This is a genomic window from Pseudomonas sp. A-RE-22 (genome assembly GCF_019956035.1).
Classification (GTDB): Bacteria; Pseudomonadota; Gammaproteobacteria; order Pseudomonadales; family Pseudomonadaceae; genus Aquipseudomonas; species Aquipseudomonas brassicacearum.
On sequence record NZ_JAHBCZ010000008.1, the window covers coordinates 1 to 56,701 of the forward strand.

Here is a 56,701-nt window from a genome sequence, read left to right on the forward strand (position 1 = left end):
TGCGCTTCCGATCTCTCGTTAGCGGGAGGCGAATTCTACAGCGTTACTCGCTGCTGTCAACACCTCTTTTTCACCGCTTTCGACCGAGAAGATCGAACCGCTGATAGAGCCAAACAACACCGCTCTATCTGCTCCTTCCGGGCTTCGATGAACTGAAGCCCAACACCTTCGAAACCTACTTAACTCATTGAATCTCAAGGAGTTTTCCGTTTCGACTGCGCCGGAAGTGGGGCGAATTATAGACTTCCAGAATCTGCCGTCAACACCTATTTTCATAATTCTGTCACATCAGTCAAAAAGCCCCGTAAACACAGAGGCCGGCGCCCAAGGGCGCCGGCCTCTGTGTTTACCGGTTACAAGCTGGGGAAAGCGAACTGCGAAGCCTCATGGCTGGCACGCTGCGGCCAGCGCTGGGTAATGGCCTTGCGACGGGTATAGAAACGCACGCCGTCCGGGCCGTAGGCGTGCAGGTCACCGAACAGCGAGCGCTTCCAACCACCAAAGCTGTGATAGGCAACCGGCACCGGCAATGGAACGTTGACGCCCACCATGCCGACTTCGATCTCATCGCAGAACAACCGCGCCGCCTCGCCATCACGAGTGAAGATGCAGGTGCCGTTGCCATACTCGTGATCGTTGATCAACTGCATCGCCTCTTCCAGGCTATTGACCCGGACGATGCACAGCACCGGCCCGAAGATCTCTTCCTTATAGATGCGCATCTCAGGTGTCACGCGATCAAACAGGCAGCCACCCAGGAAGAAACCTTCCTCATGCCCGGTCACACTCAAGCCACGGCCATCGACCACCAGCGAAGCACCCGCCGCCACACCGTCTTCTATATAGCCGCTGACCTTGTCGCGATGCTGCCCCGTCACCAACGGCCCCATGTCCAGCCCACAGGACGTACCTGCGCCAATCTTCAGCGCCTTGATCTGCGGCACCAGCTTGGCCACCAGCGCATCCGCCACCTGGTCGCCGACACACACCGCTACCGAAATCGCCATGCAGCGTTCACCGCACGAACCGTACGCCGCACCCATCAGTGCGCTGACGGCATTGTCCAGGTCCGCGTCCGGCATCAGCACCGCATGGTTCTTCGCCCCACCCAGTGCCTGGACGCGTTTGCCACGCCGAGTGCCCTCGGCATAGATGTATTCGGCAATCGGCGTCGAACCGACAAAACTCAGCGCCTTCACTTCCGGCGCCTCGATCAGCGCGTCCACCGCAGCCTTGTCGCCGTGCACCACGCTCAATACGCCCTTGGGCAAACCGGCTTCCAACAACAGCTGTGCGATCAGCAGCGTCGAACTCGGGTCACGCTCGGACGGCTTGAGGATGAAGCAGTTACCGCAGACGATCGCCAACGGATACATCCACAACGGCACCATCGCCGGAAAGTTGAACGGTGTGATACCGGCCACCACACCCAGAGGCTGGAAGTCTGACCATGCGTCGATGTTCGGTCCTACGTTACGGCTGTATTCGCCTTTCAGAATTTCTGGTGCCGCGCAGGCAAACTCGACGTTTTCGATGCCGCGCTTGAGCTCACCGGCCGCGTCTTCCAACGTCTTGCCGTGTTCTTCACTGATCAACTGCGCGATGCGCGATTCGTTCTGCTCCAGCAATTGCTTGAAACGAAACATCACCTGCGCGCGCTTGGCCGCCGGTGTATTACGCCAGGCCGGGAAAGCCGCCTTCGCGGCGTCGATGGCCTGCTGGATGGTTGCGCGATCAGCCAACGGCACTTTATGGATGGCCTGGCCAGTAGATGGGTTGAACACATCGGCGGTGCGAGCGCTGTCGCTCAGCAGTTCGCCATTGATCAAATGCGGGATTAGGCTCATGGGGACTCCAGAATTTATCCACAGGCGCCCGTGACCGGACGCCCGTTATCGAAAGCTATATAGAAGGACGTATCAGTCGAGCTTGTTCAGCACTTCACCGACCGCATCGAACAGGCGATCCAGATCCTGCGGCTTGCTGTTGAACGTTGGACCGAACTGCAGGGTGTCGCCGCCAAACCGCACATAGAACCCGGCTTTCCACAACGCCATGCCGGCCTCGAACGGACGCACGATTGCGTCGCCGTCGCGCCCGGCGATCTGGATCGCGCCGGCCAGGCCATAGTTGCGAATGTCGATGACGTTTTTCGCGCCCTTCAAGCCGTGCAGTGCATTCTCGAAATGCGGGGCGATCTCGGCCACGCTCTGTACCAGGTTTTCCTTCTGCAGCAGGTCCAGCGCAGCCAGGCCAGCCGCGCAGGCTACCGGGTGCGCCGAGTAGGTGTAGCCGTGGGGAAACTCCACCGCGTACTCGGGCGTCGGCTGGTTCATGAACGTCTGGTAGATCTCGGAGCTGGCAATCACCGCACCCATGGGGATCGCGCCATTGGTGACTTGTTTGGCGATGCACATCAGGTCCGGCGTCACGCCAAAGCTGTCGGCACCGAACATCGAACCGGTGCGGCCGAAACCGGTGATCACTTCGTCGAACACCAGGAGAATGCTGTGCTGGTCGCAGATTTCCCGCAGGCGCTTGAGGTAACCCTCTGGCGGCACCAGCACGCCAGCCGACCCCGCCATCGGTTCGACGAATACCGCAGCGATGTTGGAAGCATCGTGCAGCTCGATCAACTTCAGCAGCTCATCGGCCAAGGCGATGCCACCCTCTTTCGGCATGCCACGGGAATAGGCATTGCTGGCCAGCAAGGTGTGAGGCAAGTGGTCGACGTCCATCATGGCTTGGCCGAACAGCTTGCGGTTGCCGTTGACACCGCCGAGGCTGGTGCCGGCGATGTTCACGCCGTGATAGCCACGGGCACGACCAATCATCTTGGTCTTGGTCGCCTGGCCCTTGAGACGCCAGTAGGCGCGGACCATCTTCACCGCGGTATCGGCGCACTCGGAGCCGGAGTCGGTAAAGAACACATGATTGAGATTGCCCGGGGTCAGACTGGTGATTTTTTCCGCCAGTTGGAACGACAGCGGATGGCCGTACTGGAACCCCGGTGAGTAATCGAGGGTGCCCAGTTGCTTGGCGACCGCTTCCTGGATTTCCTTGCGGGTGTGCCCGGCGCCACATGTCCACAGGCCCGACAGCGAGTCGTACACCTTGCGCCCCTTGTCATCCACCAGCCAACTGCCTTCGGCAGCGACGATCAGGCGCGGATCGCGCTGGAAATTGCGGTTGGCGGTGTAAGGCATCCAGTGGGCATCCAGCTTGAGCTGGCTGGCCAGGGAACCGGCAGCGTGTTCGGGCATGTTCATCGACAAAACCTCGCAGGTCATAAGCGACAGGGAATCGAAAGCGTTCTTGCAGCTAAGTTGCCACGGCGATAAAGTCGGTGAAATCCAACTTTTGTAACCTTCAGTCTGTGGATCACTAAACTATGAGCGCTCGTCGTCCCGATCCACTGGCCCAGGTCAGCGACTTTGATATTCGCCTGCTGCGCATTTTCCGCAGCGTAGTGGAATGTGGTGGATTTTCCGCCGCTGAAACCGTGCTTGGCATCGGCCGCTCGGCCATCAGCCAGCAGATGAGCGATCTAGAGCAACGCCTCGGCCTGCGCCTGTGCCAGCGTGGGCGCGCGGGCTTTTCCCTGACCGAGGAAGGTCGCGAGGTGTATCAATCGGCGTTGCAGCTATTGAGCGCACTGGAAAGCTTTCGCACCGAGGTCAACGGCCTGCACCAGCATTTGCGCGGTGAATTGACCATCGGCCTGACCGACAACCTGGTCACCCTGCCCCACATGCGCATCACCCACGCCTTGGCGCAATTGAAAGAACGCGGGCCCGACGTGCAGATCCAGATCCGCATGATCGCCCCCAACGAAGTCGAGCAAGGCGTGCTCGACGGGCGCCTGCACGTCGGCGTAGTTCCCCAGGCCAGTGCCCTGTCCGGGCTGGAATATCAACCGCTGTACAGTGAACGATCACTGCTGTACTGCGCGGTCGGGCATCCACTGTTTTATGTCGATGACCAGCAACTTGAGGACGCTCGCCTCAACAGCCAGGACGCCATCGCGCCAACCTTCCGCCTGCCTGCCGAAATACAGGCCCATTACCAGGCGCTCAATTGCACCGCGAGCGCATCGGACCGCGAAGGCATGGCGTTCCTGATCCTCACCGGACGCTACATCGGTTACCTGCCCGATCACTACGCCAGCCTCTGGGTCCAGCAAGGTCGGCTGCGGGCCCTGAAGCCCTCCGCACGTTTCTATGACCTGAGCCTGGCGTCGGTCACGCGCAAGGGGCGTCGGCCTCACCTGGTGCTGGAGAGTTTTCTCGAAAGCCTGGCGGCCACCCGTTAACCCTTTTGCTCGCGATAGCGGATATTCAGTCAATAAAGATGTGACGGTTCCACTGCTATCGCGAGCAAGCTCGCTCCCACAGGTGTTTAGTCAGGCTTTTAGTGTGATGGCACTTGTCGGATCGATGCCGGTGCGCTATCAACGCACTTGCTTGCCCACAGACCCAGCCCGGAAACGCCCATGACCTTTGAAGTCCCTGCCCACGGTGGCAAGCCCACCAGTCGCATTCGTCAAAAGAACGAAGAGACGATTCTCAAGGCTGCCGAAGATGAATTCGCCCGTCACGGGTTCAAAGGCACCAGCATGAATGCCATCGCCCTGAAGGCCGGGCTGCCCAAGGCAAATCTGCATTATTACTTCACCAATAAACTCGGCTTGTACGTGGCGGTGCTGAGCAACATCATCGAATTGTGGGACAGCACCTTCAATACCCTCACAGCCGAGGATGATCCGGCCGAAGCCCTGACCCGCTATATCCGCGCCAAGATGGAGTTCTCTCGTCGCCAACCCCAGGCATCGCGATTGTTTGCCATGGAAGTGATCAGCGGTGGCGAATGCCTGAGCGAGTATTTCAACCAGGATTATCGCGCCTGGTTCAATGGTCGGGCGGCCGTATTCCAGGCCTGGATCGATGCCGGCAAGATGGACCCGATCGACCCGGTTCACCTCATTTTCCTGTTATGGGGCAGCACCCAGCATTACGCCGACTTCGCCACCCAGATCTGTCGCGTGACCGGGCGCAGCAAGTTGACCAAGCAGGACATGGTCGAGGCTGGCGACAACCTGATCCGCATCATTCTCAAAGGCTGCGGCCTGACACCTGCCCTCTAAGATCGCCATGCCCTTTACCCTTGCCGGCTTTTGCGAACACCGCGAAGAAATTCGCAAAAGCCGCTTCATCACGTTCGCCGCGCCCATCACCAGCCCCGCCGACGCCCAGGCCTTTATCGACCAGCACAGCGACCTGAATGCCTCGCACAATTGCTGGGCCTGGAAACTCGGCGACCAATACCGCAGCAACGACGATGGCGAACCGGGAGGCACCGCCGGGCGGCCAATCCTGGCCGCGATCGAAGCACAAGCCTGCGATCAGGTCGCGGTGCTGGTGATTCGCTGGTACGGCGGGATTCAACTGGGCACGGGCGGGCTGGCCCGGGCTTATGGCGGCGGCGCGAACAAATGCCTGCAAAACGCCGAGAAAATCGAATTGATCAGTCGCGTGGCGCTGCGCTGTTCCTGCGGGTTCGCCGAACTGGCCCTGGTGAAACTGCGCGTCGCCGAATGCGCCGGGTTGGTCAATGAAGAGCGCTTTACGGCCAATGGCGTCGATCTTCAACTGGCCGTGGGCGAAGCGCAGATCGAAACCTTGCAAACGCACCTGGCGGACCTGAGCCGTGGCCGGATTCTGCTGGCACGTTGAGATCAACCTGCGACCTTTCAGGGCGCCTCGCAATCGTTCAACTTGCCCACATCCACTGTGTACCCGACTGTGGATAACCTGAGCACATCCCTCTGTAACCCTTCTGTCATGCGGGTTTCAGAGGGTTGCTCATTTTTCAGCCAAAGTCCCGCCGAACAGACAAATCCATCCACTAAACAAACGCTTGCGGCGGTTTATCACCTTTAGAAGAAAGCCCCGCAGTGCTTATGCCCGAGTTTCCCGCTTGCACACAATAACTGTGGAGCAACCTGTGGATAACCCGTTCATGGCTCCTGCCACCCCAAGAAGGGCATGGCTCGCAGCCGCTTGCTCAATTTTTAACCACCCATTTCAGGGCAAACCGATGCCTGCGCAAAACCTGCGCGCTCCAAGCCGGTGCAGAATTTTCCTGCGGCAGATGCCCAGCCCACGTGCAGAAAGCCTTGGCGACGCGGGTCGAGGCAATTTCCTGACCTGATGGCCAGGAAATTGCTTTATCCACAGGTATTCCTGTCCATCGGCCCGAGCCTGTCATGTCCAACCCCGATTCCATCGCGCGCCTGCAATTGCGCAACATCAGCAAACGCTACCCCGGTTGCCTGGCCAACGACGCCATCGACCTGAGCATCCAACCCGGGGAGATCCACGCCCTGCTCGGGGAAAACGGTGCGGGTAAAAGCACCCTGATGAAGATTATCTACGGCGTCACCCCTGCCGATTCGGGCGAGGTGATCTGGCAAGGCCAGCGCGTCAACCTGCGCAACCCGGCCCAGGCCCGCGGCCTGGGAATCGGCATGGTATTCCAGCATTTCTCGCTGTTCGAAACCCTCACCGTTGCGCAGAACATTGCCCTGGCAATGGGCGCGGCAGCCGGTACGCCGGCGCAGCTGGAACCCCGGATCCGCGAGGTTTCCCGGCGCTACGGCATGGCGCTGGAGCCGCAGCGGCTGGTCCACAGCCTGTCGATTGGCGAGCGGCAACGGGTGGAGATCATTCGCTGCCTGATGCAAGACATTCGCCTGCTGATTCTCGACGAGCCGACCTCGGTGCTCACGCCCGTTGAAGCCGAAGAACTGTTCGTGACCCTGCGCCGCCTGGCGAGCGAGGGTTGCAGCATCCTGTTTATCAGCCACAAGCTCGGGGAAGTGCGAGCGTTGTGCCACAGCGCCACGGTGCTGCGCGGCGGGCGGGTGTCGGGGCATTGCACGCCGGCGCACTGCTCGGACCGGGAGTTGGCGCAACTGATGGTTGGCGAAGCGGCCGGACTGATCACGGACTACCCCAAGGTCAACGCAGACAAAGCCTTCCTGCAAATCAACAAGCTGTCCTGGCACAACCCGGACCCGTTCGGCTGCTCGTTGCGGGAGATTGACCTGGAGGTGCGCAGCGGCGAAATCGTCGGCATCGCCGGGGTGGCGGGCAACGGTCAGGATGAATGGCTGGCGTTGCTCAGCGGAGAAACTCCGCTTGCCCGCCTGCAAGGCGAAACGATCCGATTCGACGGGCAACCCGTGGCTCATCTGCGCCCCGACGCCCGTCGCCGGCTCGGGCTGGCCTTTGTCCCCGCCGAGCGCCTGGGCCACGGCGCCGTGCCGCAATTGAGCCTGGCGGATAACGCCTTGCTCAGTGCGTTCCAACAGGGCCTGGTCAGCCACGGACTGATTCGCCGCAGCAAGGTCGAACACTTGGCCGAAGAGATCATCCGCCGCTTTGGCGTGAAGACACCCGACACCAGAACCCCGGCGCGCAGCCTCTCGGGAGGCAACCTGCAGAAATTCATTCTCGGCCGGGAAATCCTGCAACAGCCGAAGCTGCTGGTGGCCGCTCACCCGACCTGGGGCGTGGACGTCGGCGCGGCCGCGACCATCCATCGCGCCCTGATTACCCTGCGCGATGCAGGCGCGGCGATTCTGGTGATCTCCGAAGACCTCGACGAACTGTTCCAGATCAGCGACCGCCTCGGCGCCTTGTGCGGCGGGCGTCTGTCGGCCTTGAGGCCCACCGTCGAGACCCGGCTCAGTGACGTCGGCGGCTGGATGGCCGGCCAGTTCGACGCCCCTCAATCCCCTGCCCCCGCACCGGTCTAAACGGAGTTCTACATGCTGCTTTCTCTCGAACCTCGCGGCCAGCAATCGCGCCTGATGCTCTGGTGCTCGCCGCTACTGGCCGCCGTGTTGACCCTGGCCTGTGGCTCGCTGCTGTTCATCGCCCTGGGGCACGATCCGCTGCAAACGCTGTACACCCTGTTGATCGCCCCGATCAGCGATCTGTACGGCGTGTCCGAGTGGCTGGTCAAGACCCTGCCGATCCTGCTGTGTGCCCTCGGCCTGGCCGTGGCCTATCAGGCGCGAATCTGGAACATCGGTGCTGAAGGCCAACTGCTGCTCGGCGCCCTGGCCGGCAGCGCCTTGGCGGTGAATATCATCGACATGCAAAGCCGCTGGGCACTGGTGCTGATCCTGCTGACCGGCACCCTGGCCGGTGCCGCCTGGGCCGGGCTCACGGCGTGGCTGCGCACGCGCTTCAATGCCAATGAAATCCTCACCAGCATCATGCTCAATTACATCGCCCTGAACCTGTTGCTGTTTTGCGTTCACGGACCGTTGAAAGACCCGGCGGGTTTCAACTTCCCCGAGTCGGCGATGTTCGGCGAGGCCAGTCGCCTGCCGTTGCTGCTGGAGGACGGCCGGGTCCACGCCGGGCTGTATTTCGCCCTGCTGGCACTGGTGGCGGTGTGGGTTTTGCTGCAGAAAAGCTTCGTTGGCTTTCAGATCAAGGTACTGGGCCTCGATGCCCGCGCCGCCGGTTTCGCCGGTTTTCGCCAGAAACCGTTGGTGTGGCTGGCGTTGTTGATCAGCGGGGCACTGGCCGGGCTGGCCGGCGTCTGCGAAGTGACCGGGCCGATCGGTCAACTGGTGCCGCAGGTGTCGCCGGGCTACGGCTATGCGGCAATTACCGTGGCCTTCCTGGGGCGGCTCAATCCCATTGGCATTCTGTTTGCCAGCCTGTTGATGGCCCTGCTGTACATCGGCGGCGAGAGCGCGCAGATGTCGCTGAACCTTCCCCAGGCAATCACCCAACTGTTCCAGGGAATGATGCTGTTTTTCCTGTTGGCCTGCGACGTGCTGATTCTGTACCGGCCACGCCTCAACCTGCGCTGGGCCCGCCGCACCCGAACCACCGCCGTACAGGCAGGAGCGCTGTGATGGATATCGACCTGTTGAGCAATATTTTCTACGCCATGGTCCGCTGCGGTACGCCGTTGCTGCTGGTGGCCCTGGGTGAATTGGTCTGCGAAAAAAGCGGCGTCCTCAACCTGGGCCAGGAAGGCATGATGCTGTTCGGTGCGGTGATCGGTTTTATCGTCGCATTCAACAGCGGCAACCTGTGGCTCGGCGTGCTGCTGGCGATGGCTGCCGGCATGCTGTTGTCGGCGTTGTTCGCGCTGGTGGCGCTGGTATTCAACGCCAATCAGGTGGCCACCGGGCTGGCGCTGACGATTTTCGGTGTGGGCCTGTCGAGCTTTGTCGGAGCGGCCTGGGTCGGCAAACCGCTGGCGGGATTCGAGCCGCTGGCGATTCCTTACTTGAGTGACATTCCACTGATCGGGCGGATGCTGTTTGCCCAGGATCTGCTGGTTTACCTGTCCTTCGCCCTGTTTACCCTGGTGGCGTGGATGATAGTGAAAAGCCGCGTCGGGTTGATCATCCAGGCCGTCGGGGAAAATCCCGATGCCGCCAGTGCCATGGGCCTGCCGGTGTTGCGGGTGAGGACCCTGGCGGTACTGTTTGGCGGCGCCATGGCCGGGTTGGCCGGCGCCTATCTGTCGCTGGCCTACACGCCGATGTGGGCCGAGAACATGAGCGCCGGACGCGGCTGGATCGCCCTGGCGCTGGTGGTGTTCGCCAGTTGGCGGGTGTGGCGCCTGCTGCTGGGCGCCTACCTGTTCGGCCTCGCCAGCATCCTGCACCTGGTGGCCCAGGGGCTGGGCCTGGCGATTCCATCGAGTCTGCTGGCGATGCTGCCGTATGCCGCGACCATTGTGGTGCTGGTGCTGTTGTCCCGGGACGCCGTGCGCACCCGGCTGTATGCGCCGGTGTCCCTGGGGCAGCCTTGGCAGGCGGGGCACTGAGATAGACCGCGGCGCCTCTATCGCGAGCAAGCTCGCTCCCACACACGGCCGGCAGGCTCGACTCAGGCCCCCTGTGGGAGCGAGCTTGCTCGCGATGAGTCCCGAACAGGCAACACCTGAACCAAGCCCCACACCACCTCGAAAAACAGGAAAACCCACAACACCGCACTGGCCCCATGAAGCAGCGCATACAGCATCCAGGCCGAAAACAGAAACCGCCCCGTCGCGTCATAACGCCCGTACAGCGCCTGCGGATCCCGAATCCGCAGCACCGCCCACACGCAGACAATCGAGCCCATCAAATTCACCATCAACACATGCGCCGGCGCAAATGGCGGCAGGTCCCCAGGCAGGTCAAATAGCTGAGTCATGCTCACCAACACGCCATGCAGTGCCGCAAAGCTCCACGGCGTGACCAGCGCGGCCGACACGATCAGGTCGTACCAGGCGCTGCCAAGCACCACCCGGCGGTATTGCATCGAAGTCCACATACACTTTGCTCCAGATAATTGGGGAGCGAAAAGGCTAAAGCCTGGGGTATGCTCCAAGGTCAAGTCCTCTGGAGTTCCACAATGCGCATCGGTGAATTAGCCCAGGCCTGCGCCGTCAGTCGAGACACACTGCGCTTCTACGAGCAGCGGGGCCTGATCGCGGCGACGCGCAGCGCCAACGGCTATCGCGACTACCCCGCCGACGTGGTCCAACTGGTGCTCTATATCAAGACAGCCCAGCGCCTGGGCTTTACCCTGGGCGAGATCGGCGCCAGCGTCGCCGCCCTGTGGAACGCCCCCGACCCGGACTGCGCCGTGACGCAATTGCTGCAAGACAAACTGAACCTGATCGAAACCCGTATCACCGAACTCGACGCGTTGCGTCACGAGCTGAAACAACGGCTCGGACAACGCTGTCCATTAAATCCATGACCTTTTTCTTTCAAGGATGCCTCTCATGAATTCGGCAAGAAACGCATTGATCATCGGCGCCTCCCGGGGCCTGGGCCTCGGTCTGGTGAAGACGCTGCTCAGCGATGGCTGGAACGTGACCGCCACCGTGCGCAACCCGCAGAACGCAGAGGCTTTGAAGGCGCTGGGCCCGGTGCGGATCGAAAAACTCGACATGGACGACCAGCAAGCGGTCATCGCCCTGAGCCAACAGCTCAAGGGCGAGACCTTCGATCTGTTGTTCGTCAATGCCGGCGTCAAGGGCCCGGACAACCAGAGCCCGGGCGGTGCGACGCTGGCCGAAGTCGGCCAGTTGTTCTTCACCAACGCGGTGGCGCCGATCAACCTGGCCCAACGCTTCGTTGGCCAGATCCGCGACGGCAGCGGCGTGCTCGCCTTCATGAGTTCGGTGCTGGGCAGCGTGACCATGCCCGACGCGCCGGAACTGGCGCTGTACAAGGCCAGCAAGGCGGCGCTCAACTCCATGACCAATAGCTTTGTCAGCCAACTGGGCGAGCAGTCACTGACCGTGCTGTCGCTGCACCCGGGCTGGGTGAAGACCGACATGGGCGGCGAAGGAGCGGACATCGATGTCGAGACCAGCACTCGCGGGCTGATCGACCAGGTCGATGCCTTTTCCGGCAAGGGTGGGCATCATTTCGTCAACTACCGGGGCGAAACAATCCCTTGGTAACTCCGCTAATCCCCTGTGGGAGCGAGCTTGCTCGCGATGGCGGCAGGTCAGTCGACATCGATGTTGGATGTGAGACTGCCATCGCGAGCAAGCTCACTCCCACCAAGCCCTCTCCTAATAGGAACCTGAGTTGGGCACTGGAAATGTGTCCGGCAACCTGAGTAAACTCCGACCCTCGCCCCCCACGGCGACCCTGGATCAGCAGACAGGGCATCACTGAGCTGGCTAACCTGAACCCACTTTCAGAGGAGCCGGCCACCATGCCTGCGACCCGTACCTGGTTAAAAAATCCCTTCGCCATTTTCACGGCCAACGACCTCGATGCCCGTGGCGGCCTCGTCCTGCAGGACGGTGTGATCGTCGAACTGCTAAGCGCCGGCCAGCAACCCGCCCAGCCCTGTGACGACATCTTCGATGCGCGCGAGCATGTGATCCTGCCGGGGTTGATCAATACCCACCATCATTTCTACCAGACCCTGACCCGTGCCTGGGCGCCAGTGGTGAACCAGCCGTTGTTTCCCTGGCTGACGACCCTCTACCCTGTGTGGGCGCGGCTGACCCCGGAAAAACTTGCCCTGGCCAGCAAAGTGGCCTTGGCCGAGTTGCTGCTGTCGGGCTGCACCACCGCGGCCGACCACCATTACCTGTTTCCCGAAGGCCTGGAAAATGCCATCGACGTGCAAGTGCAGAGTGTTCGTGAACTGGGCATGCGCGCGATGCTGACCCGCGGTTCCATGAGCCTGGGCGAGGCCGACGGTGGCTTGCCGCCGCAGCAGACCGTGCAGCAGGGCCAAGTGATTCTCGACGACAGCCAGCGCTTGATCGCCGAGTACCACGAGCGCGGCGACGGCGCGCAGATCCAGATTGCCCTGGCGCCCTGCTCACCGTTTTCGGTCACGCCGCAGATCATGAGCGCCAGCGCCGAGCTGGCGGAAAAACTCGACGTACGCCTGCACACGCACCTGGCCGAAACCCTCGATGAAGAAGCGTTTTGCCTGCAACGCTTCGGCCTGCGCACCGTGGATTACCTGGACAGCGTCGGCTGGCTTGGCCCGCGTACCTGGCTGGCCCACGGCATTCATTTCAACCCGGATGAAATCGCCCGTCTCGGCGCCGCCGGCACCGGTATCTGTCACTGCCCGAGTTCGAACATGCGCCTGGCCTCGGGCATTTGCCCGACCCTGGACCTGACCGCCGCCGGCGCTCCCGTGGGCCTGGGGGTAGACGGTTCGGCATCCAACGATGCCTCGAACATGATCCTCGAAACCCGCCAGGCGCTGTACATCCAGCGCCTGCGCTACGGCGCGCAAGCGATCACGCCGGAGCGCGTGCTGGGCTGGGCGACCCGGGGCTCGGCGCAACTGCTCGGGCGCAGTGATATCGGTGAATTGGCGGTGGGCAAGCAGGCCGACCTGGCGCTATTCAAGCTCGATGAGCTGCGTTTCTCCGGCAGCCACGATCCGATTTCCGCACTGCTGCTGTGCGGCGCGGATCGGGCGGATCGGGTGATGATCGGTGGGCAATGGCGGGTCATCGACGGGCAGGTCGAGGGGTTGGACTTGAAGGGCTTGATTGCTGACCACAGCCAGGCGGCGCGGGAACTGATCGCAGGCACCTGACTCAACCCAAATCCCCTGTGGGAGCGAGCTTGCTCGCGATAGCGGCCTGACATTCAACATCGATGTTGATTGATCTGGTGCTATCGCGAGCAAGCTCGCTCCCACAGGGGGACGGTGTTGAGCTTAGAGGCCCAGCAGGGACAACATGATGAACGTCGCAAACAACACAAAATGGGTCATGCCTTCGATGGCATTGGTTTCGCCGTCGTTGAGGTTGATCGCGCTGACGATCAGGGTGATGAAGATCATCACCGTCTGCACCGGGGTCATTGCCATCTGGAACGGCTGGCCGGTGTAGAGGGCCATGGCCTCCATCACCGGCACGGTCAGGATCACGGTGGACAGCGAAGCGCCCAGCGCGATGTTCACCACCGACTGCATGCGATTGGCGAGGGCCGCGCGCAGGGCGGTGAGGATTTCCGGTGCGGCGGAGATGGCGGCCACCAGGATCGCCGTGACCACCGGCGGCGCACCCGAGCCTTCCAACCCCAGGTCGAGGGCCTTGGACATGACTTCGGCCAGGGCGCCGATCACCACCACGCCAAACACCAACGCGCCGATGGAAAGCGTCAGGCTGATGGGTTCCGGCTCGTTTTCCACCGGCTCTTTCTTGCGGCGTTTTTCTGGATAGCTGTAGCTGAAGAAGTAACTGTGAGGCCCGACCTGCATGCGCAGGAACAAGGTGTACAGCACGATCATCGCGCCGATGGTAAAGGCCGAATACATTTTCCAGCTCTCGCGGGGAATGAACTCCGGCACCACCATCGATACCCCCATGGCGGTGAGAATCATCACGCTGTAAGTGCGCGCCGAATCGTCGTTGTAAGCCTGCTCGCCATGCTTGATCCCGCCCATCAGCGCCGCGAGCCCGAGGATGCCGTTGATGTCGAGCATCACCGCCGAGTAGATCGTGTCCCGCACCAACGTCGACGAAGCCTCGTTGCTCATCATGATCGCCAGGATCACCACCTCCACCAGTACCGCCGACAGCGTCAGAATCATGGTGCCGTAAGGATCACCGACCTTTTCCGCCAGCAGTTCGGCGTGATGGGCCACGCGCATGGACGCCGCGACGATGAAACCGATCAGGACCAGGCCGCCAGCCAACGCCACCACTTGCCCGCTGCCCAGCAGCCAGTGCTCCAGCGGATAGGCGATACACGCGGCGATCAGCGCCAGCAACAGCAGTTTTTCTTGCTTGAGCAAAGTGAGCATCGCGGGCCTGTCACCGTGGGCGGGGTCATGAGTTACTGACTATAGGAGGCGGTGAACGTTTCGTTCGGTGTGATGCACCAGGGGATGGCGTCTGCAGGCAGGGTGCACCTTTATTGTTCTCATGAGCCTCATCGCGGGCAAGCCTTGCTCCCACAGATATTGCGTCGCACTTGTGAAGCGAGCTTGCCCTCCCATGAGGTTGGGCTACCCATCTGCTGGGGCAAGGCCTTATTCCACATTGTTTGGCCTTGCACTTGTGGGAGCAAGGCTTGCCCGCGATGACGGCATCAAGGTGTCGCAGATTTTGTTGTCTTGTTGGTCAGCATTTTGCATTGGTGCTGCACAGCCAACCTCACAACAAAATGGAGTTCGAGTTCATGCACAAACGCCCCTTGAAGAAGTTGCTTTGCGCCGTCGTCGCCGCCGTCGGCCTGGGCGCCGGCCTGAATGCCAGTGCCGCCGACCCGCTGAAGGTCGGCTTCGTCTACATCGGCCCGATCGGCGACCACGGCTGGACCTATCAGCATGAGCAAGGGCGCAAGGAGCTGGCGGCGAAATTCGGTGAGCAGATCACCACCAACTACGTGGAAAACGTGCCGGAGGGTGCCGACGCCGAGCGGGTGATCCGCAACATGGCCAAGGACAAGTACGACCTGATCTTCACCACCTCCTTCGGCTACATGAACCCGACGCTCAAGGTCGCCAAGCAATTTCCCAAGGTGATCTTCGAACACGCCACCGGCTACAAGCAGGACAAGAACCTGGGCACGTACCTGGCTCGCACCTACGAAGGTCGCTACGTCGGTGGTTTCCTCGCGGCCAAGATGACCAAGACCAAGAAGATCGGCTACGTCGCCTCCTTCCCGATCCCGGAAGTCATCCGCGACATCAACGCCATCCAATTGGCCCTGAACAAGTACAACCCCGGCAGCGAGATCAAAGTGGTATGGGTCAACTCTTGGTTCGACCCGGGCAAGGAAGCCGACGCCGCCAACGCGCTGATCGACCAGGGCGTGGACGTGGTGTTCCAGCACACCGACAGCCCGGCGCCGATCCAGGCCGCCGAGCGACGCGGCGTCTATGCGGTGGGCTACGCTTCGGACATGGCCCACTTCGGTCCCAAGGCGGTGCTGACGTCCATAGTCAACGACTGGGGCCCGCATTACATCCAGGCGACCCAAAGCGTGCTCGACCACAGCTGGAAATCCCAGGACTACTGGGGCGGCCTGAAGGAAGGCACGGTGAAACTGCCGATCAGCGACCTGGTGCCGGCAGCGGTCAAGAGCGAAGCCGAGCAGATCATCGCCGACATCGAGAGCGGCGCCTTCCACCCGTTCACCGGCCCGATCAAGGACCAGGCCGGCGTCGAGAAAATCCCGGCGGGCGTGAGCGCCACCAACGCGGAACTGGCGTCGATGAATTATTACGTCGAAGGCATGAAGGCTGAGATTCCCAAATAACCCAAGACCAACCCAAACCCCTGTGGGAGCGAGCTTGCTCGCGATTGCGGACTGACCTTCAATATCTATATTGGCTGACCCACCGCGATCGCGAGCAAGCTCGCTCCCACATGGGGTTCCTATCTCAAGTCAGGAAAGCAGTATGAACAGCCTTCCCATCATCGACATCAGCCCACTCTACGGCGATGACCCCGGCGCCTGGCAAACCGTCGCCAAGCAGATCGACCGCGCCTGCCGTCAATGGGGCTTTTTCTACATCAAGGGTCATCCCATCAGCCCGGCGCGCATCGCCGAGGTGCTGGACAGCGCCCACCGCTTCTTCGCCCTGCCCGTCGAAGAAAAACTCAAGATCGACATCACCCAGACCCGCCATCACCGCGGCTATGGCGCCGTCGCCACCGAACAATTGGACCCGACCAAGCCCAGCGACCTGAAAGAAACCTTCGACATGGGCCTGCACTTGCCGGCCGATCACCCCGACGTGCTGGCGGAAAAACCCCTGCGTGGCCCCAACCGCCACCCGGACCTGATTGGCTGGGAAAGCTTGATGGAGCAGCATTACCGAGACATGCAAGCGCTTGCGCAAACCCTGCTGCGGGCCATGACCCTTGCCCTGGGTATCGAACGGGACTTTTTCGACACGCGCTTCAACGAGCCGGTCAGCGTACTGCGCCTGATCCACTACCCGCCCCGCGACACCGCCAGTAGCGCCGAGCAGCAAGGTGCTGGCGCCCATACCGATTATGGTTGCATCACCCTGCTCTATCAGGACGCCGCCGGCGGCCTGCAAGTGCGCAACGTCGACGGCCAGTGGGTCGACGCGCCGCCCATCGACGGCACCTTCGTGGTCAACCTCGGTGACATGATGGCGCGCTGGAGCAACGACCGTTACCTGTCCACGCCGCATCGGGTGATCAGCCCGCTGGGAGTGGACCGGTACTCGATGCCGTTCTTTGCCGAGCCGCACCCCGACACGCTGATCCAATGCCTGCCCGGTTGCCAGGATGACGCCCACCCGCCAAAGTACCCAACGACTACCTGCGCCGAATTCCTGCTGTCGCGCTTCGCCGACACCTATGCTTACCGGCGTGAGTCGCTCGCCGTGTAGTGGATCAGCCGGTCAGGTTTTACCCGACAAGGCGGCCAGCGCCTGTAGAATGCCCGCCATCGATTCGCTGATGAGAAAAGACCATGTACGACTGGCTGAACGCCCTGCCCAAGGCTGAACTGCACCTGCACCTGGAAGGCTCGCTGGAGCCCGAGCTGCTGTTCGCCCTGGCCGAACGCAACAAAATTGCCCTGCCGTGGAGCGACGTCGAGACCCTGCGCAAGGCCTATGCCTTCAACAACCTGCAGGAATTCCTCGACCTGTATTACCAGGGCGCCGATGTGCTGCGCACCTCCCAGGATTTCTACGACCTGACCTGGGCCTACCTGTTGCGTTGCAAGGCGCAGAACGTGATCCATACCGAACCGTTCTTCGACCCGCAGACCCACACCGACCGTGGCATCCCGTTCGAAGTGGTACTCAACGGCATCGCCGCCGCCCTCAAGGACGGTGAGCAGCAACTGGGCATCACCAGCGGCCTGATCCTGAGTTTCCTGCGCCACCTGAGCGAAGAACAAGCCGAGAAAACCCTCGACCAGGCGCTGCCGTTCCGCGAGGCCTTCGTGGCCGTGGGACTGGACAGTTCGGAAATGGGCCATCCACCGAGCAAGTTCCAGCGCGTATTCGACCGTGCGCGCAACGAAGGCTTCCTGACCGTCGCCCACGCCGGCGAAGAAGGCCCGCCCGAGTACATCTGGGAAGCCCTGGACCTGCTGAAGATCCAGCGCATCGACCATGGTGTGCGAGCCATTGAAGATGAGCGCCTGATGCAGCGGATCATCGACGAGCAGATTCCGTTGACCGTGTGCCCGTTGTCCAACACCAAGCTGTGCGTGTTCGACGACATGTCGCAGCACAACATCCTCGACATGCTCGAGCGCGGCGTGAAAGTGACGGTGAACTCCGATGACCCGGCGTACTTCGGCGGCTACGTCACCGAGAACTTCCACGCGCTGTATACCCATCTGGGCATGACCCAGGACCAGGCCAAGCGCCTGGCCCAGAACAGCCTGGATGCGCGCCTGGTAAAACCTTAAGCCTCACCGAAATCCCTATGGGAGCGAGCTTGCTCGCGAAGGCGGAGTGTCAGTCAACATCGATGTTGAATGTCGGATCGCTATCGCGAGCAAGCTCGCTCCCACAAGGGAGATGGTGTTAATCGGTGACGGTCGCTTCGCTCAACTCCTCCAACGTCTTGCCCCGCGTCTCCATCCCGAACAACCAGACCACCCCTGCCGCCACGGCGAAGCACAGCGCGCCCAGGGCGAACACGCCACCCTGGCCGGTGATGGGGAATATCAGCCCGGTTACCAGCGGGCCGAGCAACGAACCGACGCGTCCCACCGCCGAAGCAAAGCCCGAGCCCGTAGCCCGGGCCGAGGTGGGGTACAGCTCCGGCGTGTAGGTGTAGAGCACCGCCCACATGCCGAACAGGAAAAACTGCATCAGCAACCCGGTGCCTATCAACAGGCCGACGTTGCCGCCAAACACCGCGCTCTGCCCATACAGAAATGCCATCGCCCCGCCACCCAGCAGCGTGATGACGCACACCGGTTTACGCCCCCAGCGCTCCACCAGCCAGGCCGCCATCAAGAAGCCGGGAATCCCGCCCAGGGAAATCAGCACGGTGTAATACACCGACTGGGTCACCGCGAACCCCGACTGCTGCAACAACGCGCTGAGCCAGGAGGTCAGGCCGTAGAAACCGAGCAAGGCAAAGAACCAGACGCTCCAGATCATCATCGTGCGCTGGCGATACAGCGGTGACCAGATCTGCGCCAAGGCGGAAAAGAAACTGCCCGGCGTACTCTCAACCCTTGGCAAACGGATCGGCTCCGGCAGGTTCTGATGCCCCAGCGAGGTCCGGACCTTGTCTTCGATTCGCTTGAGCACCGCGTCCGCTTCGTCACCCCGACCGGCCTGTTCCAGCCAGCGCGGTGACTCGGGAATGAAGAAACGAATCGCCAGGACAAACACTGCCGGCACCGCCAGCACCAAAAAGATGTCGCGCCAGCCGACCACCGGCAGCAGGAAATACGACAGCACCCCCGCCGCCACGAAACCCAGCGGCCAGAAGCCGTCCATCAAGGCGATGTAGCGGCCCCGACGTTTGGCCGGGATCAGTTCCGAAAGCATCGACTGGGCAATCGGAAACTCCATGCCCATGCCGATGCCCAGCAGGATGCGAAACAGCGTCAAGGTCTCGATGTCCTGGGCCGTGGAGCACAAGTAACTGGCGATGCCCCACAACACGATGCTCCACTGGAACACCGGCTTGCGCCCGAAACGATCGGCCAGCATTCCCGACAGCGAAGCCCCCACCACCATGCCGAAGAAACTCGAGCTGGCGAGCAAACCGGCCTGGGCGGTGCTCAGGCCAAACTCGGCTTTGATCGACCCCAACAGGAACGTCATCATCGCCAGGTCCATGGAGTCAAAGAAAAACGCCAGGGCGATGATGATGAAGATGACCCGGTGGTAACCGCTGATGGGTAACCGTTCCAATCGTTCCGCCGCGCTGTAGCCGTGAGTGTCCATGCTGCCTCCCCCAATCCGATAATTCCCCGGACCGAGTGTGCGCGAACCTCGCAGGTGGCTATTGCTGAATACGACCTGCCGACAGCCCAGAGCGACGCGCCAGGAGCGTTTCCTAGATTGCCATCTCCACCGCATCCTGCCGGGCGAACCGGTGGATTTCCTGCTGGCCGAGCATCGTCACCTGCAGGGCTCGCGAATCGTTGGGCAAGCTCAGCCAACCCGACTGCATGAACAGTTGCAGCAGGGCCGCCCCCAGCGCGCCCCCCAGGTGTGGACGACGCTCGCTCCAGTCCGGGCAGGCACAGGCAATGCGGGCGTTGCGATGGGCCAGGGCCTGGATGAACAGGCCACGTTCGGCCAACTGATTGGAGCCTTTGTGGGTGACGATCACCCGCGGCTCGAACTGCTCGATCCACCCGGCGTCCAGCAGGCGCTGATACAGGTCCGCCGCCAGGGTGCCCCCCAGGTGATCGTCGCAAAGCCTGGCCCGCATCAACGACGCGGGAGCCGACGGCGCTTTGGTCGGCATGACTCGGCGCTTGAAGATATCCGGGATCTGCCGCGGCGTACTGACCAGCGTCGCGCTGGCCAGCGCTTCGACGGCAGCGCCGATTTCAGGTGCTGCCAGGCGGAAAAACCGCTTGCGGCCGCGGGCTTCGACTTTCAACAGGCCTCCGGAGGACAGGCGTCCCAGATGCGCGTTGGCCGAGGACGGCGACAACCCGGCGAGCAACGCCAACTCCTCGGCCTGGCGGGCCGTGCCGTCCATCAAGGCCCACATCATTGCGCTGCGCTTGGGGTCAGCCAGCAGCGCGGCGATCTGGCTGATGCAAGGTGCATGTTCCATGTATTCACTCCCTGTTGAATCATTCGTCTACTGCTCTGGCGCAGGCGGCCGCTAGTATAAGCGGGGCGGTCGAGCTTTCCTGTCCTCCGGAAACCTTTGGAGGCGATTGTTCCTGAGGGAAAATTCTCTATTTGCCCGCGACTAATGGCCGGCCCCCGTCGAGAGAGGAAAACGAGCCGTCAACTCACCGCAGCGGACCTGGAGCATGTCCCGCAAAAGGTTGATGGGCTTGCTCAATTGCGCCCGATGGGCACACAGCAGATTGAGGGGCGCGCGTTCGCATCGCAGGTGCGGCAAGAGGATTTTCAAGCGCCCGGCCAGCACGTCGGTGGACACATCCAGCCACGATTTGTAGGCAATCCCGGCACCCGCCACCGCCCAGCGCCGCACCACATCGGCGTCGTCACTGAAGCGGTCGCCACTGACGGTAAGGCTCACTTCCCGTTTACCGTCATGAAAACCCCATCGGTCATGGACCCGACTGCCAAGCATGTACAACAGGCAGTTGTGCTGGGCCAGTTGTTCCAACTGATGGGGTTCACCCTGGCGAGCCAGATAGTCCGGCGATGCGCACAACACCCGGCGGTTATCCGCGGCAATGGGCAGGGCGACCAGGCTCGAATCTTCCGGCTCGCCATAACGCAAGGCGATGTCCACCGGCTGCTTGAACAGATCGGCCATGCGATCGCCCAGCAACAGCCGCACCGTCAGCCCGGGGTGCTCGCGCTGGAACGCGTCCAGCCAGGGCAGCAGCAGGTTGCGTCCCAAGTCCGACGGCGCGGACAACTGCAACACCCCACTGACCTGATCCTGGCCACTGGTCAACAACCGCCGGCCTTCGTCAAGGCTGCTCAATGCGGCACGGGCATATTCGAGAAAGCCCTCGCCTTCGGCCGTCAGGCGCAAGCTACGGGTGGAACGGGCCAACAGCCGCGCGCCGAGGTGCTGCTCGATCCGTTTCAATGCGGCACTGGCCACCGCCGCCGACAGATCCATGCCCCTGGCCGCAGCCGAAAGACTGCCCAGGTCCGCCGCCCGGACAAACAACTGCAAGTCATCGAAGCGAAGCATGACGACTCCATTATCAAAGAATTATTGAAAGAGCCTGTTCTTTTAGCCGGTTTTATCTCGGCGATAAATAGCTAACCATGACCTTCATCGAACTCATCTCACGGAGCTGCTTCATGAAAGCCATCGCCTACTACCACTCGTTGCCCATCACCGACCCGCAATCGCTCCAGGACATCGTGCTACCAGAACCGGTCGCCGGCCCCAGGGACCTGCTGGTGGAGGTCAAGGCCATCTCGGTCAACCCGGTGGACACCAAGGTCCGCCAGAACGTCCAGCCTGAAGACGGCGTAGCCAAGGTGCTGGGCTGGGACGTGGCCGGCGTGGTCAAGGCAGTGGGCAGCGAGGTCACGCTGTTCAAGGCCGGGGACAAGGTGTTTCATGCCGGCTCCATTGCCCGGGCCGGCGGTAATAGCGAGCTGCACGTGGTGGATGAGCGCATCGTCGGTCACATGCCCAAGACCCTCGGTTTCGCCGAAGCGGCGGCGCTGCCGCTGACGGCCATTACCGCCTGGGAATTGTTGTTCGAGCGCCTGCAAATCCAGGAAGGCCAAAGCGACCTGGGCCAGAGCCTGTTGATCGTCGGCGCTGCGGGCGGCGTGGGTTCGATCCTGACGCAACTGGCCAGCCAGCTCACCGGGCTGAAGGTGATTGGCACCGCGTCCCGTGCGCAGACCCAGGACTGGGTGCGCAACCTGGGAGCCGACCTGGTGATCGACCACAGCCAGCCATTGAGCGAAGTGTTGAAAGAAGCAGGCCAGCCCCAAGTGACTCACGTCGCCAGCCTGACCCAGACCGACCAGCATCTGGACCAGTTGGTCGAAGCGCTCGCGCCCCAAGGCAAACTGGCGCTGATCGACGATCCCAAGGCGCTGGACGTGACCAAGCTCAAGCGCAAGAGCCTGTCGTTGCATTGGGAATTCATGTACACCCGCTCGCTGTTCGAGACGGCCGACATGCTTGAACAGCACAAACTGCTCAACCGCGTGGCCGCCCTGATCGACGCCGGCACCCTGAAGACCACGGTTGGCGAGCATTTCGGCACCATCAATGCCGAGAACCTGCGCCGGGCGCATGCCTTGCTGGAAAGCGGCAAGTCCAAGGGCAAGATTGTGCTCGAGGGTTTCTGACAGCACTGGGCAGTCGCCCTGCAAACAATCCTGTGGGAGCGAGCTTGCTCGCGATGGGGCCAGGTCAGGCAACATTGATGTCGGCGGGTCTACCGCTATCGCGAGCAAGCTCGCTCCCACAGGTGTTGCATCAATCTGGAACTGCACCGTCAGTCCGAGAATTGATCCTTGTCACAATTGCGATCGCATTCGGGTCTACACTCGAGGCCTTTGCAACGCAATCTTTTCGTGAGGAGGTCAGCAATGAAGATCCTGATAAAAGAAGTGGCAAAATCCCAATGGCAAGTGCGTCTTGACCAGCACGTCGTCACCTTCCGTACCGAGGCCGAAGCCCAGACCTTCGCCAACACCCTGCAAGCGCGGATCCTCGCGCCCCATCATTTCCCCGAACAACAGCAGCGCGCGGCCGGCTGAGTCAACCCTCGCGACTGGCCTGGGCCAGCGCCCGGGCATTTTGCAGGCGACGGGTCAGCATCGCTGCGCTCACCACCAACAGCCCGCAAAGGCTGATGACCAGCGCCATTGGCACGGCGGTGCCGTCATGCAGCGCCGCCACCAACGAGGCTGCCCCGGCGGCCACGGAAAACTGCAGGCATCCCAGCATCGCCGAAGCACTGCCGGCCCGGGCGCCCTGCCCATTCATGGCGCAAGCCGAGGCGTTGGGAAGGATGCACCCCAGGCTGGCGATGCAGACAAACAGCGGAACCAACAGCGGCCACAACTGCGCAGGTTGCAATGAACTGACGGCCAGCAGGCTCAGCCCAGCGCCCAGGTAGACCCATACCGCGCGGCTCAGCAGGAACGCCGGGCCGCGCTTGGACAGCAGCCGGGCGTTGACCTGGGCAACCAGGATGAAGCCCGCCGCGTTGGTGCCGAACAGCCAACCGAAATGTTCGGCCGGTACCCCGTAGAGCTTGATGAAGACAAAAGGCGAACCGGCGATGTAGGCAAACATCCCAGCGATAGCGATGCCCCCCGTCAGCGCATGGCCGAGGAAGACAGCGTCGGTCAACAACCGGCCATATTGGCGCAACGCCCCCGACAACGGTTGCCGAGGCACATAGTCCGGCAAGCTTTCCGGCAGCCACAAGGCCACAGCCGTTGACGCCAATGCACTGAACACGGTCAGGGCAATGAAGATCGATTGCCAGCCATGCAGGTTCACCAGCAACCCGCCCAGCATCGGCGCGAGAATCGGCGCCAGGCCCATCACCAGCATCAACTGTGAAAACACCTTGGCCGAACCCACCGCGTCGCATTTGTCGCTGACCACCGCCCGCGAGATCACCATCCCGGCGCATCCACCCAGGGCCTGGACGAAGCGGGCGCCGATCAGCCATTCGAGGTTCGGCGCGTAGGCGCAGGCCAGGGACGCCAACGTGAACAAACCGACGCCGGTCAACAATGGAATGCGCCGTCCGAAGCGATCCGCCACCGGCCCATAGGCCAGTTGCCCGATGGACAAGCCGAGGAAATAGGCCGCCAGGGTCAGCTGGATGTGTTTTTCGTCGGTGCCGAAGGCCGTGGCCATCGCCGGAAAGGCAGGCAGGTAGAAGTCGATCGCCAAGGGACCGAAAGCGCTCAAGGCGCCAAGAATCAGAATCGTACGGAGGTTCATCGGGCGTCCAGCTCAGGCGTCGTTCGACAGCCCGACAGTCTAGCCGTGCCGGACGCTCTTGAACATTCCGGTAGGTCGCTAACGATTAAAAAACTTCAAGCAGGGCTGGCCTCATAGCCCTCCTCCTTGATGGCCGCGAGCACAGCATCGGCCGGCAACGAACTCTGGACCTGGACAGTCTTGGCACCCAGGTCGACTTGCACATCGGCCGTCGGGTCCTTGGCCTGGACAGCCTGGGTGATGGCCTTGACGCAGTGACCACAGGACATGCCCTGAACATTGAAAGTTTGCATGAGATGACTCCTTGGAATTGAGGTTGCCAGCAGTCTCAAGCTTGCCATCATGGCAAGGTCAAGTTCTGACGAAAACTGCCGGGCTGGCAATCGGCATCGCGCTCAGCCAAGCTGCACACATCAAGGATTTAACATCGGAGGTTCAGCCATGCGCTGGTCAGCGTTCAGCCTGTTTTGCATGCTCGGTTTTTCAGCGGTGGCGCCCCAGGCACCGGCCGCCAGCGAAGACTATGGCGTGTTGATCATTTCTCGCGAGCGCCTGGAAGTGGCGACCAGTTGCGAAATCGGCATCTACATCCAGGATCAGCTCTCGGCCAGGCTGTTCCAGGAGCAAAGCACCTCGTTCAATCTGCCGCCGGGCCAGTTTTCCTTGCGCCTGAAGTTGCTGCCAGGCCAGGCACCGGGGTGCAACCCGGGCATGCTCGCGCCAGGGTCGCAGAACATCACGCTCAGGGCTGGTGACATTCTGAAGTTCCGCATCGCCATGAATGAACAAGGCATGTACCTCAAGCAGGCCGGGCTCGGTTACTGACACTCCTCTTGCCCCTGTGGGCAAGCTTTGTGGGAGCAAAGCTTGCCCGCGATCCAGGCGCCGCGGTCATTCAGAAAGCTGCGGTGCTTTCATCGCGGGCAAGCCTTGCTCCCACAGAGCCAGATCCCATATTAGGAGTCGACATCGCTTTTTGGATTAGCGCTTGACCTTGCCAACATGGCAAGGTTGATCCTGTAGTCATTCACTACAGGGAGCCTGACCGATGTCTGAATCCACCACGTTCGATCTACCGATTGCCGGCATGACCTGCGCCAGCTGCGCCGGGCGGGTCGAGCGGGCCTTGAGCAAAGTCACCGGCACCCGCGCCGTCAGTGTGAACCTGGCGACTGAACTGGCGCGCGTGCAGGCCCCCGAAGGCAGCCTGCCGGCCTTGATGCAGGCCGTCGAACAGGCCGGCTATAGCGTCCCCGTGCAAACCCTGGAGCTGAACATTGAAGGGATGACCTGCGCCTCCTGTGTCGGCCGGGTCGAACGCGCCCTGGGCAAGGTCGACGGTGTGAACAGCGTCAGCGTCAACCTTGCCAATGAGCGGGCCCACCTCGAACTGCTCGGCCAGGTGGATCCGCAATCCCTGATCGATGCGGTCAAGCGCGCCGGCTACGACGCCACAGTCTGGCAGACCGAACAACCCACTGACACGCAGGCCAACCGTCTGAACCGTGAACGCCTGATATTGGTGCTGGCGATTGCGCTGTCCGTGCCGCTGGTGCTGCCGATGCTGCTGCAGCCGTTCGGCGTGCACTGGATGCTCCCGGCCTGGGTGCAGTTCGCCCTGGCCACGCCGGTGCAATTCATCTTCGGTGCGCGTTTCTACGTCGCCGCCTTCAAGGCCGTGCGTGCCGGTGCCGGGAACATGGACCTGCTGGTGGCCCTGGGCACCAGCGCCGGCTACGGCTTGAGCCTTTATGAATGGGTGATCGCCCGCCCTGGCGGCATGCCGCACCTGTACTTCGAAGCCTCGGCCGTAGTGATTGCCCTGGTACTGCTCGGCAAATACCTGGAAAGCCGCGCCAAGCGACAAACCGCCAGCGCCATCCGCGCCCTCGAAGCCTTGCGCCCGGAACGGGCGATCCAGGTGATCGATGGCCAGGAGCGGGACGTTGCCATCAGCGCCCTGCGCTTGAATGACCTGGTGCTGGTCAAGCCCGGCGAACGCTTCCCGGTGGACGGCGAAGTACTGGAAGGCCAGAGCCATGCCGACGAAGCGCTGATCAGCGGCGAAAGCCTGCCGGTGCCCAAGCAGCCCGGCGACAAAGTCACTGGCGGCGCCATCAACGGCGAAGGCCGGCTGCTGGTACGCACGCTGGCCCTGGGTACCGAAACCGTCCTGGCGCGCATCATCCGCCTGGTAGAAGACGCCCAGGCCGCCAAGGCCCCGATCCAGAAACTGGTGGATAAAGTCAGCCAGGTCTTCGTACCGGTGGTGCTGGTGCTGGCCCTGGCGACGTTGATCGGCTGGTGGTTGTACGGCGCGCCGTTGGAAACCGCGCTGATCAACGCCGTCGCCGTGCTGGTGATTGCCTGTCCCTGCGCCCTGGGCCTGGCGACGCCCACGGCGATCATGGCCGGCACCGGCGTGGCCGCGCGCCATGGGATTCTGATCAAGGACGCCGAGGCCCTGGAGCGCGCCCATGAAGTCGACACCGTGGTGTTCGACAAGACTGGCACCCTGACCTCCGGCACGCCGCGTATCGCCCACTTGACGGCTCTGGAGGGAGATGAAGACGCGCTGCTGAAAATGGCTGGCGCCCTGCAACGCGGCAGTGAGCACCCTCTTGCCAAAGCCGTGTTGGACACCTGCGCCGAGCGCGGCCTGGACGTGGCGGATGTCAGCGACAGCCAGTCCCTGGCTGGACGCGGTATCGCCGGCAGCCTCGACGGGCGCCGCCTGGCCCTGGGCAATCGACGCCTGCTGGACGAACTGGGCCTGGAGCCCGGTTCGCTGGCCGAGTCGGCACTGGCTTGGGAAACCGAAGGCCGCACGTTGTCCTGGCTGATCGAACAAGGCGCGACGCCTCGGGTGCTGGGCCTGTTCGCCTTCGGTGACACGCTCAAGCCCGGCGCCCTCGCCGCCGTACAGGCCTTGAATGAACAGCACATCGCCAGCCACTTGCTCACCGGCGACAACCAAGGCAGCGCCCGAGTGGTGGCCCAGGCGCTGGGGATCTCCAATGTCCATGCCGAGGTATTGCCAGCGGATAAATCCGCCATCGTCCAACAGTTGAAGCGCCATTCGGTGGTGGCGATGGTGGGCGACGGCATCAACGACGCCCCCGCCCTGGCCGCCGCCGATATCGGCATTGCCATGGGCGGCGGCACCGACGTGGCGATGCATGCCGCGGGCATCACCCTCATGCGCGGCGATCCGCGACTGGTGCCGGCGGCGCTGGACATCAGCCGCAAGACCTACGCCAAGATCCGCCAGAACCTGTTCTGGGCGTTCGTCTATAACTTGATCGGCATCCCCCTGGCGGCGTTCGGTTTTCTCAACCCGGTGCTGGCCGGCGCGGCCATGGCACTATCGAGCGTCAGCGTGGTGAGCAACGCGTTACTGTTGAAGTTCTGGACACCCAAGCAGCTGGAGGACAAGCGATGAACATCGGCCAAGCGGCCCGCCAGAGCGGCCTGAGCGCGAAGATGATCCGCTATTACGAGTCCATCGGCCTGCTCAAGGCCGCCCATCGTACTGACAGCGGCTACCGGATCTACGGCGCCGATGACCTGCACACCCTGGCGTTTATCAAGCGCTCCCGCGACCTGGGATTCTCCCTGGAAGAAGTCGGCAAACTGCTGACCCTCTGGCAAGACCGCCAACGCGCCAGCGCCGACGTCAAGGCCTTGGCCCGCCAGCACATCGAAGAACTGAACCAGAAAATCCGCGAACTGGCCGAGCTTCGCGACACCCTCCAGGATCTGGTGGAACACTGCCACGGCGACCACCGCCCGGACTGCCCGATCCTCAAGGAACTGGCGTCGGGGTGTTGCCAGCCGATGTAAAACTGTGGGAGCGAGCCTGCTCGCGATGACCGCCGTACATTCAGCATCGATGCAAGCTGACCCACCGCTATCGCGAGCAGGCTCCCACAGGGGACTGCGGTGGGTATGGGATTTTGGAGTGCCCACAAAAGACCCGGCCTTGGCCGGGTTTCTGTTCAACCGATCATTGCATCCATGGCGGTGGTGGTTCTTCGGTCTTGCCGGGCGGGGCATCGTCGGCGGCGCGTACGGCCTGGCGGCGTTCCTCGTCCAGGCGCGCGGCTTCGATCTCGCGCATGATCCCGCCGACATCCGCCAACTCTTCCGGCTCGTCGAACTCGCCGGTCAGCACGCTGGCCGGGTGCAAGGTGCCGGCTTCATACAGCGCCCACATTTCCTTCGCGTACTTGGTGCGCTTGAGCTCCGGAGCGAACCGGCCGAAGTAGGACGCCATGTTGCCCACGTCCCGCTCCAGCATGCTGAAGGCATGGTTGTTACCCGCAGCATCCACGGCCTGCGGCAGGTCGATGATCACCGGCCCGGTTGGCGTGAGCAGGACGTTGAACTCCGACAGGTCGCCGTGCACCAGACCGGTACACAGCATCAGCACGATCTGGGAAATCAGATAGGCGTGATATTCACGGGCCTGGTCCGGCTCCAGCACCACGTCGTTCAGACGCGGTGCCGCATCGCCATACTCGTCGGCCACCAACTCCATCAGCAGCACGCCTTCAAGGAAGTCGTACGGCTTGGGCACGCGCACACCCGCGCCAGCCAAGCGGAACAGCGCCGCCACTTCAGCATTCTGCCAGGCGTCCTCGGTTTCCTTGCGCCCGAACTTCGAGCCCTTGGCCATGGCCCGGGCCTGACGGCTGTTGCGGACCTTGCGGCCTTCCTGATATTCGGCCGCCTGACGAAAACTTCGCTTGTTCGCCTCCTTGTAGACCTTCGCGCAACGTAGCTCGTTACCGCAGCGCACCACATAAACAGCTGCTTCTTTACCACTCATGAGTGGGCGCAGCACCTCGTCGACCAGACCGTCCTCGATCAGGGGTTCAATGCGTTTTGGAGTCTTCATCAGCTTTTATTGTGGGTCCTTTATTACCAAACACGCGAATGACAGTCGTTATACGGCAATCCTTCCTCCACGGGGAGGGGTTGCCGACCTATGAACCTGTGATGCACACAATGTGCCGGATCAATCGACCGAGCCGAATCATAGCCGAGACCGAACCTGGCATTGCTAACTGAATGCCCGGGCATTTGCGACAAGAGCTGACAGTCATGTCTACCGTCGGCTGTAGGAGAGTGCGACGACTCAATGCTTGAACAGTTCCCCCGGCGTAAACCCGAACATCCCCTTGAACGCCGCAATGAACGCGGACGTTGAATCATATCCGCAGGACAACGCAGCGCTGGTGACGCTGTCGCCCTGCTCCAGCGAGCCCAGGGACGACAACAAGCGCATGCGCTGGCGCCAGGCGCGAAAGCTCAGGCCGGTCTCGCGCTGGAACAGGCGCATCAGGGTTTTTTCCGACGTGCCCAGGCGCTCAGCCCAGGCGTGCAAGGTAACGCTCTGCTCAGGCTGTTCGATCACCTCGTTACACAGCCCCAACAGACGGGCATGTCGCGGCAGCGGCAGGGAGAATCCCACCTCCGGCAAAGTCGCCAACTGGTCCAGCAACACCTGCACCAACCGTTGCTCCTGGGTGTCGCCTTGCGGGTAATCGACCGGAAGTTGACAGAACACCTTGATCAACTCGCGGGCCAGTGGCGTGACTTCCAGCACCCGACAGCGTTCATCGGCCCAGGGGCAGGCGTGACGATGCACATACAAGCTGCGCATTTCCGCTCGGGTGGAGGTCACCACATGGTGTTCCAGGTCGGCCGGGATCCAGATGCCCCGTTGTGGCGGGGCGAAGAAACTGCCGGCGGCGGTGTGTACGCCGAGAACGCCGCTGATGGCGTAGGAAAACTGCACCCAGTCATGACGATGGGCTTGCGTCCAGGAACCGGCGCTCAAACTTTCGACACGGGCGTACAGCGGCCTCGGCAATTGCGCCAGGTCGGGGATGCGGCGTTCGAGCTGTTGGTGTCCGTTAGGCGGCATTGATTGGCCTTATGTCGCAAGACGACTGGTAGGGACGACGTTAGGCTAAGTCGACTTTTCTTACAACTTGCGGTGCCCTATGCATATCCTCAGACACCTCAAACGCATGGTGACCGACTGGTTCCTGTGCGGCATGTTGCTCGCCACGCTGCTGGCGTACTTCTTTCCAACCTTTGGTGCCACGGGCGGTGCCATGCATGCCGAATGGGTGGTCAACATCGGCATCTTCGTGGTGTTCTTCCTGCACGGGGTCAACCTGTCCGGCGAACAGATCCGCCACGGTTTGAAGAACATCCGCCTGCACGTGATGGTGCAGGGTTTCACCTTTGGCGTGTTTCCGTTGCTCTGGCTGATCAGCCACTGGCTAGTCGGCAGCCACGTGCCGGCGCTGTTGATGCTGGGGTTCTTCTATCTGTGCGCCCTGCCCTCGACCATTTCTTCCTCGGTGGCGCTGACCGGCAGTGCCGGCGGTAACGTGCCGGCGGCGATTCTCAACGCGAGCCTGTCCAGCGTACTGGGGATTTTCCTGACACCGTTGCTGGTCAGTTTCGTGGTCGGCAGCGGCGCCGGTGGCATCGACCTGGGGTCCACCTTGCTCAACCTGTGCATGATGTTGCTGCTGCCACTGGTGCTGGGGCAGTTCCTGCGGCGTTGGTTGGCTGGCTTTTTCGGCAGGTACAAGCGCTACACCAGCATCATCGACAAACTGGTGATCCTGCTGCTGGTCTACGCCGCGTTCTGCAACTCGATGGTGTCCGGCATCTGGCAACAGCAAGGCCACGGCGTGCTATTGAGCGCAGTGCTTGGTAGTGCCGTGCTGCTGGCGATCATCTTGTGGGCGACCACCCGTACCGCCCGCGCCCTGCAATTGCGCAGCGCCGATGAAGTTGCCGCGGTGTTCTGTGCCAGCAAGAAATCCCTCGCCGCCGGGGTGCCCATGGCGGCGTTGATTTTTGGCAACCATCCCGGCCTGGGGCTGATCCTGCTGCCGATCATGATCTATCACCCGCTGCAGTTGATCGTCTGCTCGATCCTCGCCGAGCGCTACGCCAGCCATCACCGGGAACTGGCGTCCCGCCAGGACGGCGCCGTCCTCAGCGCTCGATAATCGCCGTCACCCCCTGGCCCGCTGCGGCGCAGATGGAAATCAAGCCGCGACCTCGCCCGGCGGCATCGAGCAACTTGGCGAGGTTGGCGACAATGCGCCCGCCCGTGGCGGCAAACGGGTGCCCGGCGGCCAGGGAACTGCCCTTGACGTTCAACCGGCTGCGGTCGATGGACCCTAGCGGCGCGTCGAGCCCCAGGCGGGTCTTGCAGTAGTCCGGGTCTTCCCAGGCCTTCAGTGTGCACAACACCTGGGCGGCGAACGCTTCATGGATCTCGTAGTAATCAAAGTCCTGCAAGGTCAAACCGTTGCGCGCCAGCAATCGCGGCACGGCGTAGACCGGGGCCATCAACAGCCCTTCGGCGCCATTGACGAAATCCACCGCCGCCGTTTCACCGTCGCGCAGATACGCCAGAATCGGCAGGCCTCGGACCTTGGCCCACTCTTCGCTGCCCAGCAGCACCAACGAAGCGCCATCGGTCAATGGCGTGGAATTACCAGCGGTCATCGTGCCCTTGGCGCTTTTTTCGAAGGCCGGCTTGAGGGAGGCGAGTTTTTCCGGGGTCAGGTCCGGGCGCAGGTTGTTGTCCCGGGTCAGGCCAAGAAACGGTGTCATCAAGTCGTTCTGCCAACCTTCGGCATAGGACGCGGCCATTTTCTGATGGCTTTCCAGGGTCAGCTGGTCTTGCGCCTCCCGGGGGATCTGCCAGGTCTGGGCCATCAACTCGCAATGCTCACCCATGTTCAGGCCGGTGCGCGGTTCGTTGATGCGCGGCAGGTCGGGGACCAGGTGCTGGGGGCGCAGTTGCAGGAAGGTCTTGATCTTGTCCGCGGTGGTCTTGGCGCGATTGGCTTGCAGCAGGATCCTGCGCAGCCCTTCATTGACCGCGATCGGCGCATCCGAGGTGGTGTCGACGCCGCCGGCAATGCCGCTGTCGATCTGCCCCAGGGCAATCTTGTTGGCCACCAGCAGCACTGTCTCCAATCCGGTGCCACAGGCCTGTTGTACGTCATAGGCCGGCGTCATCGGTGACAGCCGCGAGCCAAGCACGCATTCGCGGGTCATGTTCATATCGCGGGAGTGCTTGAGCACCGCACCGGCAGCCACTTCACCGATGTGCAAGCCATGCAGGTTGTAGCGTTCGATCAGCCCCTCGAGGGCTGCCGTCAACATCGCCTGGTTGCTGGCGGTGGCATAGGCCCCGTTGGAGCGGGCGAACGGAATGCGGTTACCACCGATGATCGCGACGCGGCGTAGTTGTGTCATGAAGAACTCCCCTGTAGGTCTAATGCACTAAGAACACTCAACCGCCCCCTGTGGGAGCAAAGCTTGCTCCCACAGGGGGTCGGTGCCCTGGAAAAAGCGCTCCCGCTCAAGCTTAGGCTTTATCTCGCCAATCGAACGACTGATTGCCAATCATGGTCCACACTTGGAACCTCATCAGCCGGAGTGTGTTCCATGTCTGACCGTTATATCGACTTTGCCAACTCGCCCATTGGCCGGCGCATGGTCGGGTCCCTCGGCCTGCCATCGCCGGTACGCCTGGAACGCTGGCAGGCCGGGCGCCTGCGGCCGATCGAAGGCGCATTGCTACTGGGCGGCGGGCCGTTGACCGAGCAGATCGGTACGTTTGCCAAGCGCCTGACCGATACCATCTTCATCTACGGCGGCGAACCGACCCTGGCCACCGAATGGATCCCCGGCCATGGCCCGAAAATCAAGGCGGTGGTGTACGACGCCAGCCATTTGGTGCAGGCCGACCAGCTCAAGCAGCTGCGGGAATTTTTCCAGCCGCTGATGAAAAACCTCGACCACAGCGCCCATGTCGTCATCCTCGGTCGCGCACCGGAAAAACTTGCCGACCCGTTCGCCGCCAGTGCCCAGCGAGCGCTGGAGGGTTTCAGCCGTTCCCTGGCCAAAGAGCTGCGCCACGGCGGGACGCTGCAACTGCTTTACGTCGGCGACGGCGCCGAAGCCCAGCTGGAAGGTGCGCTGCGGTTTTTCCTGTCGCCCAAGAGCGCCTTCATCTCCGGGCAGGTCATTCGTCTCAACGCCTGTGACACCCAGGTCCAGGACTGGACCCGACCGCTCACGGGGCTCAAGGCGCTGGTCACTGGCGCAGCCCGCGGGATCGGCGCCTCCATCGCCGAAACCCTGGCCCGCGATGGCGCCGACGTGATCCTCCTGGACGTCCCGCAAGCCAAGACCGACCTCGACGCCCTGGCGGCACGCCTGAGCGGACGCAGCGTCACGCTGGATATCTGCGCCGAAGACGCCGCCGCACAGTTGATCGGGCACCTCCCCGACGGCGTGGATATCGTGGTGCACAACGCCGGCATCACCCGGGACAAGACCCTCGCCAACATGACCCCGGAATTCTGGGACGCAGTGCTGGCCGTCAACCTCAACGCCCCGCAAGTGCTGACCAAGGCCCTGCTCGACAGCGGCACCCTGCGCGACAATGGCCGGGTGATTCTACTGGCGTCCATCAGCGGCATTGCCGGCAACCGTGGGCAGACCAACTATGCGGCGAGCAAGGCCGGACTGATCGGCCTGGCTCAGGCCTGGGCGCCGGTGCTGCAGCCACGCGGTATCAGCATCAACGCCGTGGCGCCGGGCTTCATTGAAACCCGCATGACCGCCGACATCCCCTTCGCCTTGCGCGAAGCCGGGCGGCGCATGAGCTCCCTGGGCCAGGGCGGCCTGCCCCAGGATGTCGCCGAAGCCGTGGCCTGGCTCGCGCAACCGGGCACGGGCGCCGTGACCGGGCAGGCGCTGCGGGTATGCGGGCAAAGCCTTCTGGGAGCGTGACCATGACGATCCAATGGCAGGAAGTCAGCAGCCCGTCCTCCATGTCCGGGCTTTACTGGAAAGCGGTGACACGGCGCAAGGTCACCGGAACGACCCTGCCCGAGGAAGGACTGCGTCAAGTGCTTCAAGTCGACCCGCAACGCCTGGCGGCCTATCGCAAAGTCTGCGGTTTCGTCGATAACGGACTGCTGCCGTCGACCTATCCCCACGTCTTGGCGTTTGCCCTGCAAATGCAATTGCTCACCGCACGGAATTTTCCATTCCCACTGCTGGGGCTGATCCACTTGAGCAACCGCATTCGTGTATTGCGGCCCATGGGCGGGGTTGGCCAGGTGCGGGCCAGCGTCAATGTCGAGAATCTTCAAGCCCACCCCAAGGGCGTGGTATTCGACCTGGTGACCCGCCTCGATGATCAGTTGGGGCCGCTATGGGAGGCCCAGAGCCAGATGCTGTGCAAAGGCGTCCAGCTCGACGGGGCACTCGTGGAGGACTCGCCGCAGGCCAGCCTGTCCTTGATTGAAGTCGCACGCTGGACCGCACCAACGGACATCGGCCGGCAATACGCCAAGGTGTCCGGCGACTACAACCCGATTCACCTGAGCGGCATCAGCGCCCGGTTGTTCGGCTTCCCCACCGCCATCGCCCATGGCCTGTGGAACAAGGCCCGGACCTTGGCGGCGCTGGATGACCACCTGCCCGAGGCCAACATCGAGATCGATGTGACCTTCAAGAAACCGGTGCGCCTGCCCAGTGAGGTGATACTGCTGTCGAGCGCGGCGGGGTCCAGTGGGCAACTGCAACTGGTAGGGGCTGGGGGTTTGGAGCATATGGTAGGAGAGTGGCGGCCGGTTGCCTGAGCACCATGATGGTCTCCACACCCTTCCCCTGTGGGAGCGAGCCTGCTCGCGAAGGCGGTGGGTCTGCTTACATCCAGGTTGAATGTATTGCCGTCATCGCGAGCAAGCTCGCTCCCACAGTTTGTTCCGGGGTGTTCACAGAACAGGTGGCCGCCACAAAATCCCTGTGGGAGCGAGCTTGCTCGCGATGGCGGTGGGTCAGCTCACATCCATCTTGAATACGTCGTGGTCAACGCGGCGGGTAGTTGGACAGGATCCGTCCCACCGTCTCGCGCACGGCCGTGTTGCGGTCAGTCGGGTTGGGGGAGTTGCTGAGCAGTTGTTCGTCACTGCCACGCCACACCAGCTTGCCGTCCTTGCCATCGAGCAGGTCGATCTGCACGGTGGCGACCTTGTAGCTGATGTTGCGGGTTTCGTTGTACATCGGTCCGCCCCAATAGCCATTCCAAGGGCCGCCCCAACCGCCGCCGCCGTAGTTGGTGGTGATCTGCTGCTGGCGGTCCTCGACGATCAAATAGGCCTGGACCAGTACATCGCCATGCCCGCCAGCCGCCGGACGCAGGCCGCGCTGGTCGAGTTGATCGGCAACCGCCTGGCGGATCCGCTGTTCGGTCAGGTCGCTCTTGATGCGAGGGTCATCGGGGCGATATTGCAGCGCCGGCTCTTTCCAGCTCCAACTGCGATACGCCGCGAAATCGCGGCTGGTGTCGAAGTCATGGTTGACCTGGTTAGAGGCACAAGCGCCCAGCAACAGGGTGAAGGCCAGTAGAGCAAGACGGCGAAACATGGTTTATCTCCGTTGCGTAATCAACTTGGAGGATACGCCGACATGGCTTTTTCCACCGCCGCACGAATGGCATCGGTGCGCTCGCTCTGACTGCCCCGCTGGCCGGTCTCGGCGCTGGCGCTCCACACCGGTTGCCCCGTACGGGCATCGAACAGGTCTACCCGCACCACCACGACCTGCTCCTGATACGTGCGCACCATCGGCACCGGATGGTACATGCCATAACCCGGACCATAGCGGTCATAACGGTTATAGCCGCCGTAGTAGCCGGCATCGTAGTCATCCCGGACCTGGCGCACGCGGGTTTCCAGGCGCAGGTCGGCGCTGACGAACAGGTCGGCGGGACGGTTGTCATGCAGCGGGCGCAGGCCACGCTGGTCCAGGGCATTGCTCACCGCTTCGGCCACCTGGGCCGAATCCGCCCAGGCGGTACCCGACGGCAGGCGCCCGTCGCGCCAGGCCCAACTGCGGTAGCGCCCGTAGTCACGGGGCGGCGCAGGATAAGCACTGCGGTCAAACACCGTGGCGGCCTCGGGCGGCGCCGGCGGCAGCGGATTGGACGTGGCGACATAGGGGTTGCTGCCCTGGCAAGCCGCCAGTCCCAGACACAGCATCAACAACCCTGAACGACCTTTCATTTCGCTCTCCGGTCACACTGAACGGCAGATCCAGTGCAGATAACGTCCCAACCCGGCAAACGCCGGATGGCGACGGTGGGCCAGTTCCATTTCCAGCAACTGCGCAAGCTCCACGCGGCCCTGGAACTCCACCGGCATGTAGTCATGGAAAACCCGCACACCACTCTGGTTTTCGACCTGCCACAGGCCTTCAAGTTGCGCCGCCAATTCTCGCGGATCAAGGGGTTGTTGCGGCGTCAGGCTCTGTTTTTCGCCGGCCATGTCGTTTTTGCGCAACTTGCGAAAATGCCCCTTGAGCAGGTTGCGATAGACCAGCGCGTCGCGGTTGTAGAACGCCAGGGACAGCCAGCCGCCCGGGACTGTGAGTTGATGCAGCACCGGCAGGATCGCATAGGGCTCAGCCAGCCATTCCAGCACCGCGTGACACAACACCAGGTCGTAAGGCTCGGTGAGCTGGCCGAGCAGGTCCTGCCACGGTGCCTGGATGAACGTGGCGCTCTGGCCCGCCTCGGCAAAGCGCTGGCGGGCGCCTTCGAGCATGGGCTCGGCCGGCTCGGCCAGGGTCACCTGGTGACCGCGCTCGGCCAGCCACAACGACATGTGGCCCAGGCCCGCGCCGATGTCCAGCACGCGCAACGGACGCTGTGGCAAGCTTTCCAGCAGATCGGCCTGAAGCACCGCCAGGCGGATCGCACCCTTGGCCCCGCCGTAGATTTTTTCCGCAAAGCGCGTGGCGAGCAGATCGAAATGACGGTCGCTCATTGGCCGAACCGCCGTTCGCTGTCGGCGAGCTTGCTGCGCACCACGGCGTCCATGTCCAGGCCCAGTTCGCTGCAAAGCAGCAACAGGTACAACACGATGTCACCGACCTCCTGCCCGGCGTGGGCCAGTTTGTCCGCCGGCAACTGGCGCGACTGGTCCTCGGTCAGCCACTGGAAAATCTCCACCAGTTCGGCCATTTCCACACTGGCGGCCATGGCGAGGTTTTTCGGGCTGTGGAATTGCCGCCAATCGTTACGGTCACGAATGGCATGCAGGCGTTCGGTCAGTTCAACAAGGTTCATCGGGTTCTCCTGAATGCGCATAGCTTCAGGGGGATGACCAGGGAAGGCAAGAGTCTCGGTACGAAGCGACGGTTTGCCCCATAATCGAACCAACTCGGCCGCCACAGCTCCTACAATCAGGAGCCAACGGCTCAGCTCGGATCCCCTCCCATCAGGATGCACATATGCAGGTAGAAAGCTTTTTCGAATGGCTCGGCCAGGCGCTCGGTTCGGTGATCCGTTTCATCGTCGACCTGCTCAGCGGCTTGTTCAACACCCTGGCCAATGCTGGCGGCAACTTCGTCGATGGGCTATCACGCACCCTGGGCATGGACACCTCGATCATCAGCATCATCGCGCTGATCCTCGGGCTGATGCTGCTCTACTCGGCGATCCGCGCGTTCATGCGGGCCTCGATCGTCATGGGCATCATCTGGCTGGTGCTGGGGTTGTGGTTGTTGAGTTGGATCATTCACTAGGGCCCAGAGCACTGGGTGGGAGCAAAGCTTGCTCGCGATACAGGCGCCTCGGTTCCCTGAAAGACCGCGTCATCTTCATCGCGGGCAAGCCTTGCTCCCACAGATTTTCTTGAGATCGAACGCAGAGCGTCCCTAGGGGCATTCACACGCGGAGCGTGGGAACGATCAATGCGAGAACCCGCTACAATCGCGCTCCATCAAGGAGCCCGCATGTCCAACCTGACCACCGACTGGCGCGACCGCCTTACCCATCGCCGGGTCTGGGCGCTGGCTGCGCCGATGATTCTCTCGAACATTTCCGTACCGCTGGTGGCCTTGGTGGACAGCACCGTCATCGGCCATTTGCCCCATGCTCATCAGTTGGGCGCCGTGGCGGTCGGGGCGAGTTTGTATACGGTACTGGCGTGGGCCATGGGCTTCTTGCGCATGGGCACCACCGGGTTCGCCGCCCAGGCCGCCGGACGTGGTGACGGGGCGGCGTTGCGACAAGTGTTGTTGCAAGGACTGCTGTTGGCGATGGGGTTGGCGGTACTGCTCGGTGCCGTCGGCGTGCCATTGAGCGACGTGGCGTTGCACTTCATGCAGCCGTCCGCCGAGCTCAACCAGTTGACCCGTGACTTCTTCCACACCCGACTCTTCGGCTTGCCGGCGGCGCTGGCCAGCTATGCGCTGGTAGGCTGGTTCCTCGGCGCCCAGAATGCCCGGGCCCCGCTGGCGATCCTGCTGGTAACCAACCTGGTCAACATCGCCCTGAACCTGTGGTTCGTGATCGGCCTGGACTGGGGCGTGACCGGCTCGGCCCGGGCGTCGGTAATCGCCGAGTGGACCGGCGCGCTGGTCGGCCTGGCCCTGGCCCGCAACACACTGCGCGCCTGGCCCGGGCAAATCGCCTGGGCCGCCCTGGGACTGTGGCACAGCTGGCGCCCGTTGCTGGCGGTGAACCGGGACATTTTCATCCGCAGCCTGGCGCTGCAAGCGGTGTTTTTCCTGATCACCGTGCAAGGCGCACGCCTGGGGGATGCGACCGTCGCGGCCAATGCCCTGCTGCTCAACGGCCTGTTGCTGACAGCCCATGCCCTGGACGGCCTGGCCCATGCCGTCGAAGCGCTGTGCGGTCATGCCATTGGCGCCCGCGACCGCCTGGCCCTGCGTCGCTCGCTGGTGGTGGCGTGCGGCTGGTCGTTGATTGCCAGCCTGGGCTTTGCACTGCTGTTCCTGCTCGTCGGCCACCTGTTCATCGACATGCAGACCAACATTCCCGACGTGCGCGCCACCGCTTATCACTACCTGCCATACCTGGCAGCCCTGCCACTGATTGCGGTCTGGAGTTACTTGCTCGACGGACTGTTCATCGGCGCCACCCGTGCCCGGGAAATGCGCAACGGCATGCTACTGACCCTGCTGCTGGTGCTGCCCATCGCCTGGGCGCTGCAAGGGTTGGGCAACCATGGGCTGTGGATCACCTTCCTGCTGTTCATGGCCCTGCGCAGCCTGACCCTCGGTGCTTTCGCCTGGTACTTGCAGCGACACGATCGCTGGCTCGGCGCATCTGCCCACTAACGCTCAATCCTGGCGGCCCTGCCACCGCCGACGCAGATGCTCGAACCGCTCGCGCTGCGAACCGCCCACCAGGCCAGGTACTAGCCGCGCATCGGGGTATTGCAGGCGCAGCCACAGCCAGTCATCGAGCACCGCCCGCTCGGTAAACCCCAGCGCCAGGCCCTGTTGCAAATTCCCCCAGAGCCGCTGGTAATCACACCCGGTAGCACGGGACCATTGCCAGGCGTGACGCTCCAGCAGGCATCGTTGCAACTGGCCCTGTTGTCGGTCGCTGAGGCCGTGCTCCTTCTCCAGCGCCGCCACCGACAGCCCCGGGTTGGACAGTTGTTGCCAACCCTGGCTGCCGATCGCCCGGTCGGCCCAGGTGCCGCCAAACCAGCGCAACAAACTGATCGGCCCCAGCCAACAACTGAGCTCCCGAGGGTCGCAACCGTCGAAGAAGTAGCTGGCGATGTGCGGGTTGTAATAGCTCAACAACGCTTTGTGATGCAGGCCCAGGGTCACCGTCAGCATGCGCCGCAGATGCGCCAGCAATTGCGCAGCGGGCGATGGGCTGACCAACAACAGCCCCGGCCAGGAACGTGGGTCCAGATGACAGAGGCTGGCCAGCGCAGGCGAATGGCGCAAATCCACCAACAGCGGACCGTGCTCTCGCAGCCCATGCAGCTCGGTGTTTTCAAACAAGGCAAAGCACCGGGCCTTGGCGAACTGCGCGCGCACAAGCCGCCCAGCGCCAGGCGCACTCGGTACGTCGAGCAGCAGCCATTGCGGCGTTGATCCAGACAGGGCCGCGGCGTTCATCGAGCAATGCCCGCACCGCGCCGCATGAGCATACGGCAGGTGCACAGTGGCTGGGCGCAGGGGCTGAAAGGCCCGCCTTCGGGCAACAAGCACAACAAGATCAGCGGCTCGGCGTCCCGGATTGCGGACAACAGGCGCGGATCGGCAACCGACGGCCCATATGTTTCGCCTGTGGATGATTCATCCACAACCTCTACTGGGGCAGGCGCATTCAGAAATGCACTGATCAATGGCCGATCCGGATCGCCTTCGATAAAGCTCACCAGCACCTCGGTGCCGTCACTCAAGGCGTCCGCCCCGCCCATGGCCAGTTCGGGCGCCAAAGGCAGCCAGCAATGACTGGGGCTGGAACCTTCGCCCTGGTAGACCCAGTCAAACTGCACCGCCACGCGCCCCGCTCCCAGCTCCGGCGGTTCATCCACCGCCACGACCCAGCCACGTTGCCGGCTCACCATGCGTGGTTTTGCAGGGACCTCGTCCGGCACGAACAGCACGCCCCGGGGAATCGCCTTGAAATGATTGCCGTACACCCCCGCCTGTGCGCGATGCTCGACCTTCGTCAGCAGCCAGCGCCGGTTCCAGCCGGCAAACGGATGGGCCGTCAGCGTCAGCACCTGACCACTCTGCAGGTTCATCAAATCGCTGCGGCCCTGGGCGACCTGCGCCCCCGACACATCGGTTTGCACGCTGAAGGAGCGCACCGCGGCAATCGGCTCGTCGTCCGCATAACCCGCCTTACCGCCTGGGGGAAAACTGTGCGGATTATCAGCGAACACCAGGCAATGCCCGTCCCGAGTGTGTTCGAAATGAAAGTGGATACCCGCCTGGGCGCATAGGCGCTGCAGGAACTGCAGGTCCGACTCTCGATACTGGGTACAGAAATCCTGCAGCGGATAATCGCCACTCAAGTCCAGGCACAGACTGCGGCCACTGATGCCATGGGCCTTGAGCACCTGGCGGATGATCTGCGGCACCGAACGGGCGCTGAAGACCCGCTGGCTGAAACGCTGCGCCAGACAGGCCAGCTTCGGCCCGATACGCACCCGGCAGCCGGCGCCATGACGGTGTTGGACCAACTCATGAAGCTGCCCATGAATGCCTCGGCCTGGGGTCCCGAAACTCAACCAGACGCTGCGGTACAACAGGCCCGCCAGGTCCAGGTTCGCGTCGCGCAACAACAGCTGTGCTTCATAGACAAAGGGTTCGCTGATCGCTTCGCTACCCGTGAAGGCCACGACGTCAACAGGCTCGGGCAGACCGGCTATCTCCAGACGAAAGGCTGGTTCGCTGGCTGGATCGGACATCGGCGTTTCTCTACAGGAGGGGCGGTCGGGGATTCTCGCCGAGAGCCATGGCCGAGTAGAGGGGCCAAGTACAAGTTAGGAAAGGGACTACACGAAATAAGGACATCGCCGGTTAAATGCACCGACGTTCAGAAATAACGACGGCACAAATAAAAACGCCCTCCGGGACTGTCCGAAAAAACCCGCAGCGTGCGGTGCATTTTCTGACAGCCCGGGAGGGCATTGCCGATCAGTTAAATAAACCTGTGGCGAGGGAGCTTGCTCCCGCCACAGGGTTCTATCAGGAAGACAGATAGGACGAACGCGTCAGCCCCAGGCGCAAGGCATCGAGGAACTGGGTACGTTCAGCGGCGCTGATGCGGGCGCTGGCGCACTTGTCGCGGTAGTGAGTCATCAACTCCTCCGGCGACAGGTGCACGTAGCGCAGCATGTCCTCGATGGTGTCGTGGGTTTCGATACCGGCGTGGTACACGCTGCCATCGGCGTTCTGGTAGATGTTCACCGAGTCGGTGTCACCGAACAGGTTGTGCATGTCACCGAGGATTTCCTGGTAGGCGCCCACCAGGAAGATGCCCAGCAGATAGTCTTCATCCGGCTTGAGTGCGTGAACCGGCAGGCTGGTCTCGATGCTCTGCTCGTCGACGTACTGCTTGATCTTGCCGTCGGAGTCACAGGTCAGGTCTTGTAGCACGGCGCGGCGCAGCGGCTCTTCGTCCAGGCGATGCAGCGGCAGGATCGGCAACACCTGGCCGATGGCCCAGGTGTCCGGCAGGCTCTGGAACACCGAGAAGTTGCAGATGTATTTGTCGGCCAACTTGTCGTTGAGCTCATCCAGCACCTGGCGGTGCGAGCGCTGGCGCGCCTTCAACGAGTTGTGCAGGCGACGGCACACCGCAAAGTAGCACTGCTCGGCCAAGGCTTTTTCGGCCAGGGTCAGCTTGCCGTCGGCATATTGGGTCGCCACGTCGCTCATGTAGTGGGTGGCGCGCCAGTAAGTCTCGGTGACCATCTCGATATCGGTCGGGCCCAGCAGGTCGACCAGCCATTGCACGGTTTCCGGCAGTTCCTGCTTGTTGTCGATCGCCGGCACGTCGTCGTTGTGTTTCTCGACGTCGGTCACCTGCACCACCAGCATGGCGTGGTGAGCGGTCAGCGAGCGGCCGCTTTCGGAGAAGATGTTCGGATGCGGCAGGCTCTGGGCATCGCAGAACTCCTTGAGCATGCCGACCACGACACCGGCGTAATCGTCCATGTCGTAGTTGATCGAACTGGCATTGCGCGAGTGCGTGCCGTCGTAGTCCACACCCAAGCCACCGCCGACGTCGATGTGATCCACCGGCAGGCCGAGGTTGCGCAGCTCACCGTAGTAACGGATCGCTTCCTTGAAGCCGTGCTGGTAGTCCGCCAGGTTGGCGATCTGCGAGCCCATGTGGAAGTGCAGCAGGCGAATACCCTGGTCCAGGCCGGCAGCCCGGAAGCGCTCGACCACCGACAGCAGTTGCGCGGCCGACAAGCCGAACTTGGACTTCTCGCCACCGGTATCGGCCCACTTGCTCGACGCCAGGGACGACAGGCGCACGCGCAAGCCGACCTGCGGCTTGACCTTGAGCGTTGCCGCCTCTTCGATCACCAGGCCGACTTCGGACTCTTTCTCGATAACGATGAAGACGTTGTGACCGAGCTTCTGGCCCATCAGCGCCAGACGGATGAATTCGCGGTCCTTGTAGCCGTTGCAGACGATGGTGCCGCCCTTCGGCGCCAGGGCCAGGACCGCCAGCAGCTCCGGCTTGGAACCGGCTTCCAGGCCGATGGAGACGTTCTGGGTGGCGATGATGTTCTCGATCACCGCTTCCTGCTGGTTGACCTTGATCGGGTAGAGCGCGGTGTACTTGCTCTGGTATTCCAGGCGCGCGATGTTGCTGTCGAACGCGCCGGTGAGTTGGCGCACACGGTCTTGCAGGATATCGGGGAAGCGCACCAGCAAGGGCAGCGACAGGCCGCTCTGGCGCAACTGGTCGACTTGCTCGAACAGGTCGATGGGCGAGCTGTCGGGACCGTTCGGACGGACTTCGACGCGACCGGCTTCATTGATCGCGAAATACCCGGCCCCCCAATGGCGAATCCCGTAAACACTGCGGCTGTCCGCAACTGTCCATTGGCTGCCATCGTCTTTGCGTGTGCGTCGTACGGACATCGAAGTCCCCTATAAAGAAGTCAAAATGCACCATCCGGTCGGAGGCTGGGGCAGTCTAGAGAGTGAAAATGACGAATTGCCTGTTAGCAAGGTAGACCCTGCTCCCAGCGATGAGTTTAGAAACCCGTTCAGAACAGGCTCTGTGAAAACCATGCGGGCGACCTCGAACGTTGGGTTCGGGTCAAGCCGAGGGTGGTTTTCACAGAGGCTGCTAGCCGCCGGATTTCTTTGCCTTGAAGCCGTGCTTGACCAGTTCCGCCAGCAGCAGCTCGACGTGATCGCCCTGGATCTCGATGATGCCGTCTTTCAACGCACCACCGGTGCCACAGCGCTTCTTCAACGTGGTGGCCAGCTCCTTGAGCGCGTCTTCGGCCAACGGCACGCCAGTGATCGTGGTCACCGTCTTGCCGCCGCGACCTTTGCTTTCACGGCGCACGCGCGCAATGCCGTCACCGGCAGGGATGGCGGTCTGTTTGCAGATGCAGGCATCCACCGGCTGACGGCAATCAGGACAATGACGACCGGCGTCGGTAGAAAATACCAGGCCGCCCAGGGCGGCGAAGGATGCGGCTTTTTTGGCCACCGGCAATCCTCTCGGGAGGACAAAGACTGGTCGAGGGGGAACATGCCTCGACCGCGAAACCCCACTCAGGCAGGGGCAGCGCTACTGGACCGCAGACACGGTTCAGCTTGAAAAGTCGCGCAGTGTAACGGCAAAAAGCCGACTTGCTAAGGGCCAATCAGCGCCAATTTATAGCTTCTTTGCGACGCCGCTGCCATGGACGCGCAAATAGCGTTCAAGCGCCGCCAGGGAGTCCGGGCAGTAAGGCTTGCGCTGGATTTCATCGAGCACCTGCTCGAGGGGCAGGAAACGCGCCTCGAGGACTTCTTCGGGCTGCAGGACCAACGGGCCGTCCCATACCGCCGAGAACGCCGAGCACCACAGGCGACTGCCAGGGTCTTCGAAATAGAAATGGTCGTGGGCGGTCAGTTCCACGCCGCTCACGCCCAACTCTTCCGCCAGCTCACGGGCAGCCGATTCGGCGTAGGTCTCATCGGCCTGCACCATGCCCCCCGCCGCCACGTCCCAGAAACCTGGGTAGATGGCCTTGCTCAGGGTGCGCCGATGTACACACAGCTCACCGGACGAATTGAACAGCATGATGTAGGTGCCGCGTCCGATCAGGCCACGCTCACGCAGCTCTGAGCGCACCACGCTGCCGAGCAGATTGTCGTGCTCATCGACCCACGCAATCAGCTCGGCATCCGAGGCCACTCGATGAGCGACCTCCCGGGGGCTTTCGCTCATGAATCAACCCTGGTTCAGCAGTTGCCGCAAGTCGATGACCGCTGCGTTGGCTCGGGAAATGTAGTTGGCCATGACCAGCGAGTGGTTCGCCAATACACCGAAGCCGCTGCCGTTGAGGATCATCGGGCTCCAGACCGGTTCCTGGGACGCTTCCAGCTCACGGATGATCTGCCGCACGCTGACCGTGGCGTTCTTTTTCGCCAGGACATCGGCGAAGTCCACTTCGATGGCGCGCAGCAGGTGCGACAACGCCCACGCCTGGCCACGAGCTTCATAGAACACGTTATCGATTTGCAGCCACGGGGTCTCGACTACCTCTTCATCCACCTGTGGTACCTGGCCCGGGGCCGGGACTTCGGTTTTCAGCGAGGTGTTGAGCTTGACCCGGCCAACGCTGGCCGACAGGCGCTGGGACAACGAACCCAGGCGAGTGCCGACATCCCCCAGCCAGTTGTTCAGGTTGTCGGCGCGGGCGTAGAACAGTGCGCTTTTCTGGCTCGGGTCGGACAGGCGCGCCTGGTAGCGACTCAGGGAATTGATGCCCTCCTGGTATTCAGACTCGCTGGAGGGCAGCACCCAACTGCGGTTGTCGAAGTTGAAGCGCGGCTCGGCCTTGGCCAGGTCGGCGTCCTCGGCGGACTGCGACTGGGAACGGGCGAAGTCCTTGCGCAGGGCGCGGCTCAGGTCGCGGACCTGCACCAGCACGCCGTATTCCCAGCTCGGCATGTTGTCCATCCACAGGCCAGGCGGGAAGCGGTCGTTGGAGATGTAGCCACCCGGCTTGCTCAGCAGGGTTCCGGCCACCGTCTTGAGCGTCTCGACCGTGGTGTAGCCCACCACCATCTGCCGGCCATCTTTCTCCGCTGCGGCCTGGGCGTTCTGCTGCACAGGGAACAGCGCGGGCTCCTGGCTCCAATACCAGCCGACGGCAATGGTCACCAGCAGGTAAAGGCCGATCAGCGTCGCCAGTGCGCGGCTGAAAAAAAGCCCACCCAGGTAGCTGCGGGTGTCCGATTTCGGCTCGGCGGCACGTTCAGGCGCGCTGCCCGCGCGGTTTTTCCAGTCCAGCATGGTGATATCCCTTCAATCACTTGAGTTCTCGGTTCGACCACAACCCTACGCCATCGTGCCTGATTTGAAACGCGATAATGCGGCGCCAATCATGCCGGGCGCGACAGGGCAATCGAACAGCACTATAAAGGAAGCGTTGCCATCGGCCTACGAGACCGGTCAGTCACAAACTGAATTTCGCGACTGGACAGAATATTGACGTATGACACTCATGCGAAGGAAAAGAGGTGCTAGCATAGAGCCACCAGTCGATCTCAGCATGCACCCTAACTAGTAGTCAGGATATGACCGAGCCAGAAGACCCCAGCCGTGAGCGCCTCAAGCACCACTTTGCCCAGCGGGTAATTCATCAGGCTCGTCAGATCCTGGAGATTTGGCAGCGCCTGCAACGCAGTGAGTGGTCAAGCACCGACCTGTCGGAGCTCAGCGAAGCCAACCTGCGCCTGCTGCGCTTTGCCGAGCGCTTCGAACAGCCCGAACACTCCCAACTGGCCCAAGGCATCAGCCAGTCGCTGCAAGCGGTGGACGCCAATCGCGGGCGCCTGAGCAGCCACCTGATCACCGAAATCAACCGCCTGATGCAGCGCTTGTCTCGTACTGGCCTGCGCCATGGCGACCAGCTCGAACAAACCTTCCTGCCGCCGCTGCGCAAACCCATCTACGTGTTGCTGCAGGACCATGACCGCGCCGAGCGCCTGGCCAAGCAGTTGGAGTTCTTCGGCCTCAGCGCCCAGGCGCTGAACAGTGTCGTGGCGTTCCGCGCCTCGATGGTCGAGCGCCTGCCGGCGGCGATCGTCATGGATGTGGATTTCAGCGGCCCCGGCGCCGGCCTGAAACTGGCCGCCGAAGCCCAGGAAGGCCTGGAGCAACCGCTGCCACTGTTGTTCTTCAGTTTGATGGAAACCGACACGCCGACACGCCTGGCCGCGGTGCGCGCCGGTGGGCAGGAATTTCTCACCGGCACCCTCGAAGCCTCGAGCCTGCTGGAAAAGATCGAAGTGCTGACCTGCGTTGCCCAGTACGATCCGTACAAAGTGCTGATCATCGACGACTCCCGTGCCCAGGCCATGCACACCGAACGCCTGCTCAACAGCGCCGGCATCATCACCCGCACGCTGATCGAGCCGATCCAGGCCATGGCCGAACTGGCGGACTTCCAGCCCGACCTGATCATCCTCGACATGTATATGCCCGCCTGCACCGGCACGGAACTGGCCAAGGTGATACGCCACAACGACCGCTACGTCAGCGTGCCGATCATCTACCTGTCCGCCGAAGACGACCTGGACAAGCAACTCGACGCCATGAGCGAAGGTGGCGACGACTTCCTGACCAAACCGATCAAGCCCCGGCACCTGATCACCACGGTGCGCAACCGTGCCGCCCGGGCGCGCAACCTCAAGGCGCGGATGGTGCGCGACAGCCTCACCGGGCTCTACAACCACACCCATATCCTGCAACTGCTCGAGGACTGCAGCTTCCGCGCCCGCCGCGAAGGCAAGCCCCTGAGCTTCGCCATGCTCGACATCGACCATTTCAAACGGGTCAATGACAGCCACGGCCACCCCATGGGGGACCGGGTGATCAAGAGCCTGGCGCTGTTTCTCAAGCAGCGCCTGCGCAAGACCGACTTCATCGGCCGTTACGGCGGCGAAGAGTTCGCCATCGTCATGCCCGACACCGACATCGACGCCGCCTGCAAAGTGCTGGATGAAATTCGCCAGCGCTTTGCCGAAATCCACTACCCGGCCCAGCCCCATGACTTGTGGTGTACCTTCAGCGCCGGTGTAGTGGAGATGAGCGATGACTTCGACAGCCTGATGATGGCCAGCCAGGCGGACGAAGCGCTGTACCGCGCCAAGCACGCCGGGCGCAACCGGGTGCAGAGCGCCCGCCAATCAAAGCAAAGTGCCACCTTTTCATCGGAATCGACCGATTCGGTCATAAACCTGTAACGCAAACGCAATAACTTCAGGCACTTACGATTCTGCCCCTGGTAGACCTTTAATGCGCCTGAAGTTGCTGACCAATCTCAACACCCTTCTTTTAGTTGCCGTGTGCCTGGGCCTTGGGGTCACGCTGTGGTGGTCGCAGATTGCCCTGGAGCGCCCCTATCTGCTGATGGAGCGCTACCTGGGATTGTCGCGGCAGTTCCAGAGCGAAGTGGCGCGCAATATCGAGGACTACCTGGCCAGCGGCGACGCCTTGCGCCTGAGTGCTGCCACCCAGGCCCTGGAGACCCTGCAAAAAGACCTCGATCAATTTCCCCCGGCACTGGCCAAGCCCCTGCGCCCGAGCCTGTCGAACCTCGATAGCTTCAGCAAGACCGATCTGCTGGCCGCCGGCAAACTGGCCGGCGATCCGCAGGCCTTGCTGCTGCAGGCCGAGCGTGAACTGAGTGCCAGCCTCGACCAACTGGCCCAATACGCCAATGGCGCCCCGGCCTACTTGCCCGCGCTGTTTGCCGCGTCACAGCACCTGGGCCGCCTATCCCTCGCCCGGGACAAACTGGTCAGCAGTGGCCGTAGCGAATTGGCCGCCGACGTCGAGCGGGAACTGGCGAGCATCCGTGTGGAGGCCGAACACCTCGACAGCCTGCCCCTGCTGGGCGTCACCGCCAGCAGCGAATCGGGCAGCGATGATTTCGCCGCGCTGATGGGTTTGGAAACCCAGGAAAAAACCGCCGCCGAAGATGCCGGCATCGCCCTCAAGCGCGAACTCAACAGCCTGCTCGGCCGCTACCCGGCAGAATTGGCCCGCACCCGTGAACTGATCCAGAAACGCACTGAACTGAGCAGCGCCACGCACCTGAAAATCGCCGACGTGCAACAGGCGATCGATGCCATGGAGCCGGCGGTACGTGCCCAGCATGGGCAGATCCAGGGAGAGGTTCGCTTGATCCAGGGGGTGATGATTGGCTTGATCCTGCTGATTGCGCTGCTCATCGACACCTTGCAGCGGCGCCTGGCCCGCACCTTGAAGCACCTGGCTCCAGCCCTGTCGACCTGGGCCGAGGGCGACTTCAGCCGTGATATCCACGTGGGCGCCAGCAACCGCGAATTGCAAGACATCGAGGCTTCGCTCAATCGCCTGCGCGCTTACCTGGTGGACCTGGTGGGCACCATTCGAGTAAACGCCGAACAAGTCGCGGGTAGCAGCCGAACCCTGGCCGAACTGAGCGGCGAGCTGCACAGTGGCGCCGAGCATCAGGCTGGCGACACGGCGCTGATCCGCGATTCCCTCAGCGAACTGGAAGCGACGATCCAGCAAGTGGCCGGCGATGCCAGCCAGGCCGCAGACGCCAGCCGCAGCGCCGGGCATGCGGTGGAGCAAGGGCAGAAAGTCATCGGCCTGAGCCTTACAGGCTTGCATGCGTTAGTGGGAGAAGTACAAGGCAACGCGCAGATGATCGAACAACTGGCCGAGGAGTCCGCCACCATCGGCGGCGTGTTGACGGTGATTCGCTCGATTGCCGACCAGACCAACCTGCTGGCCCTCAACGCTGCCATCGAAGCCGCCCGCGCCGGGGAAATGGGCCGGGGCTTCGCGGTGGTGGCCGAGGAAGTCCGCTCCCTGGCCCAACGCACGGCCGGCGCCACCGCCGAAATCCAGACGCTGATCGCCCGCTTGCAACAGGCCGCGCGCCAATCGGTGGACGGCATGCGCGCCCAGGTCGAACACGCCGAAGCCACCGCCAACCAGGCGCAAGCGGCTGATGGCGCGCTGGATGAGATCGTCGGTGCCATCCAGACCATCTCCGATACGGCGGTACGCATCGCCGACGTCACCGCCCAACAAAGCGGCGCCGTCAGCGAAATCCGCGATCACAGCGAGCGGATTCACCAACTGGGCGGCGACAACCTGCTGCGCATCGGCCAGGGGCGCGAACAAGGCGACAACCTGTTGGTACTGGGCGGGCGGTTGCATACGGCAGTACAGGCGTTTCGGGTTTAGACCTCAGATCCAGTGTGGGAGCGAGCCTGCTCGCGATAGTGCTGGGTCAGCTTGCATTGATGTTGAATGGGCCGCCGTCATCGCGAGCAGGCTCGCTCCCACAGGGGCTCGGCTCCAACCGTATGACCGGATCAGGGACCTGGGTCACAAATTTCGCGCAAACATCGGTCATCGTGCTGGCTATTGCAGAGAACTGGACAGTCACAAAGGCTTTGCGGCATAGTCGCCAGGTTCTGATACCTGCTCACAGATAACAAGGAACAGCAGATGGCGACCCTATTGGTCCTGCACGGACCCAACCTGAACCTGCTGGGCACCCGCGAGCCGGGCGTCTACGGCGCCGTGACACTGGCGCAGATCAACCAGGACCTGGAGCAGCGGGCCCGCACCGCCGGCCATCATTTGCTCTATCTGCAAAGCAACGCCGAATATGAATTGATCGACCGTATCCATGCCGCACGTGGCGAAGGCGTGGATTTCATTTTGATCAATCCAGCAGCTTTTACACACACAAGCGTCGCATTACGTGACGCGCTGCTGGCGGTGAGCATCCCATTCATCGAAGTGCATTTGTCCAACGTGCACAAACGCGAACCTTTCCGCCATCACTCCTACTTCTCGGATGTAGCGGTGGGAGTGATCTGCGGCCTTGGCGCCAGCGGTTACCGGCTGGCCCTGGAGGCCGCCCTAGAGCAGCTTGAAAAACAGGCAACAGCTTGAACAACAAGCGTTAAACGCCCCTGACCGACCCTTGGGAGTTGATGATTCATGGATATCCGTAAAGTTAAGAAATTGATCGAATTGCTGGAAGAGTCCGGCATCGACGAGCTTGAGATCAAGGAAGGCGAAGAGTCCGTACGCATCAGCCGCCACAGCAAGACCCCGGCTCAGCAGTTCTATGCACCGGCACCGATGCATGCTCCAGCCGCCGCGCCTGCTCCAGCAGCAGCCCCGGTTGCAGCAGCAGCGCCAGCCGCACCGGCTGCGCCAGCGCTCAACGGCACTGTCGCCCGTTCGCCAATGGTGGGCACGTTCTATCGCAAGTCTTCGCCATCCTCGCCGTCCTTCGTTGAAGTCGGCCAGACCGTGAAGAAAGGCGACACCCTGTGCATCGTCGAAGCCATGAAGATGATGAACCACATCGAAGCTGAAACCAGCGGTGTGATCGAGTCCATCCTCGTCGAAGACGGCCAGCCGGTTGAGTACGACCAACCGCTGTTCACCATCGTTTGAACCGCGGAGAGCCTTTGATGACTGCGAAGTTGGAAAAAGTTCTGATCGCTAACCGCGGTGAGATCGCCCTGCGGATTCTGCGTGCCTGCAAAGAGATGGGCATCAAGACCGTCGCCGTTTACTCCAAGGCCGACAAAGAACTGATGCACCTGGGCCTGGCGGACGAATCCGTCTGCATCGGTCCGGCGTCGGCTGCGCACTCCTACCTGCACATCCCGGCGATCATCGCCGCTGCCGAAGTGACCGGCGCTACCGCCATTCACCCTGGCTACGGCTTCCTGGCGGAAAACGCCGACTTCGCCGAACAGGTCGAAAATTCCGGTTTTGCCTTCATTGGCCCGAAAGCCGACACCATCCGCCTGATGGGCGACAAGGTCTCGGCCAAGCACGCCATGATCGCGGCGGGTGTGCCGACCGTTCCGGGTTCCGACGGTCCACTGCCTGAAGACGAAGAAACCGCTTTGCGCATCGGTCGCGAAGTCGGTTATCCGGTGATCATCAAGGCCGCTGGCGGCGGCGGTGGTCGCGGCATGCGCGTGGTACACAAGGAAGAAGACCTGATCTCCTCGGCGAAACTGACCCGCTCCGAAGCTGGCGCGGCGTTCGGCAACCCGATGGTCTACCTGGAAAAATTCCTGACCAACCCACGTCACGTCGAAGTCCAGGTACTGTCCGACGGCCAGGGCCACGCAATCCATCTGGGCGACCGCGATTGCTCGCTGCAACGTCGTCACCAGAAGGTCCTCGAAGAAGCGCCGGCACCGGGCATCGACGAGCAGGCTCGCGAGGAAGTCCTGGCGCGTTGCGTCAAGGCCTGCATCGACATCGGCTATCGCGGCGCCGGTACCTTCGAGTTCCTGTACGAGAACGGTCGTTTCTACTTCATCGAAATGAACACCCGTGTTCAGGTGGAGCACCCGGTTTCGGAAATGGTCACCGGTATCGACATCGTCAAGGAGATGCTCAGCATCGCCGCCGGCAACAAGCTGTCGTTCACCCAGGATGACGTGGTCATCCGCGGTCACGCGCTGGAATGCCGGATCAACGCCGAAGACCCGAAAACCTTCATGCCAAGCCCAGGCACGGTCAAGCATTTCCATGCCCCGGGCGGCAATGGCGTTCGCGTCGATTCGCACCTGTACAGCGGTTATGCCGTTCCACCGAACTACGATTCGTTGATCGGCAAGCTGATCACCTACGGGGCGACCCGTGACGAAGCCATGGCGCGCATGCGCAATGCGCTGGACGAAATCGTGGTCGACGGGATCAAGACCAACATCCCGCTGCACCGCGACCTCGTACGTGACGAAGGCTTCTGCAAAGGTGGCGTCAACATCCATTACCTGGAACACAAGCTGGGCAACCAGCACTGATGCTTCAAGTGATGTAAAAAGACCCCGGTCCATTGGCCGGGGTCTTTTTTTGCCTGTCGCTCACGATGCGGGCAACGGCATCAGCCCAGCATCACCGTAGAGAATTCCTGCAAGGCAAGTTGCGCCGCAGTCGCCGACCGGCCCTGATGGGTGCGAACGGCGCCGTTGGCATGGGCCACCAAAGGTTCGCTGCGCAAGCGCGTCATGAACCCGCGCGCACGTACCGATACCGGATCAGAACCCCGCTTCGCCCTCGCCAGCACGGGTACGTAGTAGCGTTCGACCTGACTCTGCGAGGTCTTGAACACAGAGGTGATACCACTGCGCAGATCCAGCGCAACACCATAGTTATTCCCGAAGCAGGAAGAATACGACCAGTGATCCCAGGTGGGTTGCAGACCCTGGCGCCTCATCACCAACCGGACCGGCTCGCCAATGTCAGCCCCCGTCAGCCAATCCCCACCCACCAGCGTGGCACGAATATCCTTGGGCGATCCCCCCAGGCGCCGCGTCACATCCCGGACGCTGCGCTCGATCAGCGCACGGATGTTGTGATCGAAATGAATGACCGCCCCGATCCTGGTGGCAGGGTTGTACAACGAAGCGATCACGCACGTTTGCGCATTCAGCGAGAACAGATAGTTGTCCGCCGCCTCGCTGAACCTTGCCACCACAGCCTCGCCCTGCAACGCGCCCCTCGTCGCGTCCGGGAGGACATGCCCGGGAAACGCTTCCCGCAACTCCCCTACTCGCCCAAGGTTGCGCACATGGTCATTGCCGCCTCTCAAGCCGACCTTGTTATGGGTCCATTTGCCATTCGCCAGCCTGCGGATGGGCAGCTTGTACAACGCGCCGGGACGCCTGGCATCCACCAGGCACAACCCGCCGAAGTAGGGATCCTCCATCACCTGGTAGTACCGCCCCCTGCTCCGTATGTAGTGGGCGCTTCGCGGTTGCGTTGCGCTGGGTGGGCTGCGATAGGTGCCAAAAAAAATCCCCTCTTCGGTCACCGGCTGCAAGTGCTCCGGTACTCTGCTGACCGCCTGCTGCGGCTTCAGGCGTATGGGTGGGATCACCGGCCCGGCTTCTTTGACGATGCCCGATGTCGCGCGCCTCAAGCGTTGAGCGGACAATGACAGAGGTTTCACCGCGAGCTTCAGGTTCCTGGCCGCACGTCCTAGCAGCCTGGCCATGCTTGTGGCACCGAGCGTGGCGAACAGCGTCCCCCAGGTCGCGACCAGCCAGTGGCCAAGCGCGCCTTCCGTGTCGCCCTGCCCATGCGCCTCGACTGCCTGCCCGGCGCTGACAGCCACCAAGCCAATGTCCAGCAACAAGGCAAACGGGGGGTAGACCATGCACACAGGAGCCGCCGCGAAGATCAACCCTTTGAACACCTGATCCCTGATCATTTCGGCACGGCTTGTGGTGATGTCCTCCACATCGGTGACAGCGCGCTCGATGCAGGCATCGAATTCAGCGCTGATGTCCATGACCCGATTGAATTCGCGCACTGTATCGACCCGCGCGCTCCCGCTCGCCAAAGCCACCAGCGAACGTCCTGCAGAGGCTCGCGCGCTCAGTGCGATCCGCTCCAGTACGTAATGATGCAGTTGCGCCGCGATGCTCCCGGAGAAGTCCAGGTACTTGCGAAACAGGATCCCGTCCGGAGCGTCGGGTGTATACAACCAGTAAAAAACCTTAGGGTCGAAGTAGGTGAAAACGTAGACCCCTTGCACGACATGACCGCCGACGGTCAACTTGATCACGCCTTCGCGCGTCACGGCGGCGCTGGGGTGCGTGGCGCTGCTCACCGGCCTCCCATCGCTTAGCAGCGTGACTTGCCGGGTGAGCCACTGGAATTCGTCGGTGTTCAACATCGACTTGCCATGGGCCACACGCAGGTCGCGATCCATCCGGGCCAACAGCATGTAGCGGCATGCCTCGCGGCGTTTCAGATACTCAGGGTCCTTGGCATCGAGAAAGGTGGCGCGGATGTGCTTGGCATATCGTTCCCCCAGGTAAGCCACGCGAATGTACGACGCCAATTCGGCGCTGCGAACCTGCTTCAAGTCCTGCCCGACAGAAGAACGCACGCCTTTTGCGGGGTCGTCGATATCCGAGCTGTGCTCGTATCCAAAAATGGCCAGGTCCAACAGGCTGGCGGTTTTTTTCTCGGTTGCCAGCCCTGTGCTGTAGTCGATGAGCACGGTGGCTGGATCGACCGCTTCAAGCACCCCTTTGCTGCGCAGGTACGGCGCAATCAAATGGGCGAAGGTGCGCTTGGCGAAGTCGATGAAGACTTCATAGTCGACCATCTGCTCATCGAACACCTGCCGCTGAACCAGAAACTCCTGGTTCAAGCCGCTGATGTTGCGCCGAGACTCAAGCGGCAGCGCCGAGTACCAGCGAGGCGACTCGTTCAGCTCCACCTGCATCAGGTTATTGGCCAGGCCGGTCAAGACCGCGTTGCGAAGACCAGCCCTGAAATCGCTGACCGCTCCCCTGAGGTCTCTGCCCAGGTCCCACGAGGCAGGTTTCTGCGCCACGCCGGCAAAGTATTCCCGGGCCCGCCCTTGATCGATCACAGAGAGTTGCTGCAGCAGATACTCGCGACCAGCTTCATGTTGGGTCCAGGCACCGACCTCCCCGCTCAACGCCCGAAGCGAGGTCAATTCGACCCACTCATGGCCATCGGGTTTGCCCGGGGCATACAGCAGCAGGCCGCTGACGTCGTCGCCCACATCTTCGCGGTAGAACAGAAGAAGATCGGCACACTTCAGGCCATTGGGAAGCACAAGGTCGGCGACACGCCACACGCTGGCGGTTGGCGTCGCAACCTCGCTCTCCCATAGGGCACTGAGCGATTCATGGCCGGTCGCCGACAACTGGCCCGCGCAACGCGCGATAAATGCACTGTGCTGCAGCCGCGCCAAAAACCAATCGAACATGGCCTCTTTAAGGTCCGCTCGTTCATATCGGTCGGCCAGTGCTTGCAGGTACCCGGCAGGCGCATCGACGTCTGCCAACAATCGACCGATGAAGGCTGGCGAAAGGGACTGGTTACGCAGCATCCCGCCATTTTCCACCAGGAACACCGACACCGCGTCCGGTCGTACCGGGCCTACCGCCACCAGCTCACTCAGGCTGTAGGTGTGCACCGGCTGGCCCATCACCGTTCGCCACTGTAACTGCACGCGAATGCTGTCAGGCTCGACCAGCATGTCCAATTCATCCCTGACATAGTCCCTGGCCAATTGCAGAGCGAAGGCCCGCAGCGAACCCAGGCCATCGACCAGTTCATCGACTTGTGCCTGCGCCAGCACGGTCTGGTTTTCAAAAGCCCGTAGCCGTTCACGATCTGGATTGCTCAACCCTCGCAGCCAATGCGGCAACTGCAATCGCGCGACCGCTCCAAGATCCCGCCGCTCACGGGTTGTTGCCAACGCCGTCAAGCGACTCGTCTGGCACCAGGCGTCCTGGAGTTCTTCGATCTGCTCTCGCAACTGATCGACGTCCATGCCGGCCAGATGGCCAGGTTGGAAAAGCCCGTCGACCGCGACCCGATGCTCGTCAAGCTTTTGCCTGACCAGTGCTTCGAGCGAGACATCCTGCGACACCATTCGCCAATGCCGCCGCAGATAATCCTTGTAGTGACTGACAAACCTCGACGCCGCGCTTTCCACCGCCTGGACAACGCACTCCCGGCGCTCGGGAGCAAACCCCAGGTCTCCCCCTTCGGGCCAACGGTAGGGCAAGTCCTGCGCTTCGTCATAAACCACAGGCGCCTGGTCGATCATGCGCTGCAACACCGTGTCGAGCAGGGTGTCGATGAAGTGCGGATCGATGTTGCCTTGGTGATAGTGGGTGCGCAGCTCGACCAGCAGGTACTCTTCCAGCACCTCCAGCAAACTCATCTGGGTTTGCAGTCGCGCGTCGATAATCACCTGCCAACGCGTCAACTTCTCCAGGGTCATTTGTGCAGTCGCCGCCTGCGGGGAAGAGACCGGCCCCGTGCGCACCATGTTGCTTTGCCGTTCGGCAGTGATGTCCATTCACATTCCTCCCTGCTGTGTGGACCGGCACCTTATCCGCCCGGCGATACGCCCATGGCATACATATATATATCGAAACACCCACCCGGACGGCG

At 62.3% G+C, this 56,701-nt stretch carries 51 protein-coding genes; 27 read left to right on the forward strand and 24 right to left on the reverse strand.

Annotated features, from left to right (window positions below):
- Positions 1-353: 353 nt before the first annotated feature.
- The gene (locus KGA89_RS04730) at positions 354-1,847 is read right to left on the reverse strand and encodes a CoA-acylating methylmalonate-semialdehyde dehydrogenase (RefSeq protein WP_003197520.1); all 1,494 of its coding nucleotides are present in this window, start codon (positions 1,845-1,847) and stop codon (positions 354-356) included.
- A 72-nt stretch (positions 1,848-1,919) separates the two neighbouring features.
- Positions 1,920-3,269, reverse strand: a complete 1,350-nt coding sequence (locus tag KGA89_RS04735) for an aspartate aminotransferase family protein (RefSeq protein WP_003197518.1) — start codon at positions 3,267-3,269, stop codon at positions 1,920-1,922.
- Between the two features lie 122 nt (positions 3,270-3,391).
- Here KGA89_RS04735 and KGA89_RS04740 point away from each other — a divergent pair, with 122 nt between their 5' ends.
- The 3 genes from KGA89_RS04740 (at position 3,392) to KGA89_RS04750 (ending at position 5,732) form a co-directional block, all read left to right on the forward strand.
- Complete coding sequence (locus KGA89_RS04740; protein WP_003197516.1) at positions 3,392-4,312, forward strand: LysR family transcriptional regulator; 921 nt, start codon at positions 3,392-3,394, stop codon at positions 4,310-4,312.
- Positions 4,313-4,492: 180 nt separating this feature from the next.
- Positions 4,493-5,143 (forward strand): TetR/AcrR family transcriptional regulator, encoded by a 651-nt coding sequence (locus tag KGA89_RS04745; protein WP_018605108.1) that lies wholly within the window; start codon positions 4,493-4,495, stop codon positions 5,141-5,143.
- A gap of 7 nt (positions 5,144-5,150) precedes the next feature.
- The gene (locus KGA89_RS04750; protein WP_027911825.1) at positions 5,151-5,732 is read left to right on the forward strand and encodes an IMPACT family protein; all 582 of its coding nucleotides are present in this window, start codon (positions 5,151-5,153) and stop codon (positions 5,730-5,732) included.
- A 331-nt stretch (positions 5,733-6,063) separates the two neighbouring features.
- On the opposite strand, the gene KGA89_RS04755 is transcribed toward KGA89_RS04750, so the two are convergent.
- Positions 6,064-6,234: a hypothetical protein gene (locus KGA89_RS04755; protein ID WP_223470759.1), complete on the reverse strand. Its 171-nt coding sequence runs from the start codon at positions 6,232-6,234 to the stop codon at positions 6,064-6,066.
- A gap of 31 nt (positions 6,235-6,265) precedes the next feature.
- Here KGA89_RS04755 and KGA89_RS04760 point away from each other — a divergent pair, with 31 nt between their 5' ends.
- Genes KGA89_RS04760 through KGA89_RS04770 form a run of 3 tightly spaced genes read left to right on the forward strand, consistent with a single transcriptional unit; the run spans position 6,266 to position 9,864 of the window.
- Positions 6,266-7,819, forward strand: coding sequence for an ABC transporter ATP-binding protein (locus KGA89_RS04760; RefSeq protein WP_223470761.1), 1,554 nt, complete (start codon positions 6,266-6,268; stop codon positions 7,817-7,819).
- 12 nt (positions 7,820-7,831) lie between these two features.
- Positions 7,832-8,938, forward strand: a complete 1,107-nt coding sequence (locus KGA89_RS04765; RefSeq protein ID WP_223470763.1) for an ABC transporter permease — start codon at positions 7,832-7,834, stop codon at positions 8,936-8,938.
- A complete protein-coding gene (locus KGA89_RS04770; RefSeq protein WP_223470765.1) occupies positions 8,938-9,864 on the forward strand; it encodes an ABC transporter permease in 927 nt (308 codons plus the stop codon). The genes KGA89_RS04765 and KGA89_RS04770 overlap by 1 nt, the downstream gene beginning before the upstream one ends.
- A gap of 62 nt (positions 9,865-9,926) precedes the next feature.
- Here KGA89_RS04770 and KGA89_RS04775 read toward each other — a convergent pair whose 3' ends face one another.
- Positions 9,927-10,355: a hypothetical protein gene (locus KGA89_RS04775; protein ID WP_223470767.1), complete on the reverse strand. Its 429-nt coding sequence runs from the start codon at positions 10,353-10,355 to the stop codon at positions 9,927-9,929.
- An 81-nt stretch (positions 10,356-10,436) separates the two neighbouring features.
- On the opposite strand from KGA89_RS04775, the gene KGA89_RS04780 reads away from it, so the two are divergent.
- The 3 genes from KGA89_RS04780 to KGA89_RS04790 all read left to right on the forward strand — a co-directional run bounded on the left by KGA89_RS04780 (position 10,437) and on the right by KGA89_RS04790 (position 13,118).
- The gene (locus tag KGA89_RS04780; protein WP_003197497.1) at positions 10,437-10,787 is read left to right on the forward strand and encodes a MerR family transcriptional regulator; all 351 of its coding nucleotides are present in this window, start codon (positions 10,437-10,439) and stop codon (positions 10,785-10,787) included.
- A 25-nt stretch (positions 10,788-10,812) separates the two neighbouring features.
- Positions 10,813-11,499: an SDR family oxidoreductase gene (locus tag KGA89_RS04785; protein WP_003197496.1), complete on the forward strand. Its 687-nt coding sequence runs from the start codon at positions 10,813-10,815 to the stop codon at positions 11,497-11,499.
- A 260-nt stretch (positions 11,500-11,759) separates the two neighbouring features.
- Positions 11,760-13,118 (forward strand): 8-oxoguanine deaminase, encoded by a 1,359-nt coding sequence (locus KGA89_RS04790; RefSeq protein WP_223470769.1) that lies wholly within the window; start codon positions 11,760-11,762, stop codon positions 13,116-13,118.
- A 123-nt stretch (positions 13,119-13,241) separates the two neighbouring features.
- On the opposite strand, the gene KGA89_RS04795 is transcribed toward KGA89_RS04790, so the two are convergent.
- Positions 13,242-14,333 (reverse strand): calcium:proton antiporter, encoded by a 1,092-nt coding sequence (locus KGA89_RS04795; protein WP_003197491.1) that lies wholly within the window; start codon positions 14,331-14,333, stop codon positions 13,242-13,244.
- A gap of 377 nt (positions 14,334-14,710) precedes the next feature.
- Between KGA89_RS04795 and KGA89_RS04800 the strand changes: the two genes are divergently transcribed.
- The 3 genes from KGA89_RS04800 to KGA89_RS04810 all read left to right on the forward strand — a co-directional run bounded on the left by KGA89_RS04800 (position 14,711) and on the right by KGA89_RS04810 (position 17,938).
- Positions 14,711-15,793, forward strand: coding sequence for a BMP family ABC transporter substrate-binding protein (locus KGA89_RS04800; RefSeq protein WP_223470771.1), 1,083 nt, complete (start codon positions 14,711-14,713; stop codon positions 15,791-15,793).
- Between the two features lie 142 nt (positions 15,794-15,935).
- Positions 15,936-16,901, forward strand: a complete 966-nt coding sequence (locus KGA89_RS04805) for a 2-oxoglutarate and iron-dependent oxygenase domain-containing protein (RefSeq protein ID WP_027911820.1) — start codon at positions 15,936-15,938, stop codon at positions 16,899-16,901.
- Between the two features lie 83 nt (positions 16,902-16,984).
- Positions 16,985-17,938, forward strand: a complete 954-nt coding sequence (locus KGA89_RS04810; protein ID WP_223470773.1) for an adenosine deaminase — start codon at positions 16,985-16,987, stop codon at positions 17,936-17,938.
- Positions 17,939-18,056: 118 nt separating this feature from the next.
- On the opposite strand, the gene KGA89_RS04815 is transcribed toward KGA89_RS04810, so the two are convergent.
- The 3 genes from KGA89_RS04815 to KGA89_RS04825 form a co-directional block, all read right to left on the reverse strand.
- Complete coding sequence (locus KGA89_RS04815) at positions 18,057-19,439, reverse strand: MFS transporter (RefSeq protein ID WP_223470775.1); 1,383 nt, start codon at positions 19,437-19,439, stop codon at positions 18,057-18,059.
- A 112-nt stretch (positions 19,440-19,551) separates the two neighbouring features.
- Positions 19,552-20,286: an ArsR/SmtB family transcription factor gene (locus tag KGA89_RS04820; protein WP_223470777.1), complete on the reverse strand. Its 735-nt coding sequence runs from the start codon at positions 20,284-20,286 to the stop codon at positions 19,552-19,554.
- Positions 20,287-20,427: 141 nt separating this feature from the next.
- Positions 20,428-21,357 (reverse strand): LysR family transcriptional regulator, encoded by a 930-nt coding sequence (locus KGA89_RS04825; protein WP_223470778.1) that lies wholly within the window; start codon positions 21,355-21,357, stop codon positions 20,428-20,430.
- Between the two features lie 113 nt (positions 21,358-21,470).
- On the opposite strand from KGA89_RS04825, the gene KGA89_RS04830 reads away from it, so the two are divergent.
- Both KGA89_RS04830 and KGA89_RS04835 read left to right on the forward strand, forming a co-directional pair.
- Positions 21,471-22,484: a zinc-binding alcohol dehydrogenase family protein gene (locus tag KGA89_RS04830; RefSeq protein WP_223470779.1), complete on the forward strand. Its 1,014-nt coding sequence runs from the start codon at positions 21,471-21,473 to the stop codon at positions 22,482-22,484.
- A gap of 243 nt (positions 22,485-22,727) precedes the next feature.
- A complete protein-coding gene (locus KGA89_RS04835) occupies positions 22,728-22,898 on the forward strand; it encodes a hypothetical protein (protein WP_003197476.1) in 171 nt (56 codons plus the stop codon).
- 1 nt (position 22,899) lies between these two features.
- Here the strand turns inward: KGA89_RS04835 and KGA89_RS04840 are convergent, their stop codons facing one another.
- Together KGA89_RS04840 and KGA89_RS04845 are read right to left on the reverse strand one after the other, a co-directional pair.
- Complete coding sequence (locus tag KGA89_RS04840; RefSeq protein ID WP_003197474.1) at positions 22,900-24,102, reverse strand: multidrug effflux MFS transporter; 1,203 nt, start codon at positions 24,100-24,102, stop codon at positions 22,900-22,902.
- A gap of 95 nt (positions 24,103-24,197) precedes the next feature.
- Positions 24,198-24,395, reverse strand: a complete 198-nt coding sequence (locus tag KGA89_RS04845; RefSeq protein WP_223470780.1) for a heavy-metal-associated domain-containing protein — start codon at positions 24,393-24,395, stop codon at positions 24,198-24,200.
- A 148-nt stretch (positions 24,396-24,543) separates the two neighbouring features.
- Here KGA89_RS04845 and KGA89_RS04850 point away from each other — a divergent pair, with 148 nt between their 5' ends.
- The 3 genes from KGA89_RS04850 to cueR all read left to right on the forward strand — a co-directional run bounded on the left by KGA89_RS04850 (position 24,544) and on the right by cueR (position 27,945).
- Positions 24,544-24,927 (forward strand): hypothetical protein, encoded by a 384-nt coding sequence (locus KGA89_RS04850; protein ID WP_223470781.1) that lies wholly within the window; start codon positions 24,544-24,546, stop codon positions 24,925-24,927.
- Between the two features lie 223 nt (positions 24,928-25,150).
- Positions 25,151-27,544 carry a heavy metal translocating P-type ATPase gene (locus KGA89_RS04855; protein ID WP_003197468.1) on the forward strand — a complete coding sequence of 798 codons (2,394 nt, stop codon included), beginning with the start codon at positions 25,151-25,153 and terminating at the stop codon, positions 27,542-27,544.
- Positions 27,541-27,945, forward strand: coding sequence for a Cu(I)-responsive transcriptional regulator (gene cueR, locus KGA89_RS04860; RefSeq protein WP_223470782.1), 405 nt, complete (start codon positions 27,541-27,543; stop codon positions 27,943-27,945). The genes KGA89_RS04855 and cueR overlap by 4 nt, the downstream gene beginning before the upstream one ends.
- Positions 27,946-28,108: 163 nt before the next feature.
- Here cueR and KGA89_RS04865 read toward each other — a convergent pair whose 3' ends face one another.
- A complete protein-coding gene (locus KGA89_RS04865) occupies positions 28,109-29,002 on the reverse strand; it encodes a PA4780 family RIO1-like protein kinase (protein WP_003197464.1) in 894 nt (297 codons plus the stop codon).
- Positions 29,003-29,242: 240 nt separating this feature from the next.
- A complete protein-coding gene (locus KGA89_RS04870) occupies positions 29,243-30,034 on the reverse strand; it encodes an AraC family transcriptional regulator (protein ID WP_223470783.1) in 792 nt (263 codons plus the stop codon).
- A gap of 79 nt (positions 30,035-30,113) precedes the next feature.
- Between KGA89_RS04870 and KGA89_RS04875 the strand changes: the two genes are divergently transcribed.
- Positions 30,114-31,142 (forward strand): bile acid:sodium symporter family protein, encoded by a 1,029-nt coding sequence (locus KGA89_RS04875; RefSeq protein WP_223470784.1) that lies wholly within the window; start codon positions 30,114-30,116, stop codon positions 31,140-31,142.
- Here the strand turns inward: KGA89_RS04875 and KGA89_RS04880 are convergent.
- Positions 31,129-32,406, reverse strand: a complete 1,278-nt coding sequence (locus KGA89_RS04880; RefSeq protein ID WP_223470785.1) for an acetyl-CoA C-acetyltransferase — start codon at positions 32,404-32,406, stop codon at positions 31,129-31,131. The genes KGA89_RS04875 and KGA89_RS04880 overlap by 14 nt on opposite strands.
- Before the next feature lie 192 nt (positions 32,407-32,598).
- Between KGA89_RS04880 and KGA89_RS04885 the strand changes: the two genes are divergently transcribed.
- Both KGA89_RS04885 and KGA89_RS04890 read left to right on the forward strand, forming a co-directional pair.
- Positions 32,599-33,951 (forward strand): 3-oxoacyl-ACP reductase, encoded by a 1,353-nt coding sequence (locus KGA89_RS04885; protein WP_013692168.1) that lies wholly within the window; start codon positions 32,599-32,601, stop codon positions 33,949-33,951.
- A gap of 2 nt (positions 33,952-33,953) precedes the next feature.
- Positions 33,954-34,808, forward strand: coding sequence for a MaoC family dehydratase (locus KGA89_RS04890; protein ID WP_039010386.1), 855 nt, complete (start codon positions 33,954-33,956; stop codon positions 34,806-34,808).
- A gap of 229 nt (positions 34,809-35,037) precedes the next feature.
- Here the strand turns inward: KGA89_RS04890 and KGA89_RS04895 are convergent, their stop codons facing one another.
- The 4 genes from KGA89_RS04895 to KGA89_RS04910 are packed head-to-tail and all read right to left on the reverse strand — an operon-like array spanning position 35,038 to position 37,297.
- Entirely contained in the window at positions 35,038-35,595 is a 558-nt protein-coding gene (locus KGA89_RS04895) for a DUF4136 domain-containing protein (protein ID WP_003197453.1), read from the reverse strand.
- Positions 35,596-35,615: 20 nt separating this feature from the next.
- Complete coding sequence (locus tag KGA89_RS04900; RefSeq protein ID WP_014336399.1) at positions 35,616-36,233, reverse strand: DUF4136 domain-containing protein; 618 nt, start codon at positions 36,231-36,233, stop codon at positions 35,616-35,618.
- A gap of 12 nt (positions 36,234-36,245) precedes the next feature.
- Positions 36,246-36,995, reverse strand: a complete 750-nt coding sequence (locus tag KGA89_RS04905; RefSeq protein WP_223470787.1) for a methyltransferase domain-containing protein — start codon at positions 36,993-36,995, stop codon at positions 36,246-36,248.
- Complete coding sequence (locus tag KGA89_RS04910) at positions 36,992-37,297, reverse strand: MazG-like family protein (protein WP_003186192.1); 306 nt, start codon at positions 37,295-37,297, stop codon at positions 36,992-36,994. Before KGA89_RS04910 ends, KGA89_RS04905 begins: the two co-directional genes overlap by 4 nt.
- Positions 37,298-37,461: 164 nt before the next feature.
- On the opposite strand from KGA89_RS04910, the gene KGA89_RS04915 reads away from it, so the two are divergent.
- Together KGA89_RS04915 and KGA89_RS04920 are read left to right on the forward strand one after the other, a co-directional pair.
- A complete protein-coding gene (locus KGA89_RS04915) occupies positions 37,462-37,755 on the forward strand; it encodes a hypothetical protein (protein WP_003197447.1) in 294 nt (97 codons plus the stop codon).
- A gap of 210 nt (positions 37,756-37,965) precedes the next feature.
- Positions 37,966-39,315, forward strand: coding sequence for an MATE family efflux transporter (locus KGA89_RS04920; protein WP_223470789.1), 1,350 nt, complete (start codon positions 37,966-37,968; stop codon positions 39,313-39,315).
- 3 nt (positions 39,316-39,318) lie between these two features.
- Here KGA89_RS04920 and KGA89_RS04925 read toward each other — a convergent pair whose 3' ends face one another.
- From KGA89_RS04925 to KGA89_RS04950, 6 genes are all read right to left on the reverse strand, one after another.
- A complete protein-coding gene (locus KGA89_RS04925) occupies positions 39,319-40,116 on the reverse strand; it encodes a DUF4123 domain-containing protein (RefSeq protein WP_223470791.1) in 798 nt (265 codons plus the stop codon).
- Entirely contained in the window at positions 40,113-41,420 is a 1,308-nt protein-coding gene (locus KGA89_RS04930; protein ID WP_223470793.1) for a type VI secretion system Vgr family protein, read from the reverse strand. The genes KGA89_RS04925 and KGA89_RS04930 overlap by 4 nt, the downstream gene beginning before the upstream one ends.
- A 280-nt stretch (positions 41,421-41,700) precedes the next feature.
- Entirely contained in the window at positions 41,701-43,614 is a 1,914-nt protein-coding gene (gene speA, locus KGA89_RS04935; RefSeq protein ID WP_003197437.1) for an arginine decarboxylase, read from the reverse strand.
- Positions 43,615-43,825: 211 nt separating this feature from the next.
- The gene (locus KGA89_RS04940) at positions 43,826-44,197 is read right to left on the reverse strand and encodes a translation initiation factor Sui1 (protein ID WP_003197435.1); all 372 of its coding nucleotides are present in this window, start codon (positions 44,195-44,197) and stop codon (positions 43,826-43,828) included.
- Positions 44,198-44,365: 168 nt separating this feature from the next.
- Entirely contained in the window at positions 44,366-44,923 is a 558-nt protein-coding gene (locus KGA89_RS04945; RefSeq protein ID WP_003197433.1) for an NUDIX hydrolase, read from the reverse strand.
- Between the two features lie 3 nt (positions 44,924-44,926).
- Positions 44,927-45,994, reverse strand: coding sequence for a DUF2333 family protein (locus KGA89_RS04950; protein ID WP_003197431.1), 1,068 nt, complete (start codon positions 45,992-45,994; stop codon positions 44,927-44,929).
- A gap of 284 nt (positions 45,995-46,278) precedes the next feature.
- On the opposite strand from KGA89_RS04950, the gene KGA89_RS04955 reads away from it, so the two are divergent.
- The 5 genes from KGA89_RS04955 to accC all read left to right on the forward strand — a co-directional run bounded on the left by KGA89_RS04955 (position 46,279) and on the right by accC (position 52,554).
- Positions 46,279-47,949 carry a PleD family two-component system response regulator gene (locus KGA89_RS04955; RefSeq protein WP_223470795.1) on the forward strand — a complete coding sequence of 557 codons (1,671 nt, stop codon included), beginning with the start codon at positions 46,279-46,281 and terminating at the stop codon, positions 47,947-47,949.
- A gap of 955 nt (positions 47,950-48,904) precedes the next feature.
- Positions 48,905-49,948, forward strand: a complete 1,044-nt coding sequence (locus tag KGA89_RS30670; protein WP_411740634.1) for a methyl-accepting chemotaxis protein — start codon at positions 48,905-48,907, stop codon at positions 49,946-49,948.
- Between the two features lie 267 nt (positions 49,949-50,215).
- Complete coding sequence (gene aroQ / locus KGA89_RS04965; RefSeq protein ID WP_003197425.1) at positions 50,216-50,668, forward strand: type II 3-dehydroquinate dehydratase; 453 nt, start codon at positions 50,216-50,218, stop codon at positions 50,666-50,668.
- A gap of 48 nt (positions 50,669-50,716) precedes the next feature.
- A complete protein-coding gene (gene accB / locus KGA89_RS04970) occupies positions 50,717-51,181 on the forward strand; it encodes an acetyl-CoA carboxylase biotin carboxyl carrier protein (RefSeq protein ID WP_003197423.1) in 465 nt (154 codons plus the stop codon).
- Positions 51,182-51,198: 17 nt separating this feature from the next.
- The gene (accC, locus tag KGA89_RS04975; protein ID WP_003197421.1) at positions 51,199-52,554 is read left to right on the forward strand and encodes an acetyl-CoA carboxylase biotin carboxylase subunit; all 1,356 of its coding nucleotides are present in this window, start codon (positions 51,199-51,201) and stop codon (positions 52,552-52,554) included.
- Positions 52,555-52,634: 80 nt separating this feature from the next.
- Here accC and KGA89_RS04980 read toward each other — a convergent pair whose 3' ends face one another.
- The gene (locus tag KGA89_RS04980; protein ID WP_223470797.1) at positions 52,635-56,606 is read right to left on the reverse strand and encodes a dermonecrotic toxin domain-containing protein; all 3,972 of its coding nucleotides are present in this window, start codon (positions 56,604-56,606) and stop codon (positions 52,635-52,637) included.
- Between the last annotated feature and the right edge of the window lie 95 nt (positions 56,607-56,701).

Coding starts and splice junctions, on each gene's coding strand:
- KGA89_RS04730 (WP_003197520.1), bottom strand. CDS start 1,847: ATGAGCCTAATCCCGCATTTGATCAATGGCGAACTGCTGAGCGACAGC.
- KGA89_RS04735 (WP_003197518.1), bottom strand. CDS start 3,269: ATGAACATGCCCGAACACGCTGCCGGTTCCCTGGCCAGCCAGCTCAAG.
- KGA89_RS04740 (WP_003197516.1), top strand. CDS start 3,392: ATGAGCGCTCGTCGTCCCGATCCACTGGCCCAGGTCAGCGACTTTGAT.
- KGA89_RS04745 (WP_018605108.1), top strand. CDS start 4,493: ATGACCTTTGAAGTCCCTGCCCACGGTGGCAAGCCCACCAGTCGCATT.
- KGA89_RS04750 (WP_027911825.1), top strand. CDS start 5,151: ATGCCCTTTACCCTTGCCGGCTTTTGCGAACACCGCGAAGAAATTCGC.
- KGA89_RS04760 (WP_223470761.1), top strand. CDS start 6,266: ATGTCCAACCCCGATTCCATCGCGCGCCTGCAATTGCGCAACATCAGC.
- KGA89_RS04765 (WP_223470763.1), top strand. CDS start 7,832: ATGCTGCTTTCTCTCGAACCTCGCGGCCAGCAATCGCGCCTGATGCTC.
- KGA89_RS04770 (WP_223470765.1), top strand. CDS start 8,938: ATGGATATCGACCTGTTGAGCAATATTTTCTACGCCATGGTCCGCTGC.
- KGA89_RS04775 (WP_223470767.1), bottom strand. CDS start 10,355: ATGTGGACTTCGATGCAATACCGCCGGGTGGTGCTTGGCAGCGCCTGG.
- KGA89_RS04780 (WP_003197497.1), top strand. CDS start 10,437: ATGCGCATCGGTGAATTAGCCCAGGCCTGCGCCGTCAGTCGAGACACA.
- KGA89_RS04785 (WP_003197496.1), top strand. CDS start 10,813: ATGAATTCGGCAAGAAACGCATTGATCATCGGCGCCTCCCGGGGCCTG.
- KGA89_RS04790 (WP_223470769.1), top strand. CDS start 11,760: ATGCCTGCGACCCGTACCTGGTTAAAAAATCCCTTCGCCATTTTCACG.
- KGA89_RS04795 (WP_003197491.1), bottom strand. CDS start 14,333: ATGCTCACTTTGCTCAAGCAAGAAAAACTGCTGTTGCTGGCGCTGATC.
- KGA89_RS04800 (WP_223470771.1), top strand. CDS start 14,711: ATGCACAAACGCCCCTTGAAGAAGTTGCTTTGCGCCGTCGTCGCCGCC.
- KGA89_RS04805 (WP_027911820.1), top strand. CDS start 15,936: ATGAACAGCCTTCCCATCATCGACATCAGCCCACTCTACGGCGATGAC.
- KGA89_RS04810 (WP_223470773.1), top strand. CDS start 16,985: ATGTACGACTGGCTGAACGCCCTGCCCAAGGCTGAACTGCACCTGCAC.
- KGA89_RS04815 (WP_223470775.1), bottom strand. CDS start 19,439: ATGGACACTCACGGCTACAGCGCGGCGGAACGATTGGAACGGTTACCC.
- KGA89_RS04820 (WP_223470777.1), bottom strand. CDS start 20,286: ATGGAACATGCACCTTGCATCAGCCAGATCGCCGCGCTGCTGGCTGAC.
- KGA89_RS04825 (WP_223470778.1), bottom strand. CDS start 21,357: ATGCTTCGCTTCGATGACTTGCAGTTGTTTGTCCGGGCGGCGGACCTG.
- KGA89_RS04830 (WP_223470779.1), top strand. CDS start 21,471: ATGAAAGCCATCGCCTACTACCACTCGTTGCCCATCACCGACCCGCAA.
- KGA89_RS04835 (WP_003197476.1), top strand. CDS start 22,728: ATGAAGATCCTGATAAAAGAAGTGGCAAAATCCCAATGGCAAGTGCGT.
- KGA89_RS04840 (WP_003197474.1), bottom strand. CDS start 24,102: ATGAACCTCCGTACGATTCTGATTCTTGGCGCCTTGAGCGCTTTCGGT.
- KGA89_RS04845 (WP_223470780.1), bottom strand. CDS start 24,395: ATGCAAACTTTCAATGTTCAGGGCATGTCCTGTGGTCACTGCGTCAAG.
- KGA89_RS04850 (WP_223470781.1), top strand. CDS start 24,544: ATGCGCTGGTCAGCGTTCAGCCTGTTTTGCATGCTCGGTTTTTCAGCG.
- KGA89_RS04855 (WP_003197468.1), top strand. CDS start 25,151: ATGTCTGAATCCACCACGTTCGATCTACCGATTGCCGGCATGACCTGC.
- cueR (WP_223470782.1), top strand. CDS start 27,541: ATGAACATCGGCCAAGCGGCCCGCCAGAGCGGCCTGAGCGCGAAGATG.
- KGA89_RS04865 (WP_003197464.1), bottom strand. CDS start 29,002: ATGAAGACTCCAAAACGCATTGAACCCCTGATCGAGGACGGTCTGGTC.
- KGA89_RS04870 (WP_223470783.1), bottom strand. CDS start 30,034: ATGCCGCCTAACGGACACCAACAGCTCGAACGCCGCATCCCCGACCTG.
- KGA89_RS04875 (WP_223470784.1), top strand. CDS start 30,114: ATGCATATCCTCAGACACCTCAAACGCATGGTGACCGACTGGTTCCTG.
- KGA89_RS04880 (WP_223470785.1), bottom strand. CDS start 32,406: ATGACACAACTACGCCGCGTCGCGATCATCGGTGGTAACCGCATTCCG.
- KGA89_RS04885 (WP_013692168.1), top strand. CDS start 32,599: ATGTCTGACCGTTATATCGACTTTGCCAACTCGCCCATTGGCCGGCGC.
- KGA89_RS04890 (WP_039010386.1), top strand. CDS start 33,954: ATGACGATCCAATGGCAGGAAGTCAGCAGCCCGTCCTCCATGTCCGGG.
- KGA89_RS04895 (WP_003197453.1), bottom strand. CDS start 35,595: ATGTTTCGCCGTCTTGCTCTACTGGCCTTCACCCTGTTGCTGGGCGCT.
- KGA89_RS04900 (WP_014336399.1), bottom strand. CDS start 36,233: ATGAAAGGTCGTTCAGGGTTGTTGATGCTGTGTCTGGGACTGGCGGCT.
- KGA89_RS04905 (WP_223470787.1), bottom strand. CDS start 36,995: ATGAGCGACCGTCATTTCGATCTGCTCGCCACGCGCTTTGCGGAAAAA.
- KGA89_RS04910 (WP_003186192.1), bottom strand. CDS start 37,297: ATGAACCTTGTTGAACTGACCGAACGCCTGCATGCCATTCGTGACCGT.
- KGA89_RS04915 (WP_003197447.1), top strand. CDS start 37,462: ATGCAGGTAGAAAGCTTTTTCGAATGGCTCGGCCAGGCGCTCGGTTCG.
- KGA89_RS04920 (WP_223470789.1), top strand. CDS start 37,966: ATGTCCAACCTGACCACCGACTGGCGCGACCGCCTTACCCATCGCCGG.
- KGA89_RS04925 (WP_223470791.1), bottom strand. CDS start 40,116: ATGAACGCCGCGGCCCTGTCTGGATCAACGCCGCAATGGCTGCTGCTC.
- KGA89_RS04930 (WP_223470793.1), bottom strand. CDS start 41,420: ATGTCCGATCCAGCCAGCGAACCAGCCTTTCGTCTGGAGATAGCCGGT.
- speA (WP_003197437.1), bottom strand. CDS start 43,614: ATGTCCGTACGACGCACACGCAAAGACGATGGCAGCCAATGGACAGTT.
- KGA89_RS04945 (WP_003197433.1), bottom strand. CDS start 44,923: ATGAGCGAAAGCCCCCGGGAGGTCGCTCATCGAGTGGCCTCGGATGCC.
- KGA89_RS04950 (WP_003197431.1), bottom strand. CDS start 45,994: ATGCTGGACTGGAAAAACCGCGCGGGCAGCGCGCCTGAACGTGCCGCC.
- KGA89_RS04955 (WP_223470795.1), top strand. CDS start 46,279: ATGACCGAGCCAGAAGACCCCAGCCGTGAGCGCCTCAAGCACCACTTT.
- KGA89_RS30670 (WP_411740634.1), top strand. CDS start 48,905: ATGATTGGCTTGATCCTGCTGATTGCGCTGCTCATCGACACCTTGCAG.
- aroQ (WP_003197425.1), top strand. CDS start 50,216: ATGGCGACCCTATTGGTCCTGCACGGACCCAACCTGAACCTGCTGGGC.
- accB (WP_003197423.1), top strand. CDS start 50,717: ATGGATATCCGTAAAGTTAAGAAATTGATCGAATTGCTGGAAGAGTCC.
- accC (WP_003197421.1), top strand. CDS start 51,199: ATGACTGCGAAGTTGGAAAAAGTTCTGATCGCTAACCGCGGTGAGATC.
- KGA89_RS04980 (WP_223470797.1), bottom strand. CDS start 56,606: ATGGACATCACTGCCGAACGGCAAAGCAACATGGTGCGCACGGGGCCG.